General features: G+C 58.2%; 55 protein-coding genes, 5 tRNA genes, 1 other RNA gene and 1 riboswitch (2 of these 62 running past the window's edge). Of the genes, 31 read left to right on the top strand and 30 right to left on the bottom strand.

Annotated features, from left to right (window positions below; all coding sequences use genetic code 11):
- A protein-coding gene (locus BWI95_RS12775; RefSeq protein WP_054804630.1) for a glycoside hydrolase family 1 protein crosses the window boundary here: on the top strand, positions 1-1,354 show its 3' portion. Its footprint begins 119 nt before the window's first position; only the last 1,354 of its 1,473 coding nucleotides appear in the window; the start codon falls outside the window, past its left edge; the stop codon is at positions 1,352-1,354.
- Positions 1,355-1,363: 9 nt separating this feature from the next.
- Entirely contained in the window at positions 1,364-2,755 is a 1,392-nt protein-coding gene (locus BWI95_RS12770; protein WP_076769587.1) for a glycoside hydrolase family 1 protein, read from the top strand.
- 721 nt (positions 2,756-3,476) lie between these two features.
- Here BWI95_RS12770 and rhlE read toward each other — a convergent pair.
- Positions 3,477-4,907: an ATP-dependent RNA helicase RhlE gene (gene rhlE / locus BWI95_RS12765; protein ID WP_076769586.1), complete on the bottom strand. Its 1,431-nt coding sequence runs from the start codon at positions 4,905-4,907 to the stop codon at positions 3,477-3,479.
- Positions 4,908-5,189: 282 nt separating this feature from the next.
- On the opposite strand from rhlE, the gene cecR reads away from it, so the two are divergent.
- From cecR to BWI95_RS12740, 5 genes are read left to right on the top strand one after another with little or no spacing between them, the layout of a single operon-like run.
- Positions 5,190-5,864 (top strand): transcriptional regulator CecR, encoded by a 675-nt coding sequence (gene cecR, locus BWI95_RS12760; RefSeq protein ID WP_054803696.1) that lies wholly within the window; start codon positions 5,190-5,192, stop codon positions 5,862-5,864.
- A complete protein-coding gene (gene hlyD / locus BWI95_RS12755) occupies positions 5,864-6,859 on the top strand; it encodes a secretion protein HlyD (protein ID WP_054803697.1) in 996 nt (331 codons plus the stop codon). Before cecR ends, hlyD begins: the two co-directional genes overlap by 1 nt.
- Positions 6,852-8,591 carry an ATP-binding cassette domain-containing protein gene (locus tag BWI95_RS12750; RefSeq protein WP_076769585.1) on the top strand — a complete coding sequence of 580 codons (1,740 nt, stop codon included), beginning with the start codon at positions 6,852-6,854 and terminating at the stop codon, positions 8,589-8,591. Before hlyD ends, BWI95_RS12750 begins: the two co-directional genes overlap by 8 nt.
- The gene (locus BWI95_RS12745) at positions 8,581-9,714 is read left to right on the top strand and encodes an ABC transporter permease (RefSeq protein ID WP_076769584.1); all 1,134 of its coding nucleotides are present in this window, start codon (positions 8,581-8,583) and stop codon (positions 9,712-9,714) included. The genes BWI95_RS12750 and BWI95_RS12745 overlap by 11 nt, the downstream gene beginning before the upstream one ends.
- A gap of 9 nt (positions 9,715-9,723) precedes the next feature.
- A complete protein-coding gene (locus tag BWI95_RS12740) occupies positions 9,724-10,830 on the top strand; it encodes an ABC transporter permease (protein WP_054803698.1) in 1,107 nt (368 codons plus the stop codon).
- Here the strand turns inward: BWI95_RS12740 and BWI95_RS12735 are convergent.
- Positions 10,783-11,202 carry a YbhQ family protein gene (locus BWI95_RS12735; protein ID WP_054803699.1) on the bottom strand — a complete coding sequence of 140 codons (420 nt, stop codon included), beginning with the start codon at positions 11,200-11,202 and terminating at the stop codon, positions 10,783-10,785. The genes BWI95_RS12740 and BWI95_RS12735 overlap by 48 nt on opposite strands.
- A 133-nt stretch (positions 11,203-11,335) precedes the next feature.
- On the opposite strand from BWI95_RS12735, the gene BWI95_RS12730 reads away from it, so the two are divergent.
- The 3 genes from BWI95_RS12730 to BWI95_RS12720 are packed head-to-tail and all read left to right on the top strand — an operon-like array spanning position 11,336 to position 14,303.
- On the top strand, positions 11,336-12,097 hold the full coding sequence (locus tag BWI95_RS12730) for an endonuclease/exonuclease/phosphatase family protein (RefSeq protein WP_042714957.1): 762 nt from the start codon (positions 11,336-11,338) through the stop codon (positions 12,095-12,097).
- The gene (gene clsB, locus BWI95_RS12725) at positions 12,094-13,338 is read left to right on the top strand and encodes a cardiolipin synthase ClsB (RefSeq protein ID WP_023479029.1); all 1,245 of its coding nucleotides are present in this window, start codon (positions 12,094-12,096) and stop codon (positions 13,336-13,338) included. The genes BWI95_RS12730 and clsB overlap by 4 nt, the downstream gene beginning before the upstream one ends.
- The gene (locus tag BWI95_RS12720; RefSeq protein ID WP_023479030.1) at positions 13,338-14,303 is read left to right on the top strand and encodes a lysylphosphatidylglycerol synthase domain-containing protein; all 966 of its coding nucleotides are present in this window, start codon (positions 13,338-13,340) and stop codon (positions 14,301-14,303) included. Before clsB ends, BWI95_RS12720 begins: the two co-directional genes overlap by 1 nt.
- Positions 14,304-14,383: 80 nt before the next feature.
- On the opposite strand, the gene BWI95_RS12715 is transcribed toward BWI95_RS12720, so the two are convergent.
- The 7 genes from BWI95_RS12715 to moaA form a co-directional block, all read right to left on the bottom strand.
- Positions 14,384-15,094: a Bax inhibitor-1 family protein gene (locus BWI95_RS12715; RefSeq protein WP_054803700.1), complete on the bottom strand. Its 711-nt coding sequence runs from the start codon at positions 15,092-15,094 to the stop codon at positions 14,384-14,386.
- 61 nt (positions 15,095-15,155) lie between these two features.
- A complete protein-coding gene (locus BWI95_RS12710; protein WP_054803701.1) occupies positions 15,156-15,863 on the bottom strand; it encodes a Bax inhibitor-1/YccA family protein in 708 nt (235 codons plus the stop codon).
- A gap of 64 nt (positions 15,864-15,927) precedes the next feature.
- Positions 15,928-16,380 carry a molybdopterin synthase catalytic subunit MoaE gene (gene moaE, locus BWI95_RS12705; protein WP_054803702.1) on the bottom strand — a complete coding sequence of 151 codons (453 nt, stop codon included), beginning with the start codon at positions 16,378-16,380 and terminating at the stop codon, positions 15,928-15,930.
- A 1-nt stretch (position 16,381) separates the two neighbouring features.
- Complete coding sequence (moaD, locus tag BWI95_RS12700; RefSeq protein ID WP_054803703.1) at positions 16,382-16,627, bottom strand: molybdopterin synthase sulfur carrier subunit; 246 nt, start codon at positions 16,625-16,627, stop codon at positions 16,382-16,384.
- Positions 16,620-17,105: a cyclic pyranopterin monophosphate synthase MoaC gene (gene moaC / locus BWI95_RS12695; RefSeq protein ID WP_023479526.1), complete on the bottom strand. Its 486-nt coding sequence runs from the start codon at positions 17,103-17,105 to the stop codon at positions 16,620-16,622. The genes moaD and moaC overlap by 8 nt, the downstream gene beginning before the upstream one ends.
- Before the next feature lie 3 nt (positions 17,106-17,108).
- A complete protein-coding gene (gene moaB / locus BWI95_RS12690) occupies positions 17,109-17,621 on the bottom strand; it encodes a molybdenum cofactor biosynthesis protein B (RefSeq protein WP_023479509.1) in 513 nt (170 codons plus the stop codon).
- A 16-nt stretch (positions 17,622-17,637) separates the two neighbouring features.
- Positions 17,638-18,627, bottom strand: coding sequence for a GTP 3',8-cyclase MoaA (moaA, locus tag BWI95_RS12685; RefSeq protein WP_023479507.1), 990 nt, complete (start codon positions 18,625-18,627; stop codon positions 17,638-17,640).
- A riboswitch (molybdenum cofactor riboswitch) is annotated at positions 18,615-18,773 on the bottom strand. It overlaps the preceding gene by 13 nt.
- A 292-nt stretch (positions 18,774-19,065) precedes the next feature.
- Here moaA and yvcK point away from each other — a divergent pair.
- The 4 genes from yvcK to pmrB all read left to right on the top strand — a co-directional run bounded on the left by yvcK (position 19,066) and on the right by pmrB (position 23,509).
- Entirely contained in the window at positions 19,066-19,974 is a 909-nt protein-coding gene (gene yvcK, locus BWI95_RS12675; RefSeq protein WP_054803704.1) for a uridine diphosphate-N-acetylglucosamine-binding protein YvcK, read from the top strand.
- Positions 19,975-20,082: 108 nt separating this feature from the next.
- The gene (gene eptA, locus BWI95_RS12670) at positions 20,083-21,726 is read left to right on the top strand and encodes a phosphoethanolamine transferase EptA (protein WP_076769583.1); all 1,644 of its coding nucleotides are present in this window, start codon (positions 20,083-20,085) and stop codon (positions 21,724-21,726) included.
- Entirely contained in the window at positions 21,723-22,397 is a 675-nt protein-coding gene (gene pmrA, locus BWI95_RS12665) for a two-component system response regulator PmrA (RefSeq protein WP_076769582.1), read from the top strand. Before eptA ends, pmrA begins: the two co-directional genes overlap by 4 nt.
- Entirely contained in the window at positions 22,397-23,509 is a 1,113-nt protein-coding gene (pmrB, locus tag BWI95_RS12660) for a two-component system sensor histidine kinase PmrB (protein WP_076769581.1), read from the top strand. The genes pmrA and pmrB overlap by 1 nt, the downstream gene beginning before the upstream one ends.
- Before the next feature lie 120 nt (positions 23,510-23,629).
- On the opposite strand, the gene uvrB is transcribed toward pmrB, so the two are convergent.
- A complete protein-coding gene (gene uvrB, locus BWI95_RS12655) occupies positions 23,630-25,651 on the bottom strand; it encodes an excinuclease ABC subunit UvrB (RefSeq protein ID WP_076769580.1) in 2,022 nt (673 codons plus the stop codon).
- A gap of 757 nt (positions 25,652-26,408) precedes the next feature.
- On the opposite strand from uvrB, the gene BWI95_RS12645 reads away from it, so the two are divergent.
- The gene (locus tag BWI95_RS12645; protein ID WP_054803705.1) at positions 26,409-27,131 is read left to right on the top strand and encodes an ABC transporter ATP-binding protein; all 723 of its coding nucleotides are present in this window, start codon (positions 26,409-26,411) and stop codon (positions 27,129-27,131) included.
- On the opposite strand, the gene bioD is transcribed toward BWI95_RS12645, so the two are convergent.
- From bioD to bioB, 4 genes are read right to left on the bottom strand one after another with little or no spacing between them, the layout of a single operon-like run.
- Positions 27,073-27,795 carry a dethiobiotin synthase gene (gene bioD / locus BWI95_RS12640; protein WP_054803706.1) on the bottom strand — a complete coding sequence of 241 codons (723 nt, stop codon included), beginning with the start codon at positions 27,793-27,795 and terminating at the stop codon, positions 27,073-27,075. The two genes, BWI95_RS12645 and bioD, sit on opposite strands and share 59 nt — an antisense overlap.
- Complete coding sequence (gene bioC / locus BWI95_RS12635) at positions 27,788-28,537, bottom strand: malonyl-ACP O-methyltransferase BioC (RefSeq protein ID WP_076769578.1); 750 nt, start codon at positions 28,535-28,537, stop codon at positions 27,788-27,790. Before bioC ends, bioD begins: the two co-directional genes overlap by 8 nt.
- Positions 28,524-29,678, bottom strand: coding sequence for an 8-amino-7-oxononanoate synthase (bioF, locus tag BWI95_RS12630; RefSeq protein WP_054803707.1), 1,155 nt, complete (start codon positions 29,676-29,678; stop codon positions 28,524-28,526). The genes bioC and bioF overlap by 14 nt, the downstream gene beginning before the upstream one ends.
- Complete coding sequence (gene bioB, locus BWI95_RS12625) at positions 29,675-30,715, bottom strand: biotin synthase BioB (RefSeq protein ID WP_076769577.1); 1,041 nt, start codon at positions 30,713-30,715, stop codon at positions 29,675-29,677. Before bioB ends, bioF begins: the two co-directional genes overlap by 4 nt.
- Positions 30,716-30,800: 85 nt before the next feature.
- Here bioB and bioA point away from each other — a divergent pair, with 85 nt between their 5' ends.
- From bioA to BWI95_RS12605, 4 genes are all read left to right on the top strand, one after another.
- The gene (gene bioA / locus BWI95_RS12620) at positions 30,801-32,096 is read left to right on the top strand and encodes an adenosylmethionine--8-amino-7-oxononanoate transaminase (RefSeq protein ID WP_054803708.1); all 1,296 of its coding nucleotides are present in this window, start codon (positions 30,801-30,803) and stop codon (positions 32,094-32,096) included.
- A 47-nt stretch (positions 32,097-32,143) separates the two neighbouring features.
- Complete coding sequence (locus BWI95_RS12615) at positions 32,144-32,824, top strand: type 1 glutamine amidotransferase domain-containing protein (RefSeq protein WP_023479510.1); 681 nt, start codon at positions 32,144-32,146, stop codon at positions 32,822-32,824.
- Between the two features lie 13 nt (positions 32,825-32,837).
- The gene (locus tag BWI95_RS12610; protein ID WP_054803709.1) at positions 32,838-33,314 is read left to right on the top strand and encodes a kinase inhibitor; all 477 of its coding nucleotides are present in this window, start codon (positions 32,838-32,840) and stop codon (positions 33,312-33,314) included.
- A gap of 112 nt (positions 33,315-33,426) precedes the next feature.
- Entirely contained in the window at positions 33,427-34,710 is a 1,284-nt protein-coding gene (locus tag BWI95_RS12605) for a putative acyl-CoA thioester hydrolase (RefSeq protein ID WP_054803710.1), read from the top strand.
- Positions 34,711-34,779: 69 nt separating this feature from the next.
- On the opposite strand, the gene pgl is transcribed toward BWI95_RS12605, so the two are convergent.
- Positions 34,780-35,775: a 6-phosphogluconolactonase gene (gene pgl / locus BWI95_RS12600; protein ID WP_076769575.1), complete on the bottom strand. Its 996-nt coding sequence runs from the start codon at positions 35,773-35,775 to the stop codon at positions 34,780-34,782.
- A 155-nt stretch (positions 35,776-35,930) separates the two neighbouring features.
- On the opposite strand from pgl, the gene BWI95_RS12595 reads away from it, so the two are divergent.
- Positions 35,931-36,749, top strand: a complete 819-nt coding sequence (locus tag BWI95_RS12595; RefSeq protein WP_054803711.1) for a pyridoxal phosphatase — start codon at positions 35,931-35,933, stop codon at positions 36,747-36,749.
- Here the strand turns inward: BWI95_RS12595 and modC are convergent, their stop codons facing one another.
- The 4 genes from modC to BWI95_RS12575 all read right to left on the bottom strand — a co-directional run bounded on the left by modC (position 36,750) and on the right by BWI95_RS12575 (position 39,613).
- Positions 36,750-37,808: a molybdenum ABC transporter ATP-binding protein ModC gene (gene modC / locus BWI95_RS12590; RefSeq protein ID WP_054803712.1), complete on the bottom strand. Its 1,059-nt coding sequence runs from the start codon at positions 37,806-37,808 to the stop codon at positions 36,750-36,752.
- Positions 37,809-37,811: 3 nt separating this feature from the next.
- Complete coding sequence (gene modB / locus BWI95_RS12585) at positions 37,812-38,501, bottom strand: molybdate ABC transporter permease subunit (protein ID WP_076769574.1); 690 nt, start codon at positions 38,499-38,501, stop codon at positions 37,812-37,814.
- Complete coding sequence (gene modA, locus BWI95_RS12580) at positions 38,498-39,274, bottom strand: molybdate ABC transporter substrate-binding protein (protein ID WP_076769573.1); 777 nt, start codon at positions 39,272-39,274, stop codon at positions 38,498-38,500. The genes modB and modA overlap by 4 nt, the downstream gene beginning before the upstream one ends.
- Before the next feature lie 177 nt (positions 39,275-39,451).
- The gene (locus BWI95_RS12575) at positions 39,452-39,613 is read right to left on the bottom strand and encodes an AcrZ family multidrug efflux pump-associated protein (protein WP_083699391.1); all 162 of its coding nucleotides are present in this window, start codon (positions 39,611-39,613) and stop codon (positions 39,452-39,454) included.
- 136 nt (positions 39,614-39,749) lie between these two features.
- On the opposite strand from BWI95_RS12575, the gene modE reads away from it, so the two are divergent.
- The 9 genes from modE to gpmA all read left to right on the top strand — a co-directional run bounded on the left by modE (position 39,750) and on the right by gpmA (position 49,327).
- Positions 39,750-40,538: a molybdenum-dependent transcriptional regulator gene (gene modE / locus BWI95_RS12570; protein WP_054803715.1), complete on the top strand. Its 789-nt coding sequence runs from the start codon at positions 39,750-39,752 to the stop codon at positions 40,536-40,538.
- A gap of 67 nt (positions 40,539-40,605) precedes the next feature.
- Positions 40,606-42,075, top strand: coding sequence for a molybdate ABC transporter ATP-binding protein ModF (modF, locus tag BWI95_RS12565; RefSeq protein WP_076769571.1), 1,470 nt, complete (start codon positions 40,606-40,608; stop codon positions 42,073-42,075).
- 179 nt (positions 42,076-42,254) lie between these two features.
- Complete coding sequence (locus tag BWI95_RS12560) at positions 42,255-43,193, top strand: DUF2167 domain-containing protein (RefSeq protein WP_076769570.1); 939 nt, start codon at positions 42,255-42,257, stop codon at positions 43,191-43,193.
- Positions 43,194-43,195: 2 nt separating this feature from the next.
- Positions 43,196-43,891 carry a site-2 protease family protein gene (locus tag BWI95_RS12555; RefSeq protein ID WP_042712013.1) on the top strand — a complete coding sequence of 232 codons (696 nt, stop codon included), beginning with the start codon at positions 43,196-43,198 and terminating at the stop codon, positions 43,889-43,891.
- A 216-nt stretch (positions 43,892-44,107) separates the two neighbouring features.
- The gene (gene galE / locus BWI95_RS12550; RefSeq protein WP_042712011.1) at positions 44,108-45,124 is read left to right on the top strand and encodes a UDP-glucose 4-epimerase GalE; all 1,017 of its coding nucleotides are present in this window, start codon (positions 44,108-44,110) and stop codon (positions 45,122-45,124) included.
- An 11-nt stretch (positions 45,125-45,135) separates the two neighbouring features.
- Positions 45,136-46,182, top strand: a complete 1,047-nt coding sequence (galT, locus tag BWI95_RS12545) for a galactose-1-phosphate uridylyltransferase (RefSeq protein ID WP_054803716.1) — start codon at positions 45,136-45,138, stop codon at positions 46,180-46,182.
- A gap of 2 nt (positions 46,183-46,184) precedes the next feature.
- Positions 46,185-47,333, top strand: coding sequence for a galactokinase (gene galK / locus BWI95_RS12540; RefSeq protein ID WP_076769569.1), 1,149 nt, complete (start codon positions 46,185-46,187; stop codon positions 47,331-47,333).
- Entirely contained in the window at positions 47,327-48,367 is a 1,041-nt protein-coding gene (gene galM / locus BWI95_RS12535; protein WP_054803717.1) for a galactose-1-epimerase, read from the top strand. The genes galK and galM overlap by 7 nt, the downstream gene beginning before the upstream one ends.
- Before the next feature lie 207 nt (positions 48,368-48,574).
- Positions 48,575-49,327 (top strand): 2,3-diphosphoglycerate-dependent phosphoglycerate mutase, encoded by a 753-nt coding sequence (gpmA, locus tag BWI95_RS12530; RefSeq protein WP_023479514.1) that lies wholly within the window; start codon positions 48,575-48,577, stop codon positions 49,325-49,327.
- Positions 49,328-49,521: 194 nt separating this feature from the next.
- Here gpmA and aroG read toward each other — a convergent pair whose 3' ends face one another.
- Positions 49,522-50,574: a 3-deoxy-7-phosphoheptulonate synthase AroG gene (gene aroG / locus BWI95_RS12525; protein ID WP_054803718.1), complete on the bottom strand. Its 1,053-nt coding sequence runs from the start codon at positions 50,572-50,574 to the stop codon at positions 49,522-49,524.
- Between the two features lie 318 nt (positions 50,575-50,892).
- On the opposite strand from aroG, the gene BWI95_RS12520 reads away from it, so the two are divergent.
- Entirely contained in the window at positions 50,893-51,276 is a 384-nt protein-coding gene (locus tag BWI95_RS12520; RefSeq protein ID WP_076769568.1) for a YbgS-like family protein, read from the top strand.
- A gap of 115 nt (positions 51,277-51,391) precedes the next feature.
- Positions 51,392-52,324: a CDF family zinc transporter ZitB gene (gene zitB, locus BWI95_RS12515; RefSeq protein ID WP_076769567.1), complete on the top strand. Its 933-nt coding sequence runs from the start codon at positions 51,392-51,394 to the stop codon at positions 52,322-52,324.
- Here zitB and pnuC read toward each other — a convergent pair.
- The 10 genes from pnuC to pal all read right to left on the bottom strand — a co-directional run.
- Complete coding sequence (gene pnuC, locus BWI95_RS12510) at positions 52,321-53,040, bottom strand: nicotinamide riboside transporter PnuC (protein ID WP_076769566.1); 720 nt, start codon at positions 53,038-53,040, stop codon at positions 52,321-52,323. The genes zitB and pnuC overlap by 4 nt on opposite strands.
- 45 nt (positions 53,041-53,085) lie before the next feature.
- Positions 53,086-54,129 carry a quinolinate synthase NadA gene (nadA, locus tag BWI95_RS12505; protein ID WP_076769565.1) on the bottom strand — a complete coding sequence of 348 codons (1,044 nt, stop codon included), beginning with the start codon at positions 54,127-54,129 and terminating at the stop codon, positions 53,086-53,088.
- Between the two features lie 534 nt (positions 54,130-54,663).
- Positions 54,664-54,795: non-coding RNA, RtT sRNA (locus BWI95_RS12500), on the bottom strand.
- A gap of 24 nt (positions 54,796-54,819) precedes the next feature.
- Positions 54,820-54,895: transfer RNA gene (locus tag BWI95_RS12495), tRNA-Lys, on the bottom strand.
- A gap of 112 nt (positions 54,896-55,007) precedes the next feature.
- A tRNA-Lys gene (locus BWI95_RS12490) sits at positions 55,008-55,083 on the bottom strand.
- A 142-nt stretch (positions 55,084-55,225) separates the two neighbouring features.
- A tRNA-Lys gene (locus BWI95_RS12485) sits at positions 55,226-55,301 on the bottom strand.
- A gap of 2 nt (positions 55,302-55,303) precedes the next feature.
- A tRNA-Val gene (locus tag BWI95_RS12480) sits at positions 55,304-55,379 on the bottom strand.
- 124 nt (positions 55,380-55,503) lie between these two features.
- Positions 55,504-55,579 (bottom strand) — tRNA-Lys (locus BWI95_RS12475).
- Between the two features lie 164 nt (positions 55,580-55,743).
- Positions 55,744-56,505: a cell division protein CpoB gene (gene cpoB, locus BWI95_RS12470; RefSeq protein WP_054803720.1), complete on the bottom strand. Its 762-nt coding sequence runs from the start codon at positions 56,503-56,505 to the stop codon at positions 55,744-55,746.
- Positions 56,506-56,514: 9 nt separating this feature from the next.
- Positions 56,515-56,519: the final stretch of a peptidoglycan-associated lipoprotein Pal gene (gene pal, locus BWI95_RS12465; RefSeq protein ID WP_007373922.1), read on the bottom strand. 511 nt of this gene lie beyond the right edge of the window; 5 of the gene's 516 nt are visible here — the last part of the coding sequence; its start codon lies off the right edge, out of view; its stop codon occupies positions 56,515-56,517.

Below are 56,519 nucleotides of genomic sequence, written 5' to 3'. Positions count from 1 at the left end.
CTTCGATATCAACACGCCGCGCGAGCGCTGGCTCGATCAGTGGCTGGGCATGACCCACGCGCAGGTGCGCGAAGCGCAGGATCCTGACAGCAAAAAGTACTACCCGAAGCGCAAAGGCAACGACTTCTACCACCACTTCAAAGAGGATATCGCGCTGTTTGCCGGTATGGGCTTCAAGTGTTTTCGTATGTCGATCGCCTGGACGCGCATCTTCCCGCGCGGGGATGAGACCACGCCCAACGAAGCAGGGCTGGCGTTTTATGACGAGGTGTTCGACACGCTGCGCACGCACGGCATCGAGCCGATTGTCTCGCTCTCGCACTATGAAATGCCGCTGGCGCTGGTCACCGATTACGGCGGCTGGCCAAACCGCCAGCTGGTCGATTTCTATGTCCGCTTCGCCACCACCGTCTTTACGCGTTATCGCAAAAAGGTGAAGTACTGGATGACCTTTAACGAGATCAACTGCGTGAAGCACCACCCCTATGTCAGCGTCGGGGTGATTGAGGAGGACAACCCGCATCTTGAGCAGGATAAGTACCAGGGCGCGCACCACCAGTTTGTTGCCAGCGCGCTCGCCACCAAAGCGTGCCACACCATTATTCCCGGCTCGCAGATGGGCTGCATGATCAGCTACCAGATGCTCTACCCGCACACCTGCCACCCGGATGATTTGCAGGCCTGCGAAGAGATGCAGCGCGTATCGCTCTTCTTCAGCGACGTGCAGGCACGCGGCTACTACCCCGCCTACACCGATCGCATGCTGGCGGAAAAAGGGGTGACGCTGCAAAAAGTGGTTGGCGATGATGAGATCCTGCGCCAGCACCCGGTCGATTTCGTTTCGTTCAGTTACTACATGTCGAGCACCGTCAGCGCCAACCCGGCATTGCATGACGGCGCAGAAGGCAACCTGATCACCGGTGGCATTCGTAACCCGCACCTCACCACCAGTGAATGGGGCTGGCAGATCGATCCGAAAGGGCTGCGGCTGGCGCTCAATCAGCTCTATGACCGCTACCAGAAGCCGCTGTTTATTGCCGAAAACGGCCTCGGCGCGGTGGATACCGTTAATCCGGATGGCTCCATCGACGACGATTACCGTATCGACTACCTGCGCCAGCACGTGGTGCAGATGCAGGAGGCGATTGCCGACGGCGTTGATCTCTTTGGTTACACCTGGTGGGGGCCGATTGATGTGGTCAGCGCCGGGACGGCGCAAATCTCCAAGCGGTACGGCTTTATCTATGTCGATCAGGACGATATGGGCAACGGCAGCCAGGCGCGCTCGCTGAAGAAAAGCTACCACTGGTATAAAAAACTGATCGCCTCGAATGGCGAAGACTTAGCGGATTAAGGAGCAGATATGTCTGTTTTTCCGAACGACTTTTTATGGGGCGGCGCGATTGCTGCTAATCAGGCGGAAGGCGCATGGGACGAAGATGGCAAAGGGCCCTCTATCGCTGACGTGGTGCGTGGCGGTATCGCTTCCGGTAAACATGATTCGGTGATTGACCCGAACCTCTATTACGCCAGCCACCAGGCGGTCGACTTTTACCATCACTACAAAGAGGATGTAGCGCTCTTCGCCGAGATGGGCTTCAAATGCTTTCGCACCTCGATTGCCTGGTCGCGCATCTTCCCGCGCGGGGATGAGACTACGCCCAACGAGGCGGGGCTGCACTTTTACGACAACCTGTTTGATGAGCTGCTGAAGTACGGCATTGAGCCGGTGATCACGCTCTCGCATTACGAAACGCCGCTGGCGCTCTATCAGGAGTATGGCGGCTGGAAAAACCGCCAGCTTATCGACTTCTTCACCCGCTACTGCGAGACGGTGTTCCGCCGTTATCAGGGCAAGGTCAAATACTGGATGACCTTTAATGAGCTGAACAACATGAACCGTATGCCGTTTGCCACTGGCGCGGTGGATGTTGACGCCAGCCCACAGGAGATTTGGCAGGCGAACCACCACCAGTTCGTCGCCAATGCGCTGGCGAACATGCTCTGCCACGAGATCATGCCCAATGCGCTTATTGGCTGTATGTTGTCGCTGAGCACCGTCTACCCGGCAAGCTGCAACCCGGAGGATATCTTCTCGACCATGCAGCTGCGCCGCCGCTCGCTGCTCTTCTCCGATGTGATGATGCTGGGCGAATACCCGGCGTACGCTAAACGGCTGCTGAACGATCTGGGTGTGAAGCTGGAGATGGCAGAGGGCGACATGCAACTGCTCAAAGCGTACCCCTCCGATTACCTCGGCTTTAGCTACTACCGCAGCGTGCTGCACCAGGCGGGCGGGCAGTTCCGCGTCGATACCGGCGGCACCGCCGGGCTGGATAACCCGTTCCTGGAGAAGACCGAGTGGGGCTGGCCTATCGATCCCCTCGGTTTTCGTATCGTCTGTAATGAGCTGGCGGACCGCTACCGCAAGCCGCTGTTTATCGTTGAAAACGGTTATGGCGGTGTTGATGAGGTGCAGGCTAACGGCGAGATTAATGACCAGGCGCGCATCGATTATGGCCGCCGCCATATTCAGGCAATGGCCGAGGCGATTGCGGATGGCTGCGAGATTATGGGTTACACCTGGTGGGGACCGATTGATATTGTCAGCGCCGGCACCGGCGAGATGAAAAAGCGTTACGGCTTTATCTATGTCGATAAAGACAACGAGGGCAACGGCACGCTCAAGCGCAGCAAAAAGCGCAGCTTTGGGTGGTATCAGCAGGTTATCGCCAGTAATGGCGAGGTGTTGTAAAATCCCGGCCTCTGAAACCGCGCAGGCCGGATAAGCGTGTAACGCGCCATCCGGCAATCGGTGCGGCACGTTGCCTCGGTGGACGGGGTTCAGTAGGCCGGATAAGGCGCAGCCGCCATCCGGCAATGGGTCTGGCATATGGCATTTTGTGGAACGGTTCCGTTCACCAGGCATTGGGGAGTTTCATTAATCTCTTATGCGGTGAACGGGACAAGGGGGGGACCGCTCCCCCCTTGTCAATCCCCGCGGCCCCGCGAGGAAATCGGTGCTGCGCACTGCGCTCACCTCCCGCGTGTCTGACTGCGGCCGGCTCGACTCGACATCCTGTCTCGGTTCGCCTCTGTCCGCCATCCATGGCGTCCAGACCTTGTCATTCACGCTTCGGTTCGCCGATTTCAGCGGGGACACAACCCCCTCGCTGTCATATTGCAGATAAAAGCAAAGTCGGTATCGCTGATACATTGCCGGATGGCGCTGGCGCTTATCCGGCCTACGCCGTTCCAGCGGCAGCGGGCTCCGTTTTGGTAGGCCGGATAAGGCGGAGCCGCCATCCGGCAATCGGTGCCGCGGGGAGAATGCCGGATGGCGCTCACGCTTATCCGGCCAACGCCGTTTCAGTGAGATCGTGTCAGCAGCACCATAAAAAAACCGCCATCCGGCGTAATGCCCGATGGCGGTTTTGAGTGCCGGATAAACCTACCCGGCCTGAACGGAAACAGATTTACGCGGAAGCGGGTTTACGCGGACGACGACGGCGTGCGCCGTTGTTTGCCGGTTTCGCTGCACCGCCATCAAGACGGCGATTGCCCACGGGCTTCGCGGCTCCACCTTCCGATTTCGCGGCTGCGCCGTCGTTGCTACGACGCGGATGACGCGCTTTCGGCGTTTCGCCTTCACTACGGCGCGGTGCGGACTGGCTGCGACCGCCGCCACCGCCCTGCCCGCGTCCACCGCCGCCCTGACGGCCACCGTTCTGACCACGGCCATTCTGGATCGGCTCCGCTTTAATTGACGGATCCGGCTCATAGCCTGCAACCGCAACACGCGGGATCTCTTTTTTCAGCAGACGCTCAATGTCGCGCAGCAGTTTATGCTCATCGACACAGACCAGCGACAGCGCTTCGCCGGTGGCGGCAGCACGGCCGGTACGGCCGATGCGGTGTACGTAATCTTCCGGCACGTTCGGCAACTCATAGTTGACGACATGCGGCAGCTCTTCGATATCCAGGCCGCGCGCGGCGATATCTGTTGCCACCAGCACGCGAATCGAACCGGATTTAAAGTCTGCCAGCGCGCGGGTACGTGCGCCCTGGCTCTTATTACCGTGGATCGCCGCACTGGTGATGCCATCTTTATTCAGCTGCTCGGCCAGGTGGTTGGCGCCATGCTTGGTACGGGTAAAGACCAGCACCTGCTGCCAGTTACCTTCGCCAATCATCTGCGACAGCAGTTCCCGCTTGCGTTTCTTATCCACAAAGTGAACGTGCTGCGTCACCTGCTCGGAAGCGGTGTTACGGCGTGCGACTTCGATTTCCAGCGGGTTGTGCAGCAGTTTTTCCGCCAGCTGTTTGATCTCATCCGAGAAGGTCGCGGAGAAGAGCAGGTTCTGACGCTTCGCCGGCAGCTTCGACAGCACGCGGCGAATATCGTGGATAAAGCCCATATCCAGCATACGGTCAGCTTCATCCAGCACGAGAATTTCCACGCTGTCGAGCTTCAGGGCGTTTTGGTGTTCGAGATCGAGCAGACGGCCCGGGGTAGCCACCAGGATGTCAACGCCGCCACGCAGTTTCATCATCTGCGGGTTAATGCTGACGCCGCCGAAGACGACCATCGAACGAATATTGAGATACTGGCTATACTCCTGCACGTTCTCACCGACCTGCGCCGCGAGTTCACGGGTTGGGGTCAGGATCAGGGCGCGTACCGGACGGCGGCCTTTCGCGTGAGGCTGGCTCTGCACCAGGCGTTGCAACAGCGGCAGTGTAAAACCGGCGGTTTTACCGGTACCGGTCTGGGCGCTGGCCATCAGATCGCGGCCTTGCAGCACCGCAGGGATCGCCTGCTGTTGAATAGGGGTCGGCTCGAGGTAACCCTGCTCCGCAACTGCGCGCAGGATATCCGGATTCAGGCCAAGGGCATCAAATGACATAACAACTCCGCACCGCCCCGACCTGTCACAGGTGTAGTTTTCGAGGAGATAATAGGTAGACTGATGACAAAAACCACAATGTCATGAAGGTGCGGAGTGTATCAGCTTTTGTGATCCGGCGCATAAAATATCCCACGTCAATGTCTCAGCAAGATATCTTCCCGCTTCATTCTCTGAAAAAGGGATAAATTTAGCCCCCCTCACATTTCCTGCGCAAAAATTGGACAACATTTTTCCGGCGTCGTAAAGTTAATCAATCGATTGATTAATTTTATAACCCCTATGAATAGCACACCGACCACCAGCAAAGGCGAACAGGCCAAAAATCAGTTAATTGCCGCCGCCCTTGCGCAGTTTGGCGAGTATGGCCTGCATGCCACCACGCGGGATATCGCCGCCCAGGCCGGGCAGAACATCGCCGCCATCCCTTACTACTTCGGCTCGAAAGAGGATCTCTACCTCGCCTGCGCGCAGTGGATTGCCGACTTTATCAGCCACCATTTTGCGCCACACGTGCAGGCCGCCGAGGCGCTGTTTGCCGAGACCGAGCCTGACCGATCGGCCATCCGCGCGCTGATCCATCGCGCCAGCAAAGAGATGCTCACGCTGCTCACCCATGATGAAACCCTAAACCTGAGCAAATTTATCTCCCGCGAGCAGCTCTCCCCCACTCGCGCCTATCAGATTGTGCATGAGCAGGTGATCGACCCGATGCACCAGCATTTGACGCGCCTGCTCGCCGCCTACACCGGACAGGATGCCGACAGCACGCAGATGGTGCTGCATGCCCACGCCTTAATCGGCGAGATCCTCGCCTTCCGCCTGGTGCGGGAGACCATTTTGCTGCGTGCAGGCTGGACGCAGTTCGACGAAGAGAAAACGGAAATGATCTTTCAAGTCATCACCTGCCATATCGATTTTATTTTGCAGGGATTAACGCACAGGAGTCCGGAGTGATGAAAAAGCGTAGCGTTGTGGTGTTACTCAGCGTGGTGCTGCTGGCGATGCTCGCCGGCGGTTGGTACTGGTATCAAAGCAGGCAGGACGACAGCCTGACGCTGTATGGCAATGTCGATATCCGCACCGTTAATTTAAGTTTTCGCGTCGGCGGGCGGCTGGCGGCGTTGCAGGTGGATGAGGGCGACAGCGTACAGGCCGGGCAGAAGCTCGGCGAAATCGACCGCGCGCCTTATGAAAACGCGCTGTTGCAGGCGAAAGCCAACCTCTCTACTGCCGAAGCCAAATATGCGTTAGCCACCGAAGGCTACCGCGCCGAGGAGATTGCCCAGGCGGCCTCCGCCGTGAGCCAGGCGCAGGCGGCGTACGATTACGCGCAGAACTTCTATCAGCGCCAGCAGGGGCTGTGGAAAACAAAAGTGATCTCGGCAAACGATCTGGAGAATGCCCGCTCGGCGCGCGACCAGGCGCAGGCAACGCTCAAATCGGCGCAGGATAAGTTGCGCCAGTTCCGCGCTGGTAACCGCCCGCAGGAGATCGCCCAGGCGAAAGCGGGCCTCGAACAGGCGCAGGCCGCATTGGCGCAGGCGCAGCTTGATTTGCAGGACACTACGCTTGTCGCGCCGAGCAACGGCACGGTGCTGACCCGCGCCGTCGAGCCGGGCAGCATGCTTAACGCAGGCAGCAGCGTGTTAACCCTGTCGCTGACCCGCCCGGTGTGGGTGCGCGCCTATGTCGATGAGCGCAATCTGCACCAGACGCGACCGGGTGCCGAAATCCTGCTCTACACCGATGGCCGCCCGGATAAGCCCTATCACGGCAAAATCGGCTTTGTCTCGCCGACCGCCGAATTTACCCCAAAAACCGTTGAAACCCCGGATCTGCGTACCGACCTGGTCTATCGCCTGCGCATTATCGTCACCGATGCCGATGATAACCTGCGCCAGGGGATGCCGGTGACGCTGCGTTTTGACGGCGAGGCGCGTCATGAATGAGCGGACTATTCAGATCGACGGGCTGGTAAAACAGTTCCCCGGCATGGAGAAACCGGCGGTGGCGCGGCTGGATTGTAAAATCCAGGCCGGTTATGTCACCGGGCTGGTCGGCCCGGATGGCGCGGGCAAAACGACGCTGATGCGTATTCTGGCAGGGTTGATGAAGCAGAACGAAGGCCGCGTGCGTGTGCTGGGCCTCGACCCTATCGACAACGACAGCGAACTGCATGCCGTGCTCGGCTATATGCCGCAGAAATTTGGCCTCTATGAAGATCTGACGGTGATGGAGAACCTGATCCTCTATGCCGATCTGCGCAGCGTCACCGGCGAGAAGCGCCAGCAGATGTTTACCCGCCTGCTGGCGTTTACCTCTCTCGGCCCCTTTACCGACCGGCTGGCGGGCAAACTTTCCGGTGGTATGAAGCAGAAGCTGGGGCTGGCCTGTACGCTGGTCGGCGATCCGCAGGTGCTGCTGCTTGATGAGCCGGGCGTCGGCGTCGACCCCATTTCGCGGCGTGAGCTGTGGCAGATGGTACATGAACTAGCGGGCGACGGGATGCTGATCCTCTGGAGCACCTCCTATCTTGATGAAGCGGAGCAGTGCCGCGATGTACTGCTGATGAACGAGGGCGAGCTGCTCTACCACGGCGAGCCGAAAGCCTTAACCCGCAGCATGGCCGGGCGCAGCTTTCTGCTCACCAGCCGCGATGAGAATAACCGCCGCCTGCTGCGCCGCATTCTCAGGCTGCCGCAGGTGAGCGACGGCGTGATCCAGGGGCGCTCGGTGCGCATGATCCTGAAAAAAGGGGCCGATGTGCAGGCGATTCACGCCGCGCCAGAGATGCCGCCGCTACAGATTGAGGAGACCGCTCCGCGCTTCGAAGATGCCTTTATCGACCTGCTGGGCGGTGCGGGTGCCGCCGAGTCGCCGCTTGGCAAGATCCTGCACTCGGTGAAGGGCGACAGCGAAGAGACGGTGATTGAAGCGAGATCGCTCACCAAAAAGTTTGGCGATTTTGCCGCCACCGACGAGGTTAATTTTGCCGTCAAGCGCGGCGAGATCTTTGGCCTGCTCGGCCCGAACGGTGCGGGCAAATCCACCACCTTTAAGATGATGTGCGGCCTGCTGGTGCCGACCGCTGGCCAGGCGCTGGTGCTGAATATGGATCTTAAAGTCAGCTCCGGCAAAGCGCGCCAGCGCCTCGGCTATATGGCACAAAAGTTCTCCCTTTACGGCAACCTGACCGTGGAGCAGAACCTGCGCTTCTTCTCCGGCGTGTATGGACTGCGCGGCAGCGCGCAGCGGGAGAAGATGGCGCGAATGAGCGAAGCGTTTGGCCTGGAGACCATTGCCCGCCACGCCACCGATCAACTGCCGCTCGGCTATAAGCAGCGGCTAGCGCTGGCCTGCTCGCTGATGCACGAGCCGGACATTCTTTTTCTCGATGAACCCACCTCCGGCGTCGATCCCCTCACCCGCCGCGAGTTCTGGCTGCATATCAACAGCATGGTGGAAAAAGGGGTGACGGTGATGGTCACCACCCACTTTATGGATGAGGCGGAGTATTGCGACCGCATCGGGCTGGTCTACCGCGGCAAACTAATTGCCAGCGGCACGCCGGACGAGCTGAAAGCGCAGACCGCCGATGACAACCACCCGGACCCGACGATGGAGCATGCGTTTATCACGCTGATCCAGAACTGGGATAAGGAGCATAGCAATGCGCGTTAACGCCCTCTCCTGGCGGCGCGTACGGGCGCTGTGCGTCAAAGAGACGCGGCAAATCGTGCGTGACCCGAGTAGCTGGCTGATTGCGGTGGTGATCCCGCTGCTGCTGCTGTTTATTTTTGGCTACGGCATCAACCTCGACTCCAGCAAGCTGCGCGTCGGCGTGCTGCTTGAGCAGCGCAGCGATGAGGCGCTCGATTTTACCCACGCGCTCACCGGCTCGCCCTATATTGACGCCACAATCAGCAGCGATCGCCAGCAGTTGATTGAGATGATGCAGGCCGGGCGCATCCGTGGTCTGGTGGTGATTCCGGTCAACTTCGATGCCCAGATGGCAAGACCCAGCGAGGTGGCACCGATTCAGGTGATCACCGACGGCAGCGAACCGAATACCGCCAACTTTGTGCAGGGCTATTTACAAGGGATCTGGCAGCTCTGGCAGGCGCAGCGCGCGGAAGATCGCGGCGAAACCTTCACGCCGCTAATCGATGTGCAGACGCGCTACTGGTTCAACCCGGCGGCCATCAGCCAGCACTTTATTATTCCCGGCGCGGTGACCATTATCATGACGGTAATTGGCGCGATCCTCACCTCGCTGGTGGTGGCGCGCGAGTGGGAGCGCGGCACCATGGAGGCGCTGCTCTCCACCGAGATCACCCGCGCTGAGCTGCTGCTCTGTAAGCTCATTCCCTACTACTTTCTCGGCATGCTGGCGATGCTGCTCTGTATGCTGGTGTCGGTCTTTATTCTCGGTGTGCCCTATCGCGGCTCGCTGCTGATCCTGTTTCTGCTCAGCAGCCTGTTTCTGCTCAGCACGCTCGGCATGGGGCTTTTAATCTCCACCACCACGCGCAACCAGTTTAACGCCGCGCAGGTGGCGCTGAACGCCGCGTTTCTGCCGTCGATTATGCTCTCTGGCTTTATCTTTCAGATCGACAGTATGCCGGCGATTATTCGTGCGGTGACCTATATCATCCCGGCGCGTTACTTTGTCAGCACGCTGCAAAGCCTCTTCCTGGCGGGCAATATTCCGCTGGTATTGACCATAAATATGCTGTTTTTGGTGGCCTCCGCCGTGATGTTTATCGGCCTGACGTGGCTGAAAACCAAACGCAGGCTGGATTAAGGAGAAGCCATGTTTCACCGTTTATGGACGCTGATCCGCAAAGAGTTACAGTCCCTGCTGCGCGAGCCGCAAACCCGCGCCATTTTGATTCTGCCGGTGATTTTTCAGGTGCTGCTCTTCCCGTTTGCCGCCACCCTTGAGGTGACCAACGCCACTATCGCTATCTATAACGAGGATAACGGCAAGCACGCGGTGGAGCTGACCCAGCGCTTCGCCCGCGCCAAAGCCTTTACCAACGTGCTGCTGCTGCACAGCCCGCAGGAAATCCGCCCGACGCTGGATACGCAAAAAGCGCTGCTGCTGGTGCGCTTCCCGGCGGATTTTTCCCGCGATCTCGACAGCGGCAAACCGGCGCAGATGCAGTTGATCCTCGACGGGCGTAACTCGAACAGCGCGCAGATCGCCGCCAACTATCTTCAGCAGGTGGTGAAGGATTATCAGCAGGAGCTGCTGGCCGGGCAGTCGAAGCCGAACAACAGCGAGCTGGTGGTGCGTAACTGGTACAACCCGAATCTCGATTACAAATGGTTTATCGTGCCGTCGCTGGTAGCGATGATCACCACCATCGGCGTGATGATTGTCACCTCGCTGTCGGTAGCGCGCGAGCGGGAACAGGGCACCTTCGATCAGCTGTTGGTCTCGCCGCTTGCCACTTGGCAGATCTTTATCGGCAAAGCGGTGCCGGCGCTGATTGTCGCCGCGTTTCAGGCGACGATTGTGCTGCTGTTCGGCATTCTGGCTTACCAGATCCCGTTTGCCGGATCGCTGCTGCTCTTCTACTTCGCGATGCTGGTTTACGGCCTGTCGCTGGTTGGGTTTGGGCTGTTGATCTCGTCGTTTTGCGAAACGCAGCAGCAGGCGTTTATCGGGGTGTTTGTCTTTATGATGCCGGCGATCCTGCTTTCGGGTTACGTTTCGCCGGTGGAGAACATGCCGGTGTGGTTGCAGGACTTAACCTGGATTAACCCGATCCGGCACTTTACCGATATCACCAAGCAGATCTATTTGAAGGATGCCAGTCTGGAGATTATCTGGGGAAGCCTGTGGCCGCTGATAGTGATTGCCCTGTCAACGGGCACTGCGGCCTACGCCATGTTTCGTCGTCACACGACCTAGCCGTTTCTCTTTAGTTAAGAGTGAGACCACCGCCGGGCCGCCAAGGATTGCCAGCCCGGCAAGCGCCAGCAGGTAGTTGTTTTGCAGCACCCGCGAGAGCAGCCAGATGGCAATAAGGGATGCGCCAAAATACCAGGTGGTGGTTAGCTCCTCGAGCACATCGCCGATGCCGCGCCAGCCGGCGTCATGATGGCGCTGGAAAAAGAGCATCAGCAGCACGGTGACGCCATAAAGCACGCACAGCCCCAGCCCCACGTGCACCAGCCTGCCGCTCATCCAGCCCATCACCAGTATCGCCACAATCATCAAATGCAACATAATCTGCCAGCAACTCAGGCCTGTTGCGACACGAACACGTTGTTGCCACTTCATGGCATCTCTCCGCAAGGATTTTACTCTTGTAGAAGAGTACCCCGATCTACGGAAAATTCTGTAACCCCGGCTTTTTTTGTGACAGGGACTACAATTTATTTCTATACAGGAGAGTGATGCTGGCAGGAGATTTATGACCCAACACGCGCGACCATTTTCATTAAAAGTATTGACGATTAACACACACAAAGGCTTTACCACCTTCAACCGGCGCTTTATTTTGCCCGAGTTGCGCGATGCCGTGCGCCTGGTGAGCGCCGATATCGTCTGCCTGCAAGAGGTGATGGGCGCCCACGAAGTGCACCCGCTGCGCGTTGAGAACTGGCCCGATACCACCCATTACGAATTTATCGCCGATACCATGTGGAGCGACTTCGCTTACGGGCGCAATGCGGTCTATCCTGAAGGGCACCACGGCAATGCGGTGCTCTCCCGCTATCCGATTGAACACTACGAAAACCTCGACGTCTCAGTAGATGGCAGCGAAAAACGCGGCCTGCTCTACTGCCGGATTGTGCCGCCCGATTATGGCGGCGCGGTACATGTCCTCAGTGTTCATCTTGGGTTGAAAGAGGCGCATCGCCAGGCGCAGCTAAAAATGCTGGCGGAGTGGGTCAACTCTCTGCCGGAAGGCGAACCGGTGCTGGTGGCGGGGGATTTCAACGACTGGCGGCAAAAAGCCAACCAGCCGCTTAAAGCGCAGGCCGGGCTTGAGGAGATCTTCACCCGCGCGCACGGTCGCCCGGCGCGAACGTTCCCGGTCAGCCTGCCTTTACTGCGCCTCGACAGAATTTATGTCAAAAACGCCAGCGCCAGTGCGCCTACCGCGCTGCCGCTGCGCAACTGGCGTCATCTGTCCGATCATGCCCCCCTGAGTGCGGAGATCCATTTATGAAATGTAGCTGGCGGGACGGTAACCGCATCCAGTTGCTGGAAAATGGTGATAACTACTATCCGGCGCTCTACGATGCGATTGATAACGCGCAACAGAAAATTATTCTCGAAACCTTTATCTGGTTTGAAGACAAAGTGGGCAAAGAGCTGCACAGCGTGCTGCTACGCGCCGCCCAGCGCGGCGTCAGTATTGAGGTGCTGCTCGACGGCTACGGTTCGCCCGATTTAAGCGAATCGTTTGTCAGCACCCTCACCTCGGCGGGGGTGATTTTCCGCTACTACGATCCGCGCCCGCCGCTGCTCGGCATGCGTACCAACGTCTTCCGTCGTATGCACCGCAAAATTGTAGTGATCGACAACACCGTCGCCTTTGTCGGCGGGATTAACTACTCGGCTGAGCACCTCTCTGATTATGGCCCCGAGGCGAAACAGGATTACGCCGTGCGGGTCGAAGGGCCAATTGTCGAAGATATTCTGCAATTTGAGCTGGAAAACCTGCCCGATAACGCCCCGGCGAAACGCTGGTGGCAGCGCCGCCGTCATCGTCCGGAAGAGAACCGCAAGCCGGGCGAAGCGCAGGCGCTGTTTGTCTGGCGTGATAATGACGACCACCGCGACGATATTGAACGTCACTATCTGAAGATGCTGGCTAACGCCCGTAGGGAAGTGATTATCGCCAATGCCTACTTCTTCCCCGGCTACCGGCTTTTGCACGCGATGCGTAACGCTGCCCGTCGCGGCGTTACCGTGAAGCTGATTGTGCAGGGCGAGCCGGATATGCCGATTGTCAAAGTGGGCGCGGAGCTGCTCTATAACTACCTGCTGAAAGGCGGCGTGAAGGTGTATGAGTATCGCCGCCGCCCGCTGCACGGCAAAGTGGCGCTGATGGACGATCACTGGGCGACCGTTGGCTCCAGTAACCTTGACCCGTTAAGCCTGTCGCTTAATCTCGAAGCGAACCTGATTATTCACGATCGCGAGTTTAACCAGACGCTGCGCGACAACCTGCAAAAGATTATTGAGCAGGATTGTAAGCAGGTGGATGAGTCGATGGCGCCGAAGCGCACCTGGTGGAATCTCGGGAAAAGCGTGGTGGTGTTCCACTTCTTACGCCACTTCCCGGCGCTGGTCGGCTGGTTACCGGCGCATACCCCTAAACTGGCTGAAGTGGGGCCGCCGGTGCAGCCGGAGATGGAAACCCAGGACAGAAACGAAGCACAGCACTCGGGAGCAAAACCCTGATGTCAACATCACATCCGCGCTGGCGGTTGGCTAAAAAAATCCTCACGGTGATCTTTTTTATCGCCGTTATTGTTCTGCTGGTGCTCTATGCGCAGAAGGTGAACTGGGAAGATGTCTGGAAGGTCATTCGCGATTACAACCGCACCGCCCTGCTGAGCGCGGTGGCGCTGGTGATCCTCAGCTACGTGCTGTATGGCTTTTACGATCTGCTCGGCCGCGCCTACTGCGGCCATAAGCTCGCGAAGCGCCAGGTGATGCTGGTGTCGTTTATCTGTTATGCCTTTAACCTGACGCTCAGCACCTGGGTTGGCGGGATTGGCATGCGCTATCGCCTCTACTCGCGGCTTGGGCTGCCAGGCAGCACCATTACGCGCATCTTCTCGCTCAGTATCACCACCAACTGGCTGGGCTATATTCTGCTCGGCGGGCTGATCTTTACCTTTGGCGTGGTGGAGATCCCGGCGCACTGGTATATCGACGCCTCGACGCTGCGTATTGTCGGCGTGGTGCTGTTGTTGATTATCGCCGTCTACCTGTGGGGCTGCGCGTTTGCGAAACGCCGTCACGTCACCATTAAGGGCCACAAACTGGTGCTGCCGTCGTGGAAATTCGCCGTCGCGCAGATGGTGATCTCCAGTGCTAACTGGATTGCGATGGGGGCGATTATCTGGATCCTGCTCGGCATGCGCGCCGACTTCTTCTTTGTGCTTGGGGTGCTGCTGGTCAGCAGTATCGCCGGGGTGATTGTGCATATCCCGGCGGGCATCGGCGTGCTGGAAGCGGTGTTTATCGCCCTGCTTGCCAGCGAGCATGTGTCGCAGGGGATTATTATCGCCGCCCTGCTCGCCTACCGGGTGCTCTACTACTTCCTGCCGCTGCTGCTGGCGCTGATTGGTTATCTGCTGCTGGAGGGCCGTGCCAAGAAGCTGCGGGCGAAAAACGAGAAGGCGATGGCGCAGCAGTGATAGTGCCGTCCCATGAAACGGTGTAGGCCGGATAAGCGTGTCACGCGCCATCCGGCCTACGCGGTTTCAGCAGCCATGCTTTAGCGCGACGCGCTGGACGATCCTGATGAAACCAGAAACATCAGCGTTTGAAGTATGTCGAGAAAGGCGGTCGCCGCGCCGAGCCAGATGCTGAGCGCACCGCGGGTCGCGCAGTGCTGCACCGTAACAAACTGCTGGCGGTAAAGCCCGCGCGCGCTGTCGAGCATCTGCGGGCTTTTGCGCGCGCTCACAACGCTAAACAGCACCACCAGAAAGAGGCTTGCGCACCACTGTGCCACGCCGCCTGCCAGCGCAAGATTAATCACCACGGCAAGCGCGCCGCCTGATGCGGCCAGCAGCAAGTAAAAACGTCCGTTGCGCAGCCGCTCGCCATAAAGATGTGCAACCAGCGCGCCAAGGGCGAACATCCCGCAGGTCACGCCGTAGAGCACAAGACAGAGTTGCAGCGGAAAGAGGCTCGCAGCCAGCAGACCGCCAATTACACTCAGCAGCACCAGCGCGCTGATGGCGTGTAACGTCTGCATGCGCGCAAACAGCATGGTGAGCGCGAAAAGAGTGATAAACCAGAGGATCACCAGCAGCACGATGATCGCGCTGTGTTCAGTAAACTGCGGCAACGCCAGCAGATCGAGTACCAGCCAGCAGAGCGCCGCGCTAAGCGCCATGCCCACCGCCAGCCACAAACAGGCCTTCACCAGTAACTCAACGGGCGTGACCTGCACCGGGGCAATCCAGCCAAATACTCTCACCGCTCCTCCGTGAAAAAGGCAAAAAAATCCCGGCCGTAGCCGGGATGGAGTACGGCGTAACTTATCGGCGGTTGCCGAAGATACGCAGCAGCATCAGGAACAGGTTGATAAAGTCGAGGTAGAGCGTTAACGCGCCCAAAATCGAATATCTGCGCAGCTCGGCGCTGTTGCTGACATCAATCTGCTCACCGATCCCTTTCAGCTTCTGCGTGTCATAAGCAGTGAGGCCGACGAAGACAATCACACCGATATAGGTGATGACCCACATCAGCGCTTCGCTCTTCAGCCAGAAGTTGACCAGCGAGGCGAGCACAATCCCAATCAGCCCCATAAACAGCATATTGCCGAAGCCGCTGAGATCGCGTTTGGTGGTGTAGCCGTAAAGGCTCATCACGCCAAACATCCCGGCGGTAACCACAAAGGTGGCGGCAATCGACTGCGAGGTATAGACCAGCAGAATGCTGGAGAGCGTCAGGCCGGTAAGCGCCGAATAGAGCATAAACAGGCCGGTCGCCAGCGCGGGGCTCAGTTTATGGATCATGCCGGAGATGACAAACACCAGCGCCAGTTGGGCGATAATCAGCCCGAAGAAGGTGATCTGGCTGGAGAAGACGAAGCTCATGATCGCGTCGCTGCGCGCGGCATACCATGCGACAAACGCGGTTAACAGCAGACCGCAGGTCATCCAGCCATAGACCTGCGCCATATAAGTTTGCAGCCCGCTACGGCTGCCCTGCACGATAGAATCGGAACGGGGGAAACGGTCCATAATCACTCCTGATTGATGGGTTAACAATGCAGTAAGGTTAACACATCAATCGGTACCCTGCGTGCTACCAGCGTTTCGCTGCCTGCTGATCGCTGTCGCGCGCTTCCACCCAGCGCTCGCCTTCCGGCGTCGCTTCGCGCTTCCAGAACGGCGCGCGGGTTTTCAGGTAGTCCATAATAAACTGCCCGGCCTCAAAAGCGCTGCTGCGGTGCGCGCTCCCCACGCCGACAAAGACAATCTCGTCTCCCGGCCAGAGTTCGCCGATGCGGTGATAAACGCTTACCCGCCCGAGCGGCCAGCGGCTGCGCGCCTCGTCGACGATCGCGGCCAGCGATTTTTCCGTCATCCCCGGATAGTGCTCAAGGGTTAAGGCGCTGACGCTGTCGCCCAGATTGTGGTTGCGCACTTTGCCGGTAAAGGTCACCACCGCGCCATCTTCATCGCGCGCGGCCAGCCAGCTGTACTCTTCGCCGACGTTAAACGCGGCGCGGTCGACACAAATTCGCGTTTCGCTCATCTCAGCCTCCGGTCACCGGCGGGAAAAAGGCCACTTCATCGCCGCTTGCCAGCGGATGATCAAAACTGACCAGCGTCTGGTTCACCGCTGCCAGCAGCTTGCCCTCTTCCAGCGCCAGCGCCCAGCGGTCGCCCTGCGCGGCAAGATGCTGGCGCAGCGCTTCAACGGAGGGAAAAAGCGTCTCAACGTTGAGGGTGTCGCAGCCCACCAGCTCGCGCACCTGCGCGAAAAACAGTACTTTAAGCATCGCTCTCTACCCTGAAATCACCCGATTTGCCGCCGCTTTTCGCCAGCAGGCGCAGCGGGCCAATCACCATATCTTTCTGCACCGCTTTGCACATATCGTAAATCGTCAGCGCAGCGACCGAGGCAGCAGTTAACGCCTCCATCTCAACGCCGGTTTTGCCGCTCAGGCGGCAGACAGATTCGATGCGCACGCGGTTATGCTCCGGCTGCGCCTGGAGCAGCACTTCTACTTTGCTCAGCAGCAGCGGATGGCAGAGCGGGATCAGCTCCCAGGTGCGTTTTGCCGCCTGAATACCGGCGATGCGCGCGGTGGCGAAGACATCGCCTTTGTGGTGGCTGCCGTCGACAATCATCGCCAGCGTCTCTGGCAGCATGGTAACAAAGGCTTCGGCGCGCGCTTCGCGCACGGTTTCCGCTTTGGCGGAGACATCCACCATATGCGCTTCGCCATCGGCGTTAATGTGGGTCAGTTGCGACATAACTTACTTCTTCAAATGGGAGTAAAAATTACACGGGCGCGTACGCGCATCGAGCTGCGGTTCAATGACATTTTCCCACGCGGTGCGGCACGCTTTGGTCGAGCCGGGCATGGCGAAAATCAGCGTCTGGTTGGCGACGCCCGCCAGCGCGCGGGATTGCAGCGTCGAGGTGCCGATCTCTTCAAAGGACAACATGCGAAACAGCTCGCCGAAGCCCTCAATTTCGCGGTCAAACAGCGGCAGCAGCGCTTCTGGCGTCTGGTCACCTTCGGTGAAGCCCGTCCCGCCGTTGATTAGCACCGCCTGCACCTCATCGCTTGCGATCCACGCCGATACCTGGGCGCGAATGGCGTAGCGGTTCTCTTTAACGATCGCTTTATCAACCACCTGATGACCGGCATCGTGCGCGGCGTCGCGCAGATAGTGACCGGAAGTGTCATCCTCTTCGCCACGACGGCTGGAGACCGTCAAAATAGCAAGCCTGACCGGGATAAACTCAGCGCTGACCTGGCTCATCTCTCTCCTTGCGGCGTTACCCGCCGATATATGAAAGGTTTTGCGTAATGCCCGTATTGCCCTGATGCAGGAAGTGGGTCTGCTTTTTCTGGCTGAGCGCCGTGGCGATACGATCTTCAAGCCTGCCCTGCTCCTCGTCTGCCTGCAGCAGATCGCGCAGATCGACGCCGCCATCGCCAAACAGGCAGAGGTGCAGTTTGCCGGTGGAGGAGACGCGCAGGCGATTGCAGCTGGCGCAGAAATCTTTTTCGTAGGGCATGATAAGCCCGATTTCGCCTTCGTAATCCGGGTGGCAGAAGACCTGCGCCGGGCCGTCGCTGCGCTGGCGCAGCTGGTGGATCCAGCCGCGTTTAAGCAACTCGTCGCGCAGCACCATGCCGGAGAGGTGATGTTTGCGGAACAGATCGCTCCCCTCGCCCGTCTCCATCAGTTCAATAAAGCGTAGCTGGATTGGCCGCGTCTGGATCCAGTCAAGGAAGGTATCAAGCTGGTGATGGTTCACGTCGCGCATTAGCACGGTATTGACCTTCACCTTCGAAAATCCGGCGCTAAAGGCGGCATCGATGCCCGCCATCACCTGGCGAAACTTATCCTGCCCGGTAATGGCGTGAAACTGGCGAGCGTCGAGGCTGTCGACGCTGACGTTGATCGCCGTCAGACCGGCGTCGCGCCACTGGGCAACGTCGCGAGCCATGCGGTAACCGTTGGTGGTGACGGCAATCTGGCGAATGGCGGCGTTTTCCCGCACCGCAGCGATGATGTCGGTGAAATCGCGGCGCAGGGAGGGTTCGCCGCCCGTCAGGCGCACTTTTTCCGTGCCCATTGCGCTAAAGGCGCGGGTCACGCGGCGAATTTCATCGAGGCTGAGAAAGCCGTTGTTATTGACGCCGCCGGGCTTGTAGCCATCCGGCAGGCAGTAGGTGCAACGAAAATTGCACACGTCGGTAATCGACAAACGCAAGTAATAGAACTTGCGCGCGAACGCGTCAGTCAGTTGTGAGGCCATGTACACCTTTCCAGATTCGGGAGATGCAGTCATTTCTTCCTGCACCCTGGCAGCGAGAGCTATTGCTCTGCTACGGCCAAAGCACCATATCTTTAGTTAACGATCCTTAAGACACAGGTGCAGAGGCTTGAGTGTATCCTCTTCGTCTTTCGGGCTGCATCGGTGTTGATACACTTCAACGCCACTCGAAATCCATTGAGGAGGGTTATGTTAGGCACGCTAACATGCTCTGGCGATAGTAGCGCGATCGCCCGGCTTTCGCCATTGTGAATATCGTTATATAAACCACTACATAGCGACATAATCGTGCACAATGGCTACAGAGTACGTGAAAATCGCTTTTTTGCTTTGATATGTGTCATTTTACGCGGTGCGCGGCATCGTCTTTTAGTGGTATTTACGCTAACGTAGCGCGATAAAAAATCATAAGGAACAATTATGCGTAATCGCACCCTCGCCGACCTGGATCGCGTTGTCGCGCTCGGCGGCGGGCATGGTCTTGGGCGGGTGATGTCTTCGCTCGCCTCACTGGGATCGCGCCTCACCGGCATCGTCACCACTACCGACAACGGTGGCTCTACCGGGCGTATTCGCCGCTCCGAAGGCGGCATCGCCTGGGGCGATATGCGCAACTGCCTCAATCAGTTGATTACCGAACCAAGCGTCGCCTCGGCGATGTTTGAGTACCGTTTTAGCGGCAATGGCGAACTTTCCGGTCATAACCTCGGAAACCTGATGTTAAAAGCGCTCGATCACCTCAGCGTGCGCCCGCTGGAAGCAATTAACATCATTCGCAATTTGTTGAAGGTGGACGCCTTTTTAATCCCGATGTCCGAGCAGCCGGTCGATCTGATGGCGACGGACAGCGAAGGCAACGTGGTGTACGGCGAGGTCAATATCGACCAACTGCACGCACCGGTGCAGGAGCTGATGCTGTCGCCGAAAGTCCCCACCACCCGCGAAGCAGTGCAGGCGATTGCCGAAGCGGATTTGATCCTGATTGGCCCCGGCAGTTTTTACACCAGCCTGTTGCCGCTGCTGCTGCTTGATGAGTTAGCCCAGGCGCTGCGCCGCACCCCTGCGCCGGTGGTCTATATCGGCAACCTCGGCAAAGAGCTCAGCCCCGCCGCCGCCCGCCTGACGCTGGCGGATAAGCTCTCGATCATGGAGCAGTACATCGGCAAGCGCATTATTGACGCCGCCGTGGTGGGGCCAAAAGTGGACGCCAGCACGGTCACAGACCGGCTGATTATTCAGGAAGAGCTGGAGGCGAGCGATATCCCCTATCGCCACGACCGTGTTCTGCTGCGCAACGCGCTGGAGAAAGCGGTGCAGCAGCTTGGCTGACGCGCAGGCGGGGCAGAATCAGCCCCGCCAAACCCTTTGCTTAATTTCTTAAGGTTGTCTTAAAAAACCCCTGTCAGCATAGCGCTATTCACATTATGGAATTTGGCTATGCGCACGCTTTCGCTCTATCGGCCCTCTTTAAGCCGCCTCTCTCTGCTTACCCTTGCGGCGCTCTATATCGCGCTGGTGCTCAATATTGTTTTTTACCGCCAGGCGTTTCATCTGCTTCCGGTCGACTCGCTGCATAACGCGCTGGTGTTCCTCACCATGCCGCTGGTGGCCTTTAGCGTAATCAACATTGTGCTGACGCTGGCGTCGTTTCTGCACCTCGACCGGCTGCTGCTGAGTCTGTTTATCCTCGTCTGCGCTGCCGCACAGTACTTTATCTCCACGTTCGGCGTGATTATTGACCGCTCGATGATCACCAATATTCTCGATACCACCGCGGCGGAGAGCTTCGCCCTGATGTCGGGCAAAATGGTGATGACGCTGGTGCTGACCGCCCTGCTGCCGGTGATTATCGCCTGGTGGATCAAGATCAAACCCACCCGCCCCCTGCTGCGTAGCATTACGCTGCGCCTGCTCAGCGTGGCGATCTCCGCGCTGATTATCGTTGCCGTGGCGGTGCCGTTTTATAAAGATTACGCCTCGCTGTTTCGCAACAACAAAGAGCTGGTGAAAACCCTCGGCCCGTCGAACGCCATTGCCGCCTCGCTCTCCTGGTATGTTCATAACCGCATGGATAACCTGCCGCTGGTGCGCATCGGTGAAGATGCTCACCAACTGCCGCAGATGAAGCGCGGCCCGCGTAAAAACCTCACCATTCTGGTGCTGGGCGAAACCTCGCGCGGGGATGATTTCTCGCTTGGCGGATATGATCGCGAGACCAACCCGCTGCTGAAGCAGGATAATGTTATCTACTTCCCCAACACCACCTCGTGCGGCACCGCGACAGCGGTCTCCGTGCCCTGCATGTTCTCCGGCATGGGCCGTGCCCACTATGACGATCAGCTGGCGCATCACCAGGAGGGGCTGCTTGATGTAGTGCAGCGCGCCGGGATTCAGGTGCTGTGGAATGAGAATGATGGCGGCTGTAAAGGGGCCTGCGACCGCGTGCCGCACCAGGGTATGACGCAGCTAAATCTGGCGGATTACTGCATCAAGGGCGAGTGCCAGGATGAGATCCTGTTTCGCGATCTGGCGCGCTATATCGATCAACTGCCGGGTGACGGGCTGATTGTGTTGCACACCATTGGCAGCCACGGGCCAACCTACTACAACCGCTATCCGGCGCAGATGCGCAAATTCACCCCCACCTGCGATACCAATGAGATCCAGACCTGCTCCCGCGAGCAGCTAGTGAATACCTATGACAACACCATCGTCTATGTCGACTATATTGTTGATAAAGCGATTAAATTACTGCAATCAAAACAGGAGAGGTTTACCACCAGCCTGGTTTACCTCTCCGATCATGGCGAATCACTGGGTGAAAATGGCGTTTACCTGCACGGGCTGCCCTACTCCATCGCGCCCGCCACGCAGAAACATGTGCCGCTGCTGATCTGGCTGTCGCCCGATTACCAGACGCGTTACGGCATTAACAGTCAGTGTGTCGCGAAAAATGCGCGGGAGAAGGCCTACTCGCAGGACAACCTCTTCCCGACCATGTTGGGTATACTGGGCGTCAGCACCACGGTCTACCATCCTGAAGACGATATCCTTACGCCGTGCCGGGAGCAGGTGAAATGAAAATTCTGGTGATTGAAGATGATACGCTGCTGCAACAGGGGTTAATCCTCGCGATGCAGAGTGAAGGCTACGCCTGCGATGGCGTCTCGACCGCCCATGAAGCGGCGCTCTGCCTGGCGGGTGGCCACTACAGCCTGATTGTGCTCGATCTCGGCCTGCCTGATGAAGATGGCCTGCATCTGCTCAACCGGCTGCGCAAAGAGAAATATACCCTGCCGGTGCTGATCCTCACCGCCCGCGATACCCTCGACGATCGCGTGGCGGGGCTTGATACCGGCGCGGATGATTACCTGGTAAAACCCTTTGCCCTCGACGAGCTTAACGCCCGTATCCGCGCGCTGCTGCGCCGTCACCACAATCAGGGCGATAACGAGATTATCCACGGCAACCTGACGCTGAATGTCACCCGCCGCCAGGCGTGGCTGGAGGGACAACTGCTGGAGCTGACGCCAAAAGAGTACGCGCTCTTATCGCGCCTGATGCTGAAAGCCGAAAGCCCGGTACACCGCGAGATCCTCTACAACGATATCTACAACTGGGATAACGAGCCGTCGACCAACACGCTGGAGGTGCACATTCACAATCTGCGCGACAAGATTGGTAAGTCGCGCATCCGCACCGTGCGCGGCTTCGGTTATATGCTGGTGGCACCGCAAGAGCGGCCCGAGTGATGGCGATGTTCGACTTTCGTCACTGGAGCCTGCGCCGCCGGCTGCTGCTGACCATTGGCGGCATTCTGCTCTTCTGCCAGCTGGTCAGCGTCTTCTGGCTCTGGCATGAGAGCGAAGAGCAGATCCAGCTGCTGGTGCAGACGGCGATCCACAACCACAACAACCGTAAACATATTGAGCATGAAGTGCGTGAAGCGGTGGCGAGCCTGCTGGTGCCAAGCCTGTTGATTATCGGCCTCGCGCTGCTGCTCTGCATGCAGGCCGTCAAAGCGATCACCCGCCCGCTCTCCGAACTTCAGCAGGAGCTGAATAAGCGCACGCCGAACAATTTGCAGCCTATTACCCTCGATCAGAGCGTCAGCGAAGTGGAGGCGGTCACCTCGGCGATTAACGAGCTGGTCTCGCGCCTGACGTTAACTCTCGATCGCGAACGGCTCTTTACCGCCGATGTCGCCCATGAGCTGCGCACACCGCTCGCCGGGCTGCGTCTGCACCTTGAACTGATGGCAAAAAGCAGCGGTATGCAGGTCGAACCGCTGGTGCAGCGCCTCGATCAGATGACGGAAAATATCGCCCAGCTGCTGCTTTTAGCGCGCGTGGGGCAATCTTTCTCCGCCGGTACCTATCAGCAAGTGACGTTATTAAGCGATGTGGTGCTGCCGATGGAAGAGGAGCTTCGCACCATGCTGGCGGCACGCGATCAGCGCCTGGTGATGCCGGTTGAGGGCGAAGGAATGGCGGTAGCGGGCGATGCGACGCTGCTACGGCTGCTGGTGCGTAACCTGGTAGAGAATGCCCATCGCTACAGCCCCGTCGGCAGCACGATTACTGTACGGCTGGAGCAGGCGGAAACGCCGGTGCTGGCGGTAGAGGATGAGGGGCAAGGGATTGATGAGAGCCGCAGCGGCGAGCTGAGCAAAGCATTTGTCAGAATGGACAGCCGTTACGGCGGTGCCGGTCTTGGCTTAAGTATCGTTACGCGTATCGCGCAACTGCATGACGCGCAGTTTTTCCTGCACAATCGGCTGACACAAAGTGGGGTGCGGGCGTGGGTCAAATTCAGCGCGCCCGACCGGGGGACGATCAGTAGCTCAGCAGCCAAAAATGGGTAAAACCGAGTACCACCGCCAGCGCGCAGGCGACGGCAAAACACTCACGAACGGTAATTTGTTGCATCACACTCTCCTCCACGAAAACTGAGGAGAGTGTGACAGGGCTATGTTAAGTCAACATTAAGAGGCAACAATAAACAGTTCGCGCAGTTGATGAAGCTGATCGCGCACCTTCGCCGCCTCTTCAAACTCCAGATTCTGCGCATGCTGCATCATCTGCCCTTCCAGTTCATGAATTTTCTGTTGCAGCGCTTTCGGCGTCAGGCCCAGATCGGATGCATCTGCCTCAACCGGCGAGCGGGACTTGCCGCGCCCTTTGGCTTTGGTTTTCGCCAGCCCCTGGCCCAGCGCCAGAATATCCACCACTTTCTTGTTGAGCCCCTGCGGCGTAATGCCGTGCTCTTCGTTGTAGCTCTGCTGTTTCTCGCGGCGGCGCTCCGTTTCGCCAATCGCTTTCGCCATCGACGGCGTGATCTTATCGCCATAGAGAATCGCTTTGCCGTTAATGTTACGCGCCGCACGACCAATGGTCTGGATAAGGGATCGTTCGGAGCGCAGGAAGCCCTCTTTATCCGCATCGAGAATGGCGACCAGCGACACTTCCGGCATATCCAGCCCCTCACGCAGCAAGTTGATGCCGACCAGCACATCGAACTCACCAAGACGCAGGTCGCGGATAATCTCCATACGCTCGACGGTGTCGATATCCGAGTGCAGATAGCGCACCTTCGCGCCGTGCTCGACCAGATATTCGGTCAAATCTTCTGCCATACGTTTGGTCAGGGTAGTTACCAGCACACGCTCGTTGATCTCGACGCGCTTACGGATCTCGGACAGCAGATCGTCGACCTGGGTCGCCACCGGGCGCACTTCGATAATCGGATCCAGCAGGCCGGTCGGGCGCACCACCTGATCGATCACCTCTTCGCCCGATTTCTCCAGCTCATAGTTACCCGGCGTCGCGGAGACGTAGATGGTCTGCGGTGCCAGTGCTTCGAACTCTTCGAACTTCATCGGGCGGTTATCGAGCGCCGACGGCAGACGGAAACCATACTCTACCAGCGTCTCTTTACGCGCCCGGTCGCCGCGATACATGCCGCCGATTTGCGGAATGGTCACGTGGGATTCATCAACCACCAGCAGCCCATCGGCGGGCAGATAGTCAAACAGCGTCGGCGGCGCTTCGCCCGGCCCGCGCCCGGAGAGGTAGCGCGAGTAGTTCTCGATGCCGGAGCAGTAGCCCAGCTCGTTCATCATCTCCAGATCGAACTGGGTGCGCTGGGTAATACGCTGCTCTTCCAGCAGCTTATTGTTCTCCAGCAGAAACTTCCGCCGCTCCGCCAGCTCGACTTTGATCTCTTCCATCGCCTGCACGATGCGCTCGCGCGGCGTGACGTAGTGCGTTTTCGGGTAGATGGTAAAACGCTGGATCACCGATTCGATATGGCCGGTCAGCGGATCGAAGAGCGACAGGCGCTCAACCTCTTCGTCGAACAGCTCAACGCGCAGCGCCAGATCGTCCGACTCCGCCGGGAAGATATCAATCACTTCGCCGCGCACGCGGAAGGTGCCGCGCTGGAACGCCTGGTCGTTACGGGTGTACTGCAGCTCCGCCAGACGGCGCAGGATCGCGCGCTGATCGATGATCATGCCATTGGTGAGGTGCAGCATCATCTTCAGGTAGAGGTCAGGATCGCCCAGACCGTAGATGGCGGAGACCGATGCCACCACGACCACATCTCGCCGCTCCAGCAGCGCTTTGGTGGCCGAGAGACGCATCTGCTCGATATGTTCGTTAACCGACGCGTCCTTCTCGATAAAGGTATCCGAGCTGGGTACATAGGCTTCCGGCTGATAGTAGTCGTAGTAGGAGACGAAATACTCCACCGCGTTATCCGGGAAGAACTCTTTCATCTCGCCATAGAGCTGCGCGGCCAGCGTCTTGTTGGGTGCCAGCACCATGGTTGGACGCTGCAGATCGGCAATCACATTGGCCACGGTGAACGTCTTCCCTGAACCGGTTACCCCGAGCAACGTCTGGTGCGCGAGCCCGTCTTCCAGCCCTTCCTTGAGGCGACGGATTGCTTCAGGCTGATCGCCGGAGGGGCGAAAAGCGGAATTCAGTTTGAACGGTTTACTCATGAATGGCACCTGATGAGGAGTGGGGCAGGTAAGACAGTTTACTCACCATGCGCATTTTTGCCAACCGAAGATACTGGATGAAAAAACAGTAGCGTGCAAACCGATCTCATCTACCCCAGTGCAAAACATCGCATTGTGGCTGCGATTGGGCAATCGGTAAGCGATTAAACCTCGCGTTAAAGGTTATCCCCAGAATTTTTGCCCTTTTAACATTTGTCAAGGTGATGTTTGACGCTTTTATGGCAGTCGGTGACACTTTTCTTACACCCATTGCTTTTATTTAAACGTTTGATTAAAAAAGAAAATATTAAAAAGACGGGTTTCGCACCAATTCATGCGCAAGCCGCGCCGCCTCTCGCTTGCCGCACGTTTTCTAACTCTAATACACAAGGTTATCCACAGGAATAGTGGATAACTGCCGCCAGCCCGTGCACCCCGCCCCTCGCCAAACTCCCCCTCTGCGTCGAAAAGGGGGAGGGAAAATTTTTTTATCGACTCTTTTCGGCAATTATCAGATAACGATGCGCAAGATCCGCATGGGATCCTTCTCACAATTCCACTATCCGTTGCACCACCACCCGCTGCGGTAAGCACTGGCAAAGTGCAGAATTTTTACCTGGGTTTGCGCGCCATCACGTTTTTTTCGCACGCTTTCTCAGCCGTCTCCGAAAAAAATGCCCTTTTCACGTTCTGGCAAGCCTTTTGCAGTTGACCGTAGTGAAAAGCAGTCATACCTGATGGGAACAAGGAGCGGATCATGTTGAGCTTACATGCGGTGAACCACTATTACGGCGACCAACATACGTTATGGGATATCGATCTGGAGTTAGCCCCCGGCCTCTGCACCTCGCTGGTCGGGTTGCCGGGTATGGGAAAAACCACGCTGGTGAACTGCATAACCGGCTACCTGCCGGTGGAGAGCGGCAGCATGATCTGGCAGGATGCGGGCGCGCCGCCGCGCGATCTGCTGACACTGCAGGCCGAGCACCGCAGCGCGGTCGGTATCGGCTATGTGCCGCAGGACAGACGCATCTTTTCGCAACTGACGGTGGAGGAGAACCTGCATGTGGCGATGCGTGCCGCCGGTGACGCAGGGCAGAACTTAAGCCGCGAGATCTTCGATCTCTTCCCGGAGTTGTATGGGCTACGCCAGCAGCGCGGTGCGACGTTGTCGGAGGATAACCAGCAGCAGCTGTCGATGGCGCGGGCGCTGGTAACGCGCCCACGGTTATTGATCCTCGATGAACCGACGCGCGGCCTCGGCCAGGCGTTTATCCATAAGCTGGGGAATTTGATCGTGCGGCTCAATCAGGAGTTTGGTATGTCGATCTTACTGGCGGAGCAGCAGCTGTCGCTGATCCGCCGGGTAGCGGATCGTTTCTGCCTGCTGCACCGCGGGCGGCGCGTGGCCGGGGGCGATATCAGGCAGTTAGATGATCCGCTGCTGGCGCACTGGATGTCGCCGCAGTCAGTACGCTGAGATCGAGATAGTGGCCGGTTGCGGCGGCTTCCGGCGCATCCGCCAGCCACGGGATCTCGCCGATCAGCGGCGCGGGCAGCACGCGTTGCAGCGTCGCCATATACTCCTGGTGGCGTTTACCCGGCTTGACCACGTCATTAGCGATCCAGCCTGCCAGCCTTAGCCCTGCCTGCTGTACCGCCTGGGCGGTTAACATCGCATGGTTGATGCAGCCAAGCTTGACGCCAACCACCAGAATCACCGGCAGGCGCTCTGCGGTGGCCCAGTCGGCAAAGGTCAGCGTCGGCGAGAGCGGCGTAAACCAGCCCCCTGCCCCTTCCACCAGCAGCCAGTCAGCCTGCTGCTCCAGCTGGCGTAAACCGGCCGACATCACTTCCGCCTCTATCGGCTGATTCAGATCAGCGCTGACAATGTGCGGCGAGGTCGGCTCGGCAAAGGTGTACGGATTAACCGCCTGATAGGTGAGCAGCAAACTGCTGTGGCGCTGCAACGCCAGTGCATCGCTATTGCGCAGCCCATCGGGCGTCATCTCACTGCCGGAGGCGACCGGTTTATAGCCCGCACTGCGCAGCCCGCGCAGGTTCGCCGCCTGCAACAGTGCGCAGCTCGCCACGGTTTTACCCACTTCGGTATCAGTACCGGTCACAAAATAGCGTTCAGTCACGGGTTATCACTCCCCAAAAAAGTTGATAGGTCAGCGGGAATTTGCCTTGCTGTTGCGGCCAGGCTTCCTGTAAGCGCTGCAATTTGCCGCGCGTCAGCCCCTGCTGGCGACCAGCATGCAGATGGGTCGCGCCAATCCCTTTAAGGGATCGCAGGGCGCTGGCGGCATCGGCAAACCACAGGGTGACGGTGTCAATGCCGCAGCGCAGCGGCCAGCCGTTCAGCGCCTGCTCAATCTCCGTCGCGGGCAGGAAGCGGTTAGCATGGGGAAGGCTGTCCAGCGCGCGCCAGGCCTGGTTCAGCTCCGGTAACGAGCCGTCCGCCAGCGTGGTAAAAGCAATATGCCCGCCCGGTTCGGTGACGCGGCGCAGTTCGCCAACCGCCTGGCGCAGATCGTCGCACCACTGCACCGCGAGGTTGCTCCACGCCAGTGAAAAGGTCGCGTCAGCCAGCGGCAGTGCTTCGATATCGCCAGTGACATAACGCGCGGCGCTCTTCAGCTGGCGGGCTTCTGCCAGCATAGCGGGCGAGAGATCGAGCGCCGTGACATCGCAGCCTTGCGCGCGCCAGTAGCGGCTCATCGCGCCTGGCCCGCAGCCAGCGTCAATCACCCGCGCAGGATTAATGTCGCCCAGTTGCGCCAGCAAACAGTCGGCGCTGAGCCGCTGTAACTCATCATGTCGCGCGTAGCTCTGGGCTGCGCGACCAAAGGCGGCGGCCACCGCCTGTTTATTCACCGCCATGCAGCGCCTCCAGCAACCTGTCGATATCCTCCGGCTGATGCGCGGCGGTTAAGGTGAGGCGCAAACGCGCCGTGCCCGGCGGCACCGTTGGTGGGCGAATGGCGGTCGCAAACAGCCCCTGCTGGCGCAGAGTGTGGGCGAGACGCAGCGCGCGGCTGTTGTCGCTAACAATCAGTGGCTGAATGGCACTGTGCGACTCTGTCACTGCCAGATCCAGCCCGCGCACGCCGTCACGAAAACGGCCAATCAGCGCTGCCAGCTGCGCGCGGCGCGCGTCGCCTTCATCGGAGCGGATAATATCGAGGGCGGCGCTGAGCGCCACCGCCTGCGCGGGGGGCATTGCAGTGCTGTAGATAAGATGGCGGGCGAACTGCACCAGGTAATCGGCAGCCGCTTCGCTGCAAAGCACCGCCGCGCCGCTGACGCCGAAACCTTTGCCGAAGGTGACCACCAGAATGTCGGGCTTCACCCCCTGCAAATGGCAACTGCCGCGCCCCTGCTCGCCAAGCACGCCGATGCCGTGGGCATCATCCACCATCAGCCATGCCTGCGCCTCACGCGCGGCATCGGCAATCGCCGCCAGCGGCGCGCTGTCTCCATCCATGCTAAAAATGCCTTCGGTGACCACCAGCTGCTGCCCGTTGAGCGGTTTGCTCAACAGGCTCGCCAGTTGCCCGACATCGTTATGGGCAAAACGGCGCAATTGCGCCGGGCTGAGGGCAGCCGCTTCCAGCAGCGAGGCGTGGCTCAGCTTGTCGGCGACGATGCGATCCTCTTTGCCGGTGAGGGCCGCAATGGTGGCCTGGTTGGCGGCAAAACCGGAGATAAAGAGCAGCGCGCGGTCGTAACCGAGCCACTGCGCCAGCTCGCGCTCAAGTTGATGATGCGCAGCCGTATGACCAACAACATGGCCCGAACCGCCGCTGCCGACGCCATACTGCGCGGCGCCCTGCTGCCAGGCGGCAATCACCTGCGGATGCTGGCTTAAACCGAGGTAGTCATTACTGGCGAAGTTGCAAAAACGCTCGCCCTCAAGGGTTAGCCAGCGTCCGGCACCCTGCTCAACGGTGATACGACGGCGCAGGGCATCTGCCGCGCGGCGTTCGCTGAGCGCGGCTTCGATTCGCTGCTGCCAGCTCATAGGGTCGCCGCGTTGTAATAGTGCTCCGTGTCGGCGTGAAGCAGCTGCTGCTCAATCTCCTGCTGCTGTTCGTTATCGCCATTCAGCACCTGGGTCTGCTGCGGGTTCAGCCCCAGTTTCTGGAACAGGAGCAGGTCTTTATCCTCTTCCGGGTTTGGCGTAGTCAGCAGTTTGCAGCCGTAGAAGATGGAGTTGGCACCGGCCATAAAGCACATCGCCTGGGTCTGCTCGTTCATCTGCTCGCGCCCGGCCGAAAGGCGAACGTAGGAGGTGGGCATCATGATGCGCGCCACGGCGATAGTGCGAATAAAATCAAAGGCGTCGACATCGTCGTTATCCGCCAGCGGCGTGCCTTTCACCTTCACCAGCATGTTGATCGGCACGCTCTCCGGCGGCGTCGGCAGATTGGCGAGCTGCATCAGCAGCCCGGCGCGATCGGTAACAGTTTCGCCCAGCCCGACAATACCGCCGGAGCAGACTTTGATCCCGGCATCGCGCACTTTATCCAGCGTGTCGAGACGCTCCTGATAGGTGCGGGTGGTGATGATGTTGCCGTAGAACTCCGGCGAGGTGTCGAGGTTGTGGTTGTAGTAATCAAGCCCGGCGTGGGCCAGACGCTGCGCCTGGCTCTCATTGAGGGTGCCAAGGGTCATGCAGGCTTCCAGCCCCATCGCTTTCACCCCTTCCACCATCTGCTCCAGGTAGGGCATATCGCGATCGTTCGGGTTTTTCCACGCCGCGCCCATGCAGAAGCGCGTTGAACCGGCGAGCTTCGCTTTGCGCGCCGACTCCAGCACCTGCTCCACCTCCATCAGCCGCTCCGACTCGAGGCCCGTTTTGTAGCGCGCGCTTTGCGGGCAATATTTGCAATCTTCCGGGCAGGCGCCGGTTTTGATCGACAGCAGCGTGCTGACCTGCACCTGGCGCGGGTCAAAATGCTGACGGTGAATTTGCTGCGCCTCGAAAAGCAGATCCAGCAGTGGTTTTTCAAATAAAGCAGTAACTTGCGACAGTGTCCAGCGTGTGTGGTGAGCCATCTGGCCTCTCCAAAAGTGTGATTAAATCGTTATTCGGTGTAGACTCGTAAACCTAAAACTTTTTAATTTGGTTTACAAGTCGATTATGACCCAAGACGATTTAGCTTTTGATCGCAGCCATATCTGGCATCCCTACACCTCCATGACCGCCCCTCTCCCCGTCTATCCGGTCGCTTCCGCGCAGGGCTGCGAGCTACATCTCGCCAGCGGTGAGAAGCTGGTTGACGGCATGTCATCCTGGTGGGCGGCGATCCACGGTTACGGCCATCCGGCGCTGAACGCGGCGATGAAAACGCAGATCGATGCCGTCTCTCACGTGATGTTCGGCGGCATTACCCATGCGCCCGCCGTGGCGCTGTGCCGCAAACTGGTGGCGATGACGCCCGAGGCGCTGGAGTGCGTGTTTCTCGCCGACTCCGGTTCGGTGGCGGTGGAAGTGGCGATGAAGATGGCGCTGCAATACTGGCAGGCGAAGGGCGAATCGCGGCAGCGCTTCCTCACCTTCCGTAACGGCTACCATGGCGACACCTTTGGTGCGATGTCGGTGTGCGATCCCGATAACTCGATGCACAGTTTGTGGAAGGGTTACCTGCCGGAAAACCTCTTCGCACCTGCGCCGCAGAGCCGTTTCGATGGGGAGTGGGATGAGCACGATATGGTGGCGTTTGCCCGCACGCTGGCGGCCCATCGCCATGAGATCGCTGCCGTTATTCTGGAGCCGATTGTGCAGGGCGCGGGCGGCATGCGTATTTATCATCCTGAGTGGCTGAAGCGCATCCGTAAGATGTGCGATCGCGAAGGGATCCTGCTGATCGCCGATGAGATCGCCACCGGCTTTGGCCGCACCGGTAAACTCTTCGCCTGTGAGCATGCGGATATCACGCCAGATATTCTCTGCCTTGGCAAAGCGCTGACAGGCGGGACTATGACCCTCTCCGCTACGCTGACCACCCGCGCGGTGGCAGAGACCATCAGCAACGGCGAGGCGGGCTGCTTTATGCACGGCCCAACCTTTATGGGCAACCCGCTGGCCTGCGCGGCGGCAACCGCCAGCCTGGAGATTTTGCAGCGCGGCGAGTGGCAGGCGCAGGTCGCTGCCATTGAAGCGCAGCTGAAGACGGAGCTGGCTCCCGCCGCAGAGGCCGCAAGCGTCGCGGATGTGCGCGTACTCGGCGCGATTGGCGTGGTGGAAACGCGCTCGCCGGTGAATATGGCGGCGTTGCAGCGCTTCTTTGTTGAGCAGGGCGTCTGGATCCGCCCGTTTGGCCGCCTGATCTATCTGATGCCGCCCTATATCATCACCCCGGAGCAGCTGTCGCGCCTGACCCAGGCGGTGAATGCCGCCGTGCTGCGTGCGGACTTCTTCGCCGCCGAGGCGTAAAAGATGCACTACACTTTTGGGTTACTGACCTGAAAAATGGAGGATATATGGCAATTCTGATGGTTCTGACCTCACATGACACCCTGGGCGACACCGGCAAGAAAACCGGTTTCTGGCTCGAAGAGTTTGCCGCACCCTGGTATATCTTTCAGGATGCAGGCGTAGAGGTGGTACTCGCCTCTCCGGCGGGCGGACAGCCGCCGCTCGACCCGACCAGCGATGCGCCGGATGCGCAGACGCAGGACACCGAGCGTTTCCGTAAAGATGAAAAAGCGCAGCAGGCGCTGGCAAATACCCTGCCCCTGAGCAGCATCAACATCAGCGATTATGACGCGGTCTTTTTCCCGGGCGGCCACGGCCCGCTGTGGGATCTGGCTGAGCACCCCGCCTCTATCGATCTGATTGAAAAATATTGGGCGGAAGGAAAACCGGTCGCGGCGGTCTGCCACGCACCGGGCGTACTGCGCCATGCGAAAAAACCGGACGGCACGCCGCTGGTGCAGGGTAAACGCGTCACCGGTTTTACCAACAGCGAAGAAGAGGCGGTTGGCCTGACGAAAGTGGTGCCGTTTTTAGTGGAAGATTCACTGAAACAGGCAGGCGGGCAGTTCGAGCGCACCGATGACTGGGGCGTCTATGTGGTCACCGACGGCCATCTGGTCACCGGTCAGAACCCGGCCTCCTCTGCGGCAACCGCCGAAGAGTTGCTGAAACTGCTGCACCGCTAAGCAAGGAGGCCACATGAAGTTACTCAGCCATAATTTTCGTGATGGTGAGAAGCTGCCGCTGCGTCACGTGTTTAACGGCATGGGCTATGAGGGCGATAATATTTCGCCCCATCTGACATGGGATGAGGTGCCTGCGGGCACCAAAAGCTTTGTCGTCACCTGCTATGATCCTGACGCGCCCACCGGCTCCGGCTGGTGGCACTGGATTGTGGCGAACCTGCCGGCAGACACTCGCGTACTACCGCAGGGTGCAGGATCCGGCAGTGCCGCATTGCCGGAAGGGAGCGTGCAGACGCGCACCGACTTTGGCAGCGCCGGATATGGTGGCGCGGCACCGCCGAAGGGCGAAACCCACCGCTATATCTTCACCGTTCACGCGCTGGACGTAGAGAAACTGGATGTCGACGAGAACGCTAGCGGGGCAATGGTCGGCTTTAATGTCCATTTTCACACCCTCGGCAGCGCCACTCTCACCGCCCTTTTCAGCTAAAAGCCAGGGATTTACAGCCGATTTAACAAATCGGCTTCCCGTTTCGCTCAACTTAGTATAAAAAAGCAGGCATTACGCTATCCCCTTTAACTTGCATAGTCTGGAGCACCCCTTGAACACATCATCGGTTTCCCGTCTGGCGCTGGCGCTCGCTTTTGGCGTGACACTGACCGCCTGTAGCTCGACGCCGCCCTCTGAGCGTCCTTCTGAACAAACTGCGCCGGGCACCTCCTCGCGCCCGATCCTAAGCGAAGCTGAAGCGAAAAACTTCACCGCCGATCGCTACTTCACCCCGCTGGCCGCCAACAGCGCCGCGTGGAAACCTTACGCGATCCGCGTGCCGGAAAAAGCAGATTTCGTTGTTGGGCCGGCCGGTACGGCGGGTGTGACTCACACCACCATTCAGGCTGCGGTTGACGCTGCTATCAATAAACACGCCAGCGACCGCCAGTACATTGCGGTGATGCCGGGTGAATATGAAGGCACCGTCTATGTGCCTGCGGCTTCGGGCAGCGTGACCATTTACGGTACCGGTGAGAAAGCGGCGGATGTGAAGATCGGTCAGGCGATCGATTCTGAAATGGATCCGACCAGCTGGCGTCGTCTGGTCAACCCATCGGGCAAATATATGCCGGGTAAACCAGCATGGTATATGTTTGATGCCTGCCAGCGCAGCCGCGCGGCGACCGTTGGCGTGATGTGCTCCGCCGTTGTCTGGTCGCAGAACAACGGGCTGCAACTGCAGAACCTGACCATTCAGAACACGCTCGGCGACAGCGTCGATGCCGGCAACCACCAAGCGGTGGCACTGCGCAGCGATGGCGATAAAGTGCAGATCAACAACGTCAATATCCTCGGTCGCCAGAACACCTTCTTTGTGACCAACAGCGGCGTGGATAACACCCTGCGCAGCGATCGCCAGACCCGCACGCTGGTGACCAACAGCTACCTCGAAGGCGATGTAGATATCGTCTCCGGGCGCGGCGCGGTGGTGTTTGATAACACCGACTTCCGCGTGGTCAACTCGCGTACGCAGCAGGCAGGCTATGTCTTCGCACCATCGACCCTGTCGAACCTCTATTACGGTTTCCTCGCCGTCAACAGCCGCTTTACCGCCGCCGGAAACGGTGTCGCGCAGTTGGGCCGCTCGCTGGATGTCGACAGCAGCACCAACGGCCAGGCGGTGATCCGCGATAGCGTGATTAACGAAGGCTTTAACGTGGCGAAACCGTGGGGCGATGCCGCCGTATCAGGCCGCGCCTATGCGGGCAACACCGGCACTGCGGATGATAAAGGCAACATCCAGCGCGATTTGAACGATGCCAAGTTCAACCGCTTCTGGGAGTTCAACAACCGCGGCCTCGGCAGCAAAGTGGTTGCCGAGCCGAAGAAGTAATTAGCATCTGAAAACTAAAAACCTCGCCGCGGCGAGGTTTTTTTATGCCCGGAAATGGGATCCCGGTTATTACATGGCGTTAATCACTACCCACATCGGGCCCTGGCCCACGGCGTAACGCGCTTTTTCCGCCAGCAGACCCTGCGCGCCGCTAATCTCATACAGCGCGATATGATGGGATTTCTGCCCGGCGGCAATCAGGTATTTGCCGCTGTTATCGATATTGAAGCCGCGCGGCTGGGTTTCGGTCGGCTGGAAACCTTCAACGGCGATGACGCTGCCATCTTCCGACACGCTGAAGATGGTCAGGGTGCTGGAGGTACGATCGCAGGCATAGAGATGACGGCCATCCGGCGTGATATGGATATCCGCCGCCCAGCGGGTATCACTGAACTCCGGCGGCATCATATCCACGGTCTGCACACACTCGGTCTTGCCGTGCGGATCGCTAAGCTGCCAGACATCGACGCTGCTGTTGAGTTCGTTAACGCAGTAGGCGAAACGCTTATTCGGGTGGAAGGCCATATGGCGCGGGCCGGCGCCCTCAACGGTGGTCACTTCCGACGGCTCCTGCGCGGTCAGCGCGCCCGTTTCACCGAGGGTAAAGAGACAGATGCGATCCTGCTTCAGAGCAGGGACAAACAGCGTGCGGTTGTCCGGGGAAATATTGGCCGAGTGGCACCCTTCCAGCCCCTCTTCAAGGTGTACGGTCTCGCCCGGAATGCCATCATTCAGGCGCACCACGCTGACGCTGCCCGCATTATAGGAGGCGCTAAACAGGAAACGACCGCTGTGATCGGTGGAGATATGGGTCGGGCTGCCGGAGAGCGGTGCTTCTGCGGCGTAGCTCAGGGCGCCATCCTCAGGGGAGATACGGTACGCGAGAACGCGAAATTCAGGGCGAACGCCAACGTAGAGGTAACGTTTATCCGGGCTGACAACCATCGGCTGCACCTGGCCTGGCACATCGACAACCTGCACCAGCGTCAGGCTGCCTTCGGAATTCAAACGCCAGACGTGGATCTGCTGACTTTCGGGGCTGGCGGTATAAACGGTCTGTTTCATGAACACTCCTTTCCTCAAATTCTTCTCTGCGTTAAGTAACCAGGATAGCCGTTTTTGCGGCGTGATGCTGAATTTCGCCCTCAGATTTTGCGCATGCGACGACGGGGTGTACCATCCCCGGACACGAATTTTCACCTTCAACCACGGGAAACGATATGACCTCGCGCGTAATAGCACTCGATTTAGACGGTACGCTTTTAACCCCGAAGAAGACGCTTCTGCCCTCTTCCCTTGAAGCGTTGGCACGCGCAAAAGCCGCCGGGCATCTGCCCATTATCGTGACCGGTCGGCACCATGTCGCTATCCACCCTTTTTATCAGGCACTGGCGCTGGATACACCTGCAATTTGTTGTAATGGTACCTATTTGTATGATTATCATGCAAAAAAGGTGCTCGCCGCCGATCCGCTGCCGGTCAACCAGGCGCAACAACTGATCGCCCTGCTGGAGGAGTACCAGGTGCATGGCCTGATGTATGTCGATAACGCCATGCTGTATGAAAAGCCGACCGGCCATGTGCTGCGCACCACGGCGTGGGCCGAAGCGCTGCCGCCCGAGCAGCGCCCGGTGTTTCAGCAGGTGGACTCCCTGCGCGCCGCGGCCGCAGAGGTGGAGGCTATCTGGAAATTCGCCCTCACCGATGAAGATACCGGCAAGCTGAAGAACTTTGCTCACCATGTTGAGCAGACGCTAGGGCTGGAGTGCGAATGGTCATGGCACGATCAGGTGGATATCGCCCGCGCCGGTAACAGCAAAGGCAAACGGCTGGCCGAATGGGTCGCCGCGCAGGGCTTATCGATGCAGGATGTCGTGGCCTTTGGCGATAACTATAACGATATCAGCATGCTACAGGCCGCAGGCACCGGTGTGGCGATGGGCAACGCCGACGACGTGGTGAAAGCCCATGCCAATGTGGTGATTGGCGATAACACCGTCGATAGCATCGCCCAATTTATTGATAAAGAGCTGCTCTAATCAGGCGGTAATCGATACGCTTTTGATTTGCGCATAGAGCCACTGGCCGGGTTTGATACTGAGTTCATCCCGCGCCCAGGGGCTGATGCGCGCCCACAGGGTTCTGCCACCGACATCCAGCTGCACTTCAACCTGCCCGTCAACATCGAAACACTGCACGATTTTGGCGCGCAGAATATTGCGGATGCTGGTGTTCATCGGCGGCTGGAGCACCAGTGACACATCGGTGGCCTGAATGCGGATACGCAGCGCGCTTTTCAGCGGCCGGTCGATCTTATTGACCCAGATATGCTGATCGCCCAGCGCCAGCGCGGTCATCGCATAGTGCGGATGGTGTTCCAGCACCAGCACTCTCAGCACGCTGCTCTGCTGCTCCGGCGGCAGCCACGGGTTCATTACGCTGCTGCCCCACACATCTTCGAGGCTGCCAAAGGCTTTCACTTCGCCCGCTTCCAGCACCATCACTTTATCTGCCAGATGCAGGATCTCATCCAGCGAGTGGCTGACGTAGAGCATTGGGATATTGATCTCCTGCGCCAGCCGTTGCAGGTAGGGCAGCAGTTCGCGCTTGCGCGGAATATCCAGCGACGCCAGCGGTTCATCCAGCAGCATCAGCTCCGGCGCAGTCAATAACGCGCGGCCAATTGCCACCCGCTGCTTTTCCCCGCCGGAGAGACCGCCGGGCAGCCGGTCGAGCAGCGGCTCGATGCCGAGCAGTGTCACCAGTTTGTCAAACTGAGCAGCCATCGATTTCGCCATACCGTAGCGCAGGTTGCCGCGCACGCTATAGTGCGGAAAGAGGCGCGCATCCTGAAAAACATAGCCGACGCGGCGCTTTTCGGGCGGCAGACACACTTTGCGTTCGGTATCGAACAGCACGCGGTCGTTAAGCACGATGCGCCCCTCTTGCGGCTGCGTCAGGCCGCCGATGGCGTTAATCAGTGAGGTTTTGCCCGCGCCCGAGACGCCAAAAATCGCGGTGATGCCGCTGGCAGGCAGCGTTTCGGCGATATGTAACCGATGGCTGCCCAGCGTCTGGGTGAAATTAAGCTCCAGCATCGGTTATCTCCCCGTCCGTTCGCGGCTCACGCGCGCCAGCCACTCTGAAATCAGCAGTGAGATCAGCGCCAGAATAATCGAAATAATGCACAGGCGCGCGGCGGCGCTCTCGCCCCCCGGCGTCTGAATTAAGGTGTACATGGCAGAGGGAATAGTGCGGGTTTCGCCCGGAATATTGGAGACGAAGGTAATGGTGGCACCAAACTCGCCGAGGGAGCGGGCAAAGGCCAGCACCGTGCCGACAATAATTCCCGGCAGGGTGAGCGGTAAGGTAATGGTGAAAAAAACGCGCCAGCGACCGGCCCCCAGTGTGCGGGCGGCCTGTTCCAGTTTGGTATCGACACTCTCCAGCGCGAGGCGAATGGCGCGCACCATCAGCGGGAATGACATTACCGCGGCGGCTAATACCGCACCGCGCCAACTGAAGGCGAAAGTGATGCCAAACCAGTCATAGAGCCACTGACCGACGACGCCACGGCGGCCCATGGCAATCAGCAGCAGGTAACCGACCACCACCGGCGGCAGCACCAGCGGCAGATGCAGCACGCTGTCGAGCAGCGCTTTGCCCGGGAAAGTGCGGCGCACCAGCAGCCAGGCAAAGAAGATCCCAAAGGGCAAACTGAGTAGTACCGCCAGGGAAGAGACTTTAAGGCTCAGCAGAACAGCCTGCCATTCAGGATCGGTCAATATCATTCGTGCGTTGTAAATCCGTAACGTTTAAAGATTTCAGAAGCCTGCGGGCCTTTCAGATAGTCATAAAACGCGCTCACCGTTGCGTTTTTATGGCCATCGATAATCGCCAGCGGGTATTCCACTTTTTTGTGCGACGCTTCCGGGAAGGTGCCCACCACTTTCACCCCTTTGCTGGCCACCGCGTCAGAGCCGTAGACAATGCCTAATGGCGCTTCGCTGCGCTCCACCAGCGCCAGCGCGCCGCGAACATCCTCCGCAGGTGCCAGTTTCGGCGAGAGGGTTTCCCAGGCGCCCAGTTTTTGCAACGCCTCTTTGGCGTAGATACCGGCCGGAACATGATCCGGATCGCCCACCGCCAGACGGCCGCCTTTCAGCAGGCTGTTCCAGTCGGTTTTCGCATCAATCTTAATCTCGCCCTGCGCGCTGCTCTTCGGCGCAACCACCACCAGGCTATTGCCGAGCAGGGTTTCACGGCTCGCGCTATCCACCGCTTTTTTCTCGATCGCGTAATCCATCCACTTCTGGTCGGCCGAGATAAAGAGATCCGCCGGCGCACCCGCTTCAATCTGGCGGGCAAGCGTGGAAGAGGAGGCGAATGAGGAGACCACCTCAACCTGCTTCTCTTTTTTATACGCGGCGGCAATATCCTGCATCGCATTGGTCAGCGAGGCGGCGGCAAAGACGGTAATTTTACCCTCTTGCGCCACGGCCTGCCCTGCTACGACAAGTGTTAATGCTGCGCCAACCAGCAGACGTCGCCCTGTGTGTGCCATTTTTTACTCCTCTCATTTTCGTTATATAAAAAAAAACATAACGATAGTATCAGAGAATGGCAGCGGGCCGGAAATACCCATCAATAATTAAAACCTACCTAACTATATCGGCAGAAAGGGAAAAGATCTTGAATGGCAGAGAACGAAACGCCCACAAAGTGGGCGTGTGGGAAGGGATTAGCGCGACGGGGTAGTGGTATTGCGGCGCTTTTCGCGGTGTCCAACGGCGGAAAAGACGTTGAACACTTCACCCAGGCCATAAATCAGGCCGAGGATAATCGCCATAACCACCGGCACCATAATCACGGCAAAAACCAGGCTTTTCAACAGCTCTAACATGGTCGTCTCCAGAAAGTGAGAATGCGGCATTCTAGCCTGAACATTATGTAAAACACTCGCCTTTTGTGCGATTGCCCGGCACTAGGCGCGTCGGCGCTTTTCCTTCACAATAGCCCTTTTGCGAGGGAAGTGCGTCATGCAGGCTGAAATTCTCCTTACTCTTAAACTCCAGCAGCGCCTCTTCGCCGACCCGCGGCGCATCGCCCTGCTCAAACAGATTGAGCAAACCGGCTCCATCAGCCAGGGCGCGAAGAACGCCGGGATCAGCTACAAAAGCGCGTGGGACGCCATCAATGAGATGAACCAGCTCAGCGAGCAGACGCTGGTTGAGCGCGCCACCGGCGGTAAAGGCGGCGGCGGCGCGGTAGTCACCCGCTACGGGCAGCGTCTGATTCAGCTCTACGATCTGCTGGGGCAGATCCAGCAAAAAGCCTTTGATGTGCTGAGCGATAATGACGCCCTGCCGCTCGACAGCCTGCTGGCGGCCATCTCGCGCTTCTCCCTGCAAACCAGCGCCCGCAACCAGTGGTTTGGCACCATCGTCGCCCGCGACTACCAGCAGGTGCAGCAGCATGTCGAGGTGTTGCTGGCGGATGGGCAAACCCGGCTTAACGCGGCGGTCACGGCGCAAAGCGCTGAACGCTTAGGGCTGGAGGCGGGCAAAGAGGTGCTGGTGCTGCTAAAAGCGCCGTGGGTCAGCCTGACCTGCGATGCGCGGCTGGCGGCGCAGGCGGATAACCAGATAACCGGCGCGATTGCCCATATTGAGCAGGGCGAGGTGCAGAGTGAAGTGCTGATCGCCCTGCCGGATGGTCAGATGCTTTGCGCCACAGTGCCAAATGCGCAGGTGGAGGATATGCAGGAACAGCAGCAGGTGACGGCATATTTTAATGCCGATCGGGTGATTCTCGCCACGTTGTGCTGAGGGCATTGACAAGCCAGGCCATTGCACGTATCCCTGAGTTTCTGTGCTGCAAAACCTGGGATACATCATGTCGTCATTGCAAATTTCGCAAGGTACGTTTCGTCTTAGCGATACCCGCACGCTGCATCTTGAAGATCTCCGCCTGCAGGCCGGAGAGAGCTGGGCCTTTGTCGGTGCCAATGGCAGCGGCAAATCGGCGCTGGCTCGCGCGCTGGCGGGTGAACTGACGCTGCTTAACGGCGAGCGCCAGTGCCACTTCACCCGCCTTACCCGCCTCTCCTTTGAACAGCTGCAAAAGCTGGTTAGCGAAGAGTGGCAGCGTAATAACACCGATATGCTCTCGCCGGGCGAAGAGGATACCGGTCGCACCACCGCCGATATTATTCAGGATGAGGTTAAAGACCCGTCGCGCTGCGCTGCGCTGGCGGCGCAGTTTGGCATTACCCATCTGCTTGAACGTCGCTTTAAATACCTCTCCACAGGCGAGACCCGCAAAACCCTGCTCTGCCAGGCGCTGATGGCGCAGCCGGAGTTGCTTATTCTTGATGAACCCTTTGACGGGCTGGATGTGGACTCCCGTCAACAGCTCGCCCTGTTGCTTGCCCGTCTGAATGCCGATGGCTACACGCTGGTGCTGGTGCTCAACCGGTTCGATGAGATCCCGGCCTTTGTTCAGCATGCGGGCGTGCTGGTGGATTGCGCCCTGACGGAAACCGGTGAGAAAGAGGCCCTGCTTCAGCAGGCGCTGATTGCCCAGTTGGCGCACAGTGAACAGTTGAGCGGCATGGCGCTGCCGGAGCCGGATGCTGCGCCCGCTCGTGCCACGCTCGATCCCAGCGCAGCGCTGATTGTGCTTAACGACGGCGTGGTCTCCTATGATGACCGCCCAATCATTAATCACCTCAGCTGGCAGGTGAATCCGGGCGAGCACTGGCAGATTACCGGCCCGAACGGCGCGGGGAAATCGACGCTGCTAAGCCTGATTACCGGCGATCATCCGCAGGGCTACAGCAACGATTTAACCCTGTTTGGCCGCCGTCGCGGCAGCGGTGAGACCATCTGGGATATCAAAAAACATATTGGCTATGTCAGCAGTAGCCTGCACCTCGATTACCGCGTCAGCACCACGGTGCGCAATGTGATCCTCTCGGGCTATTTCGACTCGATTGGGATTTACCAGGCGGTCTCCGATAAGCAGCACAAGCTGGCGCAGCAGTGGCTCGATATTCTCGGCTTTGATGCCCGTACCGCCGACGCGCCGTTTCACAGCCTCTCGTGGGGGCAGCAGCGGCTGGCGCTGATTGTCCGCGCACTGGTTAAACACCCGACGCTGCTGATCCTTGATGAGCCATTGCAGGGACTGGATCCGCTCAACCGCCAGCTGGTGCGCCGCTTTATCGATGTGCTGATCGGCGAAGGGGAAACCCAGTTGCTGTTTGTCTCCCACCACGCTTCCGACGCGCCCGGCTGCATTACCCATCAGCTGGCGTTTATTGCCGACGGCGAAGGCTACCGCTACGCCTTAACACCACAATAATTGGGGGGCTGCTTCGCCTCCTGGCGGTGTGGTGTAATAGCGCCCGCGCGTTTTCGCGTAAAAAAATAATGATCGTTTACTGGCTTGCTGATGACGCCCCCCGTTATCCGCGGCCAGTTTTTGTTATGGCAAGAAAAAAGCCCGCCGATGGACGACGGGTCAATATAAACGGGACCTTTATGACTCAATATCTCTCCCTTCCCCGCGTCCTTACGCTGGTCGCGGCGCTCTGCTTTGGTTTCAGCACGCTGAGTTTTGCCGAAGAGACGGCACCGGACGCTGCTTCCGCGAACGAAGCAAAAATTAACCAGGCCGTAGAAAACATGCAGCGCGTCAGCGTGTCGGGCCCGCATAAAGTCACGCTGGGTAACCAGGCGGTGCTTAATCTTCCGGAAGGTTTTACCTATATCCCTCCGCGGCAGGCAGCGGAATTTATGCGCGAACTGGGTAACCACGTCGATGAGAGCGCCTTTTACGGGCTGGTGTTCAATGATGCCATCTCCGGGTTCGTCTCCATTGAGTATGACGATGCGGGTTACATCAAAGATGACGATGCCAAAGACTGGGACGCGGCCGAGTTGCTGAGCAACCTGCAGGAGGGGACCAAAGAAGGCAACAAGATGCGCAGCGAGAAAGGCATCCCTCCTATCGAAGTGGTCGGCTGGGTAGAGAAGCCGAGCTATGACGCAGCAACGCATCGCCTGATCTGGTCTGCTGCCATTCGCGATATCGGCAGTAACGTACCGCTGAAAGAGCAAGGCGTGAACTACAACACCTACCTGCTCGGCCGTGAAGGGTATCTCTCGCTGAACCTGGTGACCGATCGCGGCACCGTGGAGCAAGAGAAGCCGCTGGCGAAAAACCTGCTTAACGCCGTGACCTTTAACGACGGTAAAAAGTACAGCGACTTCAACGCCTCGACTGACAAGATCGCCGAGTATGGCCTGGCGGCGCTGATTGGCGGCCTGGCGGTGAAAAAACTTGGTCTGCTGGCAATTATCGGCGTGACGCTGCTGAAGTTCTGGAAACTGGCGCTGATTGCGCTGGCGGGTGCAGGTATGGGCATCAAGAAGCTGCTGTTCCGTAAAAAAGACGACAAATCTAAGATTGTCGAATAAGCATGAAGCTGCTGTTTCTGCTGTTTAAAGGCGCAACCCTCGGCAAGCTGCTGCTTTCCGGGGGGACAATGCTGCTGTCGGTGGCGACCTATGCGCTGGCCTTCGGCTGGCCCTACGCCACCGGCTTCGTGGTGCTGCTCTTTTGTCATGAACTGGGCCACTATCTTGCGGCGCGTCAGCGTAACTTGCCGGTGGGTCTGCCGATGTTTATCCCTTTCGTCGGTGCCTGGGTGGCGCTAAAAGAGGAGTTTCCGGATGCGGAAACGGAGGCGTGGGTCGGTATCGCCGGCCCCCTGCTCGGCTCGCTTGCCGCGCTGGGCTGCTACTATCTGGCGGAGTACTTCGACAGTTCGATGTTGATGGCGGTGGCTTACGCTGGCTTTTTCCTCAACCTCTTTAACCTGATCCCGGTTCCCCCCCTTGATGGCGGGCGCATTACCGTCGCCATTTCGCGCAAGATTTGGTATCTCGGCATTCCGCTGCTGCTCGGTTTCTTTTACCTGCATCCCAGCCCGCTGTTGCTGATTGTCTGCCTGCTGGCGGCTTCGCAAATCTGGACCCGGCGCAAAGAAACGCCCAATTTAACCGCACTTAACCCTGGCAAACGTCTGGAATATACCCTTTTGTACTTTGGGCTGATTGCCTGGCTCTCCCTGATGACCTATAACCTCCACGGGGCGCTGGCCAGCTTTCGCTGACCTTCCCTGCGTCGCTGCAGCGCAGTGACGTCATTTTCAGACTAATCACACTCGTCGGCGCAGCCCGGTAAATACGCGGCTGTCCCGGCGTTGATGCGGCATTGCGGGCGGTTGAAAAATCAGTGTAAACGATTCCACTATTTTATCCCATGTCACACTTTTTACCGCTCTGTTATGCTAAGGTTAATTCATATCAAATGCTTGATGGAGTCAAATATGCGAGTTCTGGTTACTGGTGGTAGCGGTTACATAGGAAGCCACACCTGCGTGCAACTGCTGCAAAACGGTCATGACGTTATCATCCTCGACAACCTCTGCAACAGTAAGCGCAGCGTGCTTAACCAGATTGAGCGCTTTGGCGGTAAACGGGCGCTCTTCGTTGAGGGCGATATTCGCGATGAAGCGCTGCTGGCCGAGATCCTGCACGATCACGCTATCGAAGCGGTGATCCACTTCGCCGGCCTGAAAGCCGTCGGCGAATCCGTTGCTAAACCGCTGGAGTATTACGACAACAACGTTAACGGCACGCTGCGCCTGATTAACGCCATGCGCGCCGCCAACGTGAAGAACTTTATCTTTAGCTCCTCGGCAACCGTCTATGGCGACCAGCCGAAAATTCCTTATGCCGAAAGCTTCCCGACAGGCACCCCGCAAAGCCCGTATGGCAAAAGCAAACTGATGGTTGAGCAGATCCTCACCGACCTGCAAAAAGCGCAGCCGGAGTGGAGCATTGCGCTGCTGCGCTACTTCAACCCGGTAGGCGCGCATCCGTCAGGTGAGATGGGTGAAGATCCGCAGGGGATTCCGAACAACCTGATGCCCTATATCGCGCAAGTGGCGGTGGGCCGCCGCGAATCGCTGGCGGTGTTCGGCAATGACTACCCGACAGAAGATGGCACCGGCGTGCGCGACTATATCCACGTGATGGATCTGGCTGACGGTCACGTTGCCGCCATGCAGCAGCTGGCAGGCAAACCGGGCGTCCATATTTATAACCTCGGCGCTGGCGTCGGCAGCAGCGTGCTTGATGTGATTAACGCCTTCAGCAAAGCCTGCGGCAAACCGATTGCCTGGCATTTCGCGCCGCGCCGCGACGGCGATCTCCCGGCCTACTGGGCGGACGCCACCAAAGCCGACAAAGAGCTGAACTGGCGCGTAACACGCACCCTTGATGAAATGGCAGAAGATACCTGGCGCTGGCAGTCACGCCATCCGCAGGGCTATCCCGATTAACAGGAGTGGTAATGTCGCAATTTAACCCGGTCGATCACCCGCATCGCCGCTACAATCCGCTGAAGGATCAGTGGATTCTGGTCTCTCCGCACCGTGCGAAACGCCCCTGGCAAGGGGCGCAGGAGACGCCGTCTAAACAGACGCTGCCTGCGCACGATCCGGACTGTTTCCTCTGTCCGGGCAATACCCGTGTCACCGGGGATAAAAACCCCGACTACACCAGCACCTATGTCTTTACCAATGACTTTGCGGCGCTGATGACCGACACGCCGGATGCACCAGAGAGTAACGACCCGCTGATGCGCAGCCAGAGCGCGCGCGGCACCAGCCGGGTTATCTGCTTCTCGCCGGATCACAGCAAAACGCTGCCGGAGCTGAGCGTGGCGGCACTGGAAGAGGTGGTAAAAACCTGGCAGCAGCAGACCGCTGAGCTGGGTAAAACCTACCCGTGGATCCAGGTGTTTGAGAACAAAGGCGCGGCGATGGGCTGCTCCAACCCGCATCCGCACGGGCAAGTTTGGGCCAACAGCTTCCTGCCGAATGAAGCCGAGCGCGAAGATCGCCTGCAAAAAGCCTACTTTGCCGAACACCACTCGCCGATGCTGCTCGATTATGTGCAGCGCGAGCTGAAAGATGGCAGCCGCACGGTGGTTGAAACCGAGCACTGGCTGGCGGTGGTGCCCTACTGGGCCGCCTGGCCGTTTGAAACGCTGCTGCTGCCAAAAGCCGCCGTTCAGCGCATTACCGAGTTAACCGACGCGCAGCGCAGCGATCTTGCGCTGGCACTGAAAGAACTGACCAGCCGCTACGACAACCTGTTCCAGTGCTCATTCCCCTACTCAATGGGCTGGCACGGCGCGCCGTTTAATGGCGAGGATAACGCCCACTGGCAGCTGCATGCGCACTTCTACCCGCCGCTGCTGCGCTCCGCCACGGTGCGTAAATTTATGGTCGGCTACGAGATGCTCGGCGAAACCCAGCGCGATCTCACGGCAGAACAAGCGGCTGAACGCCTGCGCGCGGTCAGTGATATCCATTTTCGCGAATCCGGAGAATAACAATGAGCCTGAAAGAGACAACAGACGCTCTGTTTGCTGAGACATTCGGCTACCCTGCCACCCACACCATCCAGGCCCCGGGCCGCGTCAACCTGATTGGCGAACATACCGATTACAACGACGGTTTTGTGCTGCCCTGCGCCATCGATTACCAGATGGTGATCAGCTGCAAAGCGCGCGACGACCGCACCGTGCGCGTGATCGCTGCCGATTATGACAACCAGCGCGATGAGTTTTCGCTTGATGCGCCGATTGTGGCGCACGACAGCCAGCAGTGGTCCAACTATGTACGCGGCGTGGTGAAACATCTGCAACAGCGCGATGCCAGCTTTGGCGGTGCGGATCTGGTGATCAGCGGCAATGTGCCGCAGGGCGCGGGCTTAAGCTCGTCGGCCTCGCTGGAAGTGGCGGTCGGTACCGTCTTCCAGCAGCTTTACCATCTGCCGCTGGATGGGGCGCAGATCGCGCTCAACGGCCAGGAAGCGGAGAACCAGTTTGTTGGCTGTAACTGCGGCATTATGGATCAGCTGATCTCTGCGCTTGGCAAGAAAGGCAGCGCGCTGCTGATCGACTGCCGCTCGCTCGGCACCAAAGCGGTTTCCATGCCGGAAGGCGTGGCGATTGTCATCATTAATAGCAACTTCAAACGTACGCTGGTGGGCAGCGAATACAACACCCGCCGCCAGCAGTGCGAAACCGGCGCGCGCTTCTTCCAGCAAAAAGCGCTGCGTGATGTCAGCCTCGATCAGTTCAACACTGTGGCGAATGAGCTGGATCCGCTGGTCGCGAAACGTGTGCGCCATGTGCTGACCGAAAACGCCCGCACCGTGGAAGCGGCCGCTGCGCTGGAGAAAGGCGACCTGCAACGCATGGGCGAGCTGATGGCGGAATCCCACGCCTCTATGCGCGACGATTTCGAAATCACCGTGCCGCAAATCGATACGCTGGTAGAGATCGTCAAAGCGACCATCGGTGATAAAGGCGGCGTGCGCATGACCGGCGGCGGCTTTGGCGGCTGCGTCGTTGCGCTGGTGCCGGAAGCGCTGGTGCCGGAAGTGAAACAGGCGGTTGAGAGCCAGTACGAAGCGAAAACCGGCATCAAAGAGACCTTCTACGTGTGTAAACCTTCTCAGGGGGCAGGACAGTGCTAAATGAAACGCCTGCGGTAGCACCCGATGGGCTGCCGGTACGACTGATCACCCTGCGCAACGGCGCGGGGATGGTGGTGAGCTTAATGGACTGGGGCGCGACGCTGCTCTCTGCGCGCGTACCGATGAAAGATGGTAGCGTGCGCGAAGCCCTGCTCGGCTGCGCTACGCCGGAGCACTACTGGGAGCAGACCGCCTATCTCGGTGCGTCTATTGGCCGGTATGCGAACCGCATTGCGAAGAGCCGCTTTACTCTTGATGGCGAGACCTGGTCCCTGACCCCAAGCCAGGGCGAAAACCAGCTGCATGGCGGCCCGGAAGGGTTTGATAAACGCCGCTGGCGCATTGAGCGCCAGAACGACAGCGAAGTGCTCTTCTCCCTCACCTCGCCGGATGGCGATCAGGGCTATCCGGGTACGGTCAACGCCACGGCGCACTTCCGTCTTGGTGATGATAACCGCATTACCATTGAGTACCGTGCGACCACCGACAAGCCCTGCCCGGTCAACCTGACCAATCACGCCTATTTCAACCTTGATGGCGCGCAGGGCGATGTCCGCAACCATACGCTGCAGCTGCTGGCCGATGCCTATCTGCCGGTGGATGAGATGGGCATTCCGACCGGCGATCTGAAAAAGGTGGCGTTGACCAGTTTTGATTTCCGTACGCCAAAAACCGTGGCGGAAGAGTTCCTCAGCGATGAGGATCAGCGCGTGGTGAAGGGGTACGATCACGCCTTTTTACTGCAGGCGCAGGGGGATGTGAACAGGCCTGCGGCGCACCTGTGGTCGACGGATAAGCAGTTGCAGATGTCGGTCTACACTAGCGCGCCTGCGCTGCAGTTCTATTCCGGTAACTACCTGGAAGGGACGCCTGCGCGCGGCGGGAAAACCTACAGCGCATGGCAGGGCCTGGCGCTGGAGAGCGAGTTTTTACCCGACAGCCCGAACCGCCCGGACTTCCCGCAGCCGGATTGTACGCTGCAACCTGGCGACGAATATGTCAGCCGGACGGAGTATCACTTTATTCCGCTCTGAGCATGAGCCCTCCTGCGGGAGGGCTTTTTTTTGCCCTTTTTGCTGAAATATGCGCCACTTATCCTCAAAACAATAACCCTTGATTCACAAGCAGCTTACACTCTGCGCCTATTTTCGCTATGGTTAAGGGTAATCGTTGCCGGGCAGTGCGCTTCGGCAATACAATGAGAATCGTTATCATTAAATCAGGCTCACAGGAGTAAGTGTATGGCTGTTACTAAGCTGGTTCTGGTTCGTCATGGCGAAAGCCAGTGGAACAACGAAAACCGCTTCACCGGTTGGTACGATGTTGATCTGTCAGAGAAAGGCGTTGGCGAAGCGAAAGCGGCAGGCAAACTGCTGAAAGCTGAAGGCTACGCGTTTGATTTTGCTTATACCTCTGTGCTGAAACGTGCCATCCACACGCTGTGGAACGTTCTGGACGAACTGGATCAGGCATGGTTGCCGGTTGAGAAGAGCTGGAAACTGAACGAACGTCACTACGGTGCGCTGCAGGGTCTGAACAAAGCAGAAACCGCTGAGAAATATGGCGACGATCAGGTTAAACAGTGGCGTCGCGGCTTCGCCGTTACCCCGCCGGCACTGACCAAAGATGATGAGCGTTTCCCGGGCCACGATCCGCGCTACGCGAAACTGACCGAACAAGAGCTGCCGCTGACCGAAAGCCTGGCGCTGACCATCGATCGCGTTATTCCTTACTGGAATGAAACCATTCTGCCGCGTCTGAAAAGCGGTGAGCGCGTGATCATTGCCGCACACGGTAACTCCCTGCGTGCGCTGGTGAAATACCTCGACAACATGAGCGAAGAAGCGATCCTCGAACTGAACATTCCGACCGGCGTACCGCTGGTGTATGAGTTCGACGAAAACTTCAAACCGATTAAGCACTACTATCTGGGTAACGCGGATGAGATCGCCGCGAAAGCTGCTGCGGTAGCAAACCAGGGTAAAGCGAAGTAATAAAAAAAGCCGGGCACGTTGATGCCCGGCTTTCAACTCTCAGGCCCGGTATGCTTCGCGCTGCCGGGCTTTTTGCTGCGTAAAATTGCCGGATGGCGCGTAAACGCTTATCCGGCCTACGCGGTTTCAGCGGCTTCGTTACCGTAGGCCGGATAAGGCGTAGCCGCCATCCGGCATACAAAATAGAGGGCCCGTTAACCGCGGCGTGCTTTAACGGCTTGCGCTAACTGGCGCAGCACCGCGTCGGTATCTTCCCAGCCGATACAGGCATCGGTCACGCTTTTGCCGTAAACCAACGCATCGCCGCTCTCAAGGCTCTGGTTGCCTTCCACCAGGTGGCTCTCAATCATCACGCCCATGATCGCCTTGTCACCGCCCGCGATCTGCTGGCAAACATCGGCGCTCACGTCCATCTGCTTTTTAAACTGCTTACTGGAGTTCGCATGGCTGAAATCAATCATCACCTGCGCCGGTAAGCCCGCTTTTTCCAGCCCTGCCTTCACTTCAGCGACATGCTTCGCGCTGTAGTTCGGCTCTTTGCCGCCGCGCAGAATAATGTGGCAATCGCCGTTGCCCGCCGTGTTGACGATGGCGGAGTGACCCCATTTGGTCACGGAGAGGAAGCAGTGCGGCGCGCCAGCGGCATTGATAGCGTCAATCGCTACTTTAATGGTGCCGTCGGTGCCGTTCTTAAAACCAACCGGGCAAGAGAGGCCGGAGGCAAGCTCACGGTGTACCTGAGATTCGGTCGTGCGCGCGCCAATCGCGCCCCAGCTCATCAAATCCGCCATATATTGCGGGGTGATCATATCGAGGAACTCACCTGCCGCCGGCAGCCCACTGTCGTTAATCTCCAGCAGCAGTTTGCGCGCAATACGCAGGCCGTCATTGATGCGGAAGCTGTTATCCATATGCGGATCGTTAATCAACCCCTTCCAGCCAACGGTGGTGCGCGGTTTTTCAAAATAGACGCGCATTACGATTTCCAGTTCGCCCTTCAGTTCGTCACGCAGTGCCAGCAGGCGCGAAGCATACTCTTTTGCCGCCACGGGATCGTGAATGGAACAGGGGCCGATGACCACTAACAGGCGATCGTCGTTGCCGCGCAGGATTTGATGAATTGCCCGGCGCGCCTGGGAGACCGTTCTGGCAGCGGTTTCGGTAGCGGGGAATTTTTCAAGCAGCGCGACAGGAGGGAGTAACTCATTGATCTCTTTGATGCGTAAATCGTCGTTCTGATAAGTCATGATCTTTCCAGTGTGAACATGTTTTTTAGAAGAAAAGCAATCTGACCAATCTATCTCGCTCGCGCCGTAGTGTAAACGCGATTTTACACTTCGCCCGGATAATTCCTGGAATCCACGTAATGTGGTGGGAAAAGTAGCAAGTCGCCACATCCCGACTACACTTTTTAACTGTAAATACCTTTGTTTTACATTTTTTCGTTATTCCATGCTGCTACTTATGGCACGTATGGCATCTTTCACCACTGAGCGTGCGATGGGTTCGCGCATATTCTGCCGACGTCCCGCGCGGCATTAGACGACCAGCACAGGAGCATCATGATGAAAATGAATAAATTAGCGACGCTTTTACTGACCACCACACTGACTCTGGCAGGCGGCGCGGCGTATGCAGCTGACGCATCCTCTTCTAGCTCCAGCAACGGCGATGCCAACGCAGCAGCGAAGGCAGGCCAGGTTGCGCCTGACGCGAAAGAAAACGTTGCGCCAGGCAATGTTGATAACAGCAATATCAACACCGGCAACACGAATACCAACTCCACCTCTACGCAGATGAACCACAAATCTGGTCATATGAGCAAAGAGGAAGTGCACAAAAACACCATGTGTAAAGATGGCCGTTGCCCGGACGTGAATAAAAAAGTTGAAACTGGTAGCGGTGATAACAGCAAAGTGAACACCAAAACTGATGGCACCACCCAGTAAGGCGTGATGCTGAAGTGAAGAAGGAGAGCTGAGGCTCTCCTTTTTTTATTCCTTAAAACTCAAAATCTGCAATGATGTAGGCGTTTTCTCAACGGTCAAAAGGATAGATCCCATCATGGCGCACGATCACTCGCATGGCTCATCGGATGCCAATGCCCGCCGTCTGCTACTGGCCTTTATGGTCACCGCTGTTTTTATGGTTATTGAGGTGGTGGGCGGGATTATTTCCGGCTCGCTGGCGCTTCTGGCCGACGCCGGACATATGCTCACGGATGCCGCCGCCCTGCTCTTCGCTCTGCTGGCTGTGTGGTTTGCCCGCCAGCCGCCGAGCGCCAAACGTACCTTCGGCTGGCTACGTCTGACAACGCTTGCCGCCTTTATCAACGCCCTCGCGCTGGTGCTGATAACAATCTGGATTGTCTGGGAAGCGATCCTGCGCTTTAGCCACCCACAGCCGATTGCCGGAATGACGATGATGGCTATCGCCATCGCTGGCCTTGTGGCAAATCTGCTCTCCTTCTGGCTGCTGCATCGCGGCAGCGAAGAGAAGAACCTGAACGTGCGCGCCGCTGCGCTGCATGTGCTGGGCGATCTGCTTGGCTCCGTTGGCGCGATTGTTGCGGCAGTGGTGATCATGGTGACCAACTGGACGCCCATCGACCCGATTCTGTCGGTGCTGGTTTCTGCGCTGGTGCTGAAGAGCGCGTGGCGCTTGATGAAGGAGAGCGTCAATGAGTTGCTGGAGGGGGTGCCCGCTTCACTGGATATCGGTGCGTTACAGCGCCATTTGCGCCGAGCGATTCCGGAAATCCGCGATGTGCACCACGTGCATGTCTGGCAGGTGGGTGAAAAACCGCTGATGACGCTGCATGTGCAGGTGATCCCGCCGCGCGATCACGATAAGTTGCTCGGCGAGATCCACCACTTCCTGGCGCACCATTATGAGATTGCTCATGCGACGGTGCAGATGGAGTACCAGCCCTGTAGCGGCTCAGACTGCCATCTTGGCGACGTTACAGCCGATCACCACCACGGACATCACCATTAATGTGAAAGCGCGCGAGAGCCACGCTCACGCGCGCTGTTAATCCACATCCGGCTGCCGTTCAGGGCAATAAAGGTGAGGATCATATACTCCAGCGACATCGCCCACACCCCCTGGCGCGCAAAAATCACCACGCTTATCACGTTGATAATCACCCACAGCAGCCAGTTTTCGACATATTTGCGCGTCATCAGGATCATCGCCACGATAGAGAGCACCATCATGCAGGAGTCCCAGAACGGGAAAGCATCAGGCTGCAGCGTTGGCATCGCCACGTTCAGCCCGACGGCCTGCATGATGTTGACGGCGATACGCGTCAGGAAGGCGAAGACCGGGTTGATAAACAGCGTCATCAGACCAATCGCCACCACGCAGGCGGCAAGCCAACCGAGGGCTTTGCTGCGCGGCAACCAGCGTATTTGCAGTTCGGCCTCATTTTGCGAGGTCTGGCGCGACCAGGCATACCAGCCATAGATATTGGCGGCGAAGAAGAAGAGCTGCAGCAGCAGGCTGGCGTAGAGCTGAATCTGGAAGAAGATGATGGCGAAGAGCGTGACGTTAATCAGACCAAAAGCGTAGTTGCTGATTTTCTCAAGGCTGGCGAGCCAGATACAGAGTAAACCCGCCAGCGTGCCTGCGGCTTCAATCCATGAAAGGTCATATCCCCCGGCACCGATCGGAATGTGCACGAGGATGTTTTGCGTACTAAAAAAGTCCATTCTTTCCCCAGAGCGTAGTGTTACGCATTGATGTCTATGAAAATGTTAAGGTCGAAGTGTAGCCGCAAAATCGAGCATGCGGTTAAGCGGCAGCAGCGCGCGTTCGCGCAGGCTGGCCTCCACTTCTATCTCATGCGCCGTTCCGCCCTGCTCCAGCCCGTCGGCAATGGCTTTCAGACCGTTCATCGCCATCCACGGGCAGTGAGCGCAGCTGCGGCACGTCGCTCCTTCGCCAGCCGTTGGCGCCTCGATCAGCGCTTTATGCGGCACAGCCTGCTGCATTTTATAGAAGATCCCGCGGTCGGTGGCGACAATCAGTTGCGAGTGAGGCAGCGTTTTTGCGGCCTGGATCAACTGGCTGGTCGAACCGACCGCATCGGCTAACTCTACCACCGCTTGCGGCGATTCAGGATGCACCAGTATTGCGGCGTCCGGATAGAGCGCCTTCATGCGCCGCAGCGCCTGGGTTTTGAACTCATCATGGACGATGCACGCCCCCTGCCAGCAAAGTACGTCCGCGCCCGTTTGTTTCTGGACGTAATTGCCGAGATGACGATCCGGTGCCCAGATAATTTTTTCGCCGAGGCTATCGAGGTGCTCAATCAACTCGACCGCAATGCTTGAAGTGACTACCCAGTCGGCGCGGGCTTTTACCGCCGCCGAGGTGTTGGCATAAACCACCACGGTGCGATCCGGGTGCGCATCGCAGAAGGCGTTGAATGGCTCAATGGGGCAACCGAGATCGAGCGAGCATTCGGCCTCAAGCGTCGGCATCAGGATCGTTTTTTCCGGGCTGAGGATTTTCGCCGTTTCCCCCATAAAACGCACGCCGGCTACCAGTAGCATTGAGGCGGAATGTCGCGCCCCAAAGCGCGCCATCTCCAGCGAGTCGGAGATGCAGCCGCCGGTCTCTTCCGCCAGCTGCTGGATTTCCGGGTCGGTATAGTAGTGGGCGACCATTACCGCATTACGCTCTTTAAGCAAGCGTTTGATTTTATCGCGATAAAAGGCTTTTTCCGCAGGGTTCAGCGGCGCGGGTTTGGCAGGAAAGGGATAGATTGCGGCTTCAGGATCAAACATTACGCTCATGATGCTCACTCGTTTTGCGTGCTTAACATGATAACCCCAACAGCTGCCAGATATAGATTATTAAGCAGCTGATGTTTTATATACTAAACAAGATACCCGATCGCAGAGATATTGTCGCGGTGAATTTATTCGCAGTGGGAAATGGATAGTGTGGATATTTGCCTGCTGGCGCTGCGCTTAGCAGGCCTACGAAAACCAGGTGCGGAGAGATGTTGCAGGCCGGATAAGGCGTAGCCGCCATCCGCCAGTGCGTTCAGGTCCAAAACAGATTGCCTGCTGGCGCTGCGCTTAGCAGGCCTACGAAAGCCAGGCGCGGAGAGGTGTTGTAGGCCGGATAAGGCGTAGCCGCCATCCGGCAGTGCTTTCTGGTCCAAACAGATTGCCTGCTGGCGCTGCGCTTAGCAGGCCTACGAAAACCGGGTGCGGAGAGGTGATGTAGGCCGGATAAGGCGTAGCCGCCATCCGGCAAGAAGAGCGCACGGATTTTTCAAATCGCAGATAGCAAAAAAGCGCCTTTAGGGCGCTTTTTTACATTGGTGGGTCGTGCAGGATGACTCGCTTCGCTCGCCCTTCGGGCCGTCGCCGCAAGCGGCTCCGTTGTCTCACTACGTTCGACCCGAACCTGCCGCAGGTTCGAATCTTTGAAACCGGCAGATAGCAAAAAAGCGCCTTTAGGGCGCTTTTTTACATTGGTGGGTCGTGCAGGATTCGAACCTGCGACCAATTGATTAAAAGTCAACTGCTCTACCAACTGAGCTAACGACCCTTTGCAGGGATTCTTCGAAGTGGTGGATCGTGCAGGAGGATTCGGCTTTCGCCTCGCCGTTGCTGACGCAACGTTATCCTTCACGTCTGACACCTTCACCAATTATCAAAATTGGTGGGTCGTGCAGGATTCGAACCTGCGACCAATTGATTAAAAGTCAACTGCTCTACCAACTGAGCTAACGACCCATACAGGGTAGCGACTTCGAAGATAAATCTTTGGAACCACGTAATGCGTGGCAATTGCTTAGGATGAGTCGGCTTTCGCCGGCGGGCGGTTGCTGACGCAACGCTATCCTTCACGTTTGACACCTTCACCAATTATCAAAATTGGTGGGTCGTGCAGGATTCGAACCTGCGACCAATTGATTAAAAGTCAACTGCTCTACCAACTGAGCTAACGACCCGGTGGTGGGTGATGACGGGATCGAACCGCCGACCCCCTCCTTGTAAGGGAGGTGCTCTCCCAGCTGAGCTAATCACCCGATACTGCGCTGGATACTGCTAAGTGGTGGGTCGTGCAGGATGACTCGGCTTTCGCCTCGCCCTACGGGCCGTTGCTGTCGCAACGTTATCCTTCACGTTAAAACGCTTCACCAGACTTAATAGTGGTGGGTCGTGCAGGATTCGAACCTGCGACCAATTGATTAAAAGTCAACTGCTCTACCAACTGAGCTAACGACCCACTTTTGGGCTGCTTCCGGGTTAAGAGATATCCCGTGGCAACGGCGGCATATATTACTGATTTAAGAACTCAGCGCAACAACAATTTCGACGCGCACTGTTTAACTGCTTATGATTCATGCGACAAGACCAGAAAAACCGCGTTTTCTGGTCATGCGCTATGCATTACATCGAAGCAAGGCGTTTTTGCGCCTGTTTCGCACCATCGGTACCAGGGTATTTGCTGACCACCTGCTGGTAAACCGCTTTGGCTTTCGCAGTATCGCCCTTGTCTTGCATAATCACGCCGACTTTAAACATCGCGTCTGGCGCTTTCGGCGACTTCGGGAAGTTCTTCACTACCGATGCGAAGTAGTACGCCGCATCGTCTTTCTTACCCTTGTTGTAATTCAGCTGACCGAGCCAGTAATTAGCGTTCGGTACATAGGTTGAATCCGGGTACTTTTTAACGAAGTTCTGAAACGCAGCCAGCGCATCATCCTGGCGGGATTTATCCTGCACCAGGGCGATAGCCGCGTTGTAATCGGTATTGGCATCGCCGCTTTGTACCGGTGCGCCTGAAGCCGCCGCACCGTTATTTGCGCCCGCATCCGCTGCCGGAGCCTGCGCTGCTGCACCGCTGCTCAGATTGCCGATCTGCTGCAGAATTTGCTGCTGGCGTTCAACGACCTGATTGAGCTGATACTGGCTTTCCTGGATCTGCCCGCGCAGGGAGTCAATATCGGCCTGATTATCAGAGAGCTGCTGCTGAAGTTGGGTTAAAAGCTGGCTGTGAGCATTGGAAATACGCTCAAGTTGAGTGACGCGGTCTTCGACCGAGCCTGAGCCGACACTACTGATTGGCGCCTGAGCATTAGCGGCCCAGGGGGCCGCTATGCCAACCAGTAACGACAGACTCAACAGATGATGTCTGAAGTTACTGCTCATGCAATTCTCTTAGT

This window comes from Kosakonia cowanii JCM 10956 = DSM 18146 (genome assembly GCF_001975225.1).
Classification (GTDB): domain Bacteria; phylum Pseudomonadota; class Gammaproteobacteria; order Enterobacterales; family Enterobacteriaceae; genus Kosakonia; species Kosakonia cowanii.
This window is presented reverse-complemented; position numbering and strand designations above follow the sequence as displayed.

Coding starts and splice junctions, on each gene's coding strand:
- BWI95_RS12770 (WP_076769587.1), top strand. CDS start 1,364: ATGTCTGTTTTTCCGAACGACTTTTTATGGGGCGGCGCGATTGCTGCT.
- rhlE (WP_076769586.1), bottom strand. CDS start 4,907: ATGTCATTTGATGCCCTTGGCCTGAATCCGGATATCCTGCGCGCAGTT.
- cecR (WP_054803696.1), top strand. CDS start 5,190: ATGAATAGCACACCGACCACCAGCAAAGGCGAACAGGCCAAAAATCAG.
- hlyD (WP_054803697.1), top strand. CDS start 5,864: ATGAAAAAGCGTAGCGTTGTGGTGTTACTCAGCGTGGTGCTGCTGGCG.
- BWI95_RS12750 (WP_076769585.1), top strand. CDS start 6,852: ATGAATGAGCGGACTATTCAGATCGACGGGCTGGTAAAACAGTTCCCC.
- BWI95_RS12745 (WP_076769584.1), top strand. CDS start 8,581: ATGCGCGTTAACGCCCTCTCCTGGCGGCGCGTACGGGCGCTGTGCGTC.
- BWI95_RS12740 (WP_054803698.1), top strand. CDS start 9,724: ATGTTTCACCGTTTATGGACGCTGATCCGCAAAGAGTTACAGTCCCTG.
- BWI95_RS12735 (WP_054803699.1), bottom strand. CDS start 11,202: ATGAAGTGGCAACAACGTGTTCGTGTCGCAACAGGCCTGAGTTGCTGG.
- BWI95_RS12730 (WP_042714957.1), top strand. CDS start 11,336: ATGACCCAACACGCGCGACCATTTTCATTAAAAGTATTGACGATTAAC.
- clsB (WP_023479029.1), top strand. CDS start 12,094: ATGAAATGTAGCTGGCGGGACGGTAACCGCATCCAGTTGCTGGAAAAT.
- BWI95_RS12720 (WP_023479030.1), top strand. CDS start 13,338: ATGTCAACATCACATCCGCGCTGGCGGTTGGCTAAAAAAATCCTCACG.
- BWI95_RS12710 (WP_054803701.1), bottom strand. CDS start 15,863: ATGGACCGTTTCCCCCGTTCCGATTCTATCGTGCAGGGCAGCCGTAGC.
- moaE (WP_054803702.1), bottom strand. CDS start 16,380: ATGAGCGAAACGCGAATTTGTGTCGACCGCGCCGCGTTTAACGTCGGC.
- moaD (WP_054803703.1), bottom strand. CDS start 16,627: ATGCTTAAAGTACTGTTTTTCGCGCAGGTGCGCGAGCTGGTGGGCTGC.
- moaC (WP_023479526.1), bottom strand. CDS start 17,105: ATGTCGCAACTGACCCACATTAACGCCGATGGCGAAGCGCATATGGTG.
- moaB (WP_023479509.1), bottom strand. CDS start 17,621: ATGAGCCAGGTCAGCGCTGAGTTTATCCCGGTCAGGCTTGCTATTTTG.
- moaA (WP_023479507.1), bottom strand. CDS start 18,627: ATGGCCTCACAACTGACTGACGCGTTCGCGCGCAAGTTCTATTACTTG.
- yvcK (WP_054803704.1), top strand. CDS start 19,066: ATGCGTAATCGCACCCTCGCCGACCTGGATCGCGTTGTCGCGCTCGGC.
- eptA (WP_076769583.1), top strand. CDS start 20,083: ATGCGCACGCTTTCGCTCTATCGGCCCTCTTTAAGCCGCCTCTCTCTG.
- pmrA (WP_076769582.1), top strand. CDS start 21,723: ATGAAAATTCTGGTGATTGAAGATGATACGCTGCTGCAACAGGGGTTA.
- pmrB (WP_076769581.1), top strand. CDS start 22,397: ATGGCGATGTTCGACTTTCGTCACTGGAGCCTGCGCCGCCGGCTGCTG.
- uvrB (WP_076769580.1), bottom strand. CDS start 25,651: ATGAGTAAACCGTTCAAACTGAATTCCGCTTTTCGCCCCTCCGGCGAT.
- BWI95_RS12645 (WP_054803705.1), top strand. CDS start 26,409: ATGTTGAGCTTACATGCGGTGAACCACTATTACGGCGACCAACATACG.
- bioC (WP_076769578.1), bottom strand. CDS start 28,537: ATGGCGGTGAATAAACAGGCGGTGGCCGCCGCCTTTGGTCGCGCAGCC.
- bioF (WP_054803707.1), bottom strand. CDS start 29,678: ATGAGCTGGCAGCAGCGAATCGAAGCCGCGCTCAGCGAACGCCGCGCG.
- bioB (WP_076769577.1), bottom strand. CDS start 30,715: ATGGCTCACCACACACGCTGGACACTGTCGCAAGTTACTGCTTTATTT.
- bioA (WP_054803708.1), top strand. CDS start 30,801: ATGACCCAAGACGATTTAGCTTTTGATCGCAGCCATATCTGGCATCCC.
- BWI95_RS12615 (WP_023479510.1), top strand. CDS start 32,144: ATGGCAATTCTGATGGTTCTGACCTCACATGACACCCTGGGCGACACC.
- BWI95_RS12610 (WP_054803709.1), top strand. CDS start 32,838: ATGAAGTTACTCAGCCATAATTTTCGTGATGGTGAGAAGCTGCCGCTG.
- pgl (WP_076769575.1), bottom strand. CDS start 35,775: ATGAAACAGACCGTTTATACCGCCAGCCCCGAAAGTCAGCAGATCCAC.
- BWI95_RS12595 (WP_054803711.1), top strand. CDS start 35,931: ATGACCTCGCGCGTAATAGCACTCGATTTAGACGGTACGCTTTTAACC.
- modC (WP_054803712.1), bottom strand. CDS start 37,808: ATGCTGGAGCTTAATTTCACCCAGACGCTGGGCAGCCATCGGTTACAT.
- modB (WP_076769574.1), bottom strand. CDS start 38,501: ATGATATTGACCGATCCTGAATGGCAGGCTGTTCTGCTGAGCCTTAAA.
- modA (WP_076769573.1), bottom strand. CDS start 39,274: ATGGCACACACAGGGCGACGTCTGCTGGTTGGCGCAGCATTAACACTT.
- BWI95_RS12575 (WP_083699391.1), bottom strand. CDS start 39,613: ATGTTAGAGCTGTTGAAAAGCCTGGTTTTTGCCGTGATTATGGTGCCG.
- modE (WP_054803715.1), top strand. CDS start 39,750: ATGCAGGCTGAAATTCTCCTTACTCTTAAACTCCAGCAGCGCCTCTTC.
- modF (WP_076769571.1), top strand. CDS start 40,606: ATGTCGTCATTGCAAATTTCGCAAGGTACGTTTCGTCTTAGCGATACC.
- BWI95_RS12560 (WP_076769570.1), top strand. CDS start 42,255: ATGACTCAATATCTCTCCCTTCCCCGCGTCCTTACGCTGGTCGCGGCG.
- BWI95_RS12555 (WP_042712013.1), top strand. CDS start 43,196: ATGAAGCTGCTGTTTCTGCTGTTTAAAGGCGCAACCCTCGGCAAGCTG.
- galE (WP_042712011.1), top strand. CDS start 44,108: ATGCGAGTTCTGGTTACTGGTGGTAGCGGTTACATAGGAAGCCACACC.
- galT (WP_054803716.1), top strand. CDS start 45,136: ATGTCGCAATTTAACCCGGTCGATCACCCGCATCGCCGCTACAATCCG.
- galK (WP_076769569.1), top strand. CDS start 46,185: ATGAGCCTGAAAGAGACAACAGACGCTCTGTTTGCTGAGACATTCGGC.
- gpmA (WP_023479514.1), top strand. CDS start 48,575: ATGGCTGTTACTAAGCTGGTTCTGGTTCGTCATGGCGAAAGCCAGTGG.
- aroG (WP_054803718.1), bottom strand. CDS start 50,574: ATGACTTATCAGAACGACGATTTACGCATCAAAGAGATCAATGAGTTA.
- BWI95_RS12520 (WP_076769568.1), top strand. CDS start 50,893: ATGAAAATGAATAAATTAGCGACGCTTTTACTGACCACCACACTGACT.
- zitB (WP_076769567.1), top strand. CDS start 51,392: ATGGCGCACGATCACTCGCATGGCTCATCGGATGCCAATGCCCGCCGT.
- pnuC (WP_076769566.1), bottom strand. CDS start 53,040: ATGGACTTTTTTAGTACGCAAAACATCCTCGTGCACATTCCGATCGGT.
- nadA (WP_076769565.1), bottom strand. CDS start 54,129: ATGAGCGTAATGTTTGATCCTGAAGCCGCAATCTATCCCTTTCCTGCC.
- cpoB (WP_054803720.1), bottom strand. CDS start 56,505: ATGAGCAGTAACTTCAGACATCATCTGTTGAGTCTGTCGTTACTGGTT.